The sequence below is a fragment of the Hymenobacter ginkgonis genome, from assembly GCF_009755225.1.
Taxonomy (GTDB): domain Bacteria; phylum Bacteroidota; class Bacteroidia; order Cytophagales; family Hymenobacteraceae; genus Hymenobacter; species Hymenobacter ginkgonis.
This window is the reverse complement of sequence record NZ_WQKZ01000004.1, coordinates 461374-518124: the sequence shown is the minus strand read 5'-3', so window position 1 is coordinate 518124 and position 56751 is coordinate 461374. Positions and strand designations below refer to the sequence as shown.

General features: G+C 58.8%; 53 protein-coding genes (2 of these 53 cut by a window edge). 34 read left to right on the top strand and 19 right to left on the bottom strand.

Annotated elements, in window-relative coordinates:
* The 3 genes from GO988_RS18205 to GO988_RS18195 all read left to right on the top strand — a co-directional run.
* Positions 1–57, top strand: the 3' end of a protein-coding gene (locus GO988_RS18205) for a sigma-54-dependent transcriptional regulator family protein (RefSeq protein WP_157568155.1). The gene continues 297 nt to the left of window position 1, outside the view; the window shows 57 of its 354 coding nt (coding positions 298–354); the start codon falls outside the window, past its left edge; its stop codon occupies positions 55–57.
* Positions 58–152: 95 nt separating this feature from the next.
* Positions 153–1103, top strand: a complete 951-nt coding sequence (locus GO988_RS18200) for an HNH endonuclease (RefSeq protein WP_157568153.1) — start codon at positions 153–155, stop codon at positions 1101–1103.
* 517 nt (positions 1104–1620) lie between these two features.
* A complete protein-coding gene (locus GO988_RS18195; RefSeq protein WP_157568151.1) occupies positions 1621–1983 on the top strand; it encodes a hypothetical protein in 363 nt (120 codons plus the stop codon).
* A gap of 31 nt (positions 1984–2014) precedes the next feature.
* On the opposite strand, the gene serA is transcribed toward GO988_RS18195, so the two are convergent.
* Positions 2015–3916: a phosphoglycerate dehydrogenase gene (gene serA, locus GO988_RS18190; protein ID WP_157568149.1), complete on the bottom strand. Its 1902-nt coding sequence runs from the start codon at positions 3914–3916 to the stop codon at positions 2015–2017.
* 429 nt (positions 3917–4345) lie between these two features.
* On the opposite strand from serA, the gene GO988_RS18185 reads away from it, so the two are divergent.
* The gene (locus GO988_RS18185; protein WP_317164915.1) at positions 4346–4969 is read left to right on the top strand and encodes an FMN-dependent NADH-azoreductase; all 624 of its coding nucleotides are present in this window, start codon (positions 4346–4348) and stop codon (positions 4967–4969) included.
* A 110-nt stretch (positions 4970–5079) separates the two neighbouring features.
* Here the strand turns inward: GO988_RS18185 and GO988_RS18180 are convergent, their stop codons facing one another.
* Positions 5080–7674, bottom strand: a complete 2595-nt coding sequence (locus GO988_RS18180; protein WP_157568147.1) for a BamA/TamA family outer membrane protein — start codon at positions 7672–7674, stop codon at positions 5080–5082.
* Between the two features lie 221 nt (positions 7675–7895).
* Here GO988_RS18180 and GO988_RS18175 point away from each other — a divergent pair, with 221 nt between their 5' ends.
* The 4 genes from GO988_RS18175 to GO988_RS18160 all read left to right on the top strand — a co-directional run bounded on the left by GO988_RS18175 (position 7896) and on the right by GO988_RS18160 (position 11021).
* On the top strand, positions 7896–8888 hold the full coding sequence (locus tag GO988_RS18175) for a transglutaminase-like domain-containing protein (RefSeq protein WP_157568145.1): 993 nt from the start codon (positions 7896–7898) through the stop codon (positions 8886–8888).
* 91 nt (positions 8889–8979) lie between these two features.
* Positions 8980–9804, top strand: a complete 825-nt coding sequence (locus tag GO988_RS18170) for an AraC family transcriptional regulator (protein ID WP_157568144.1) — start codon at positions 8980–8982, stop codon at positions 9802–9804.
* Positions 9805–9921: 117 nt separating this feature from the next.
* Positions 9922–10128: a hypothetical protein gene (locus tag GO988_RS18165; RefSeq protein ID WP_157568142.1), complete on the top strand. Its 207-nt coding sequence runs from the start codon at positions 9922–9924 to the stop codon at positions 10126–10128.
* Between the two features lie 386 nt (positions 10129–10514).
* On the top strand, positions 10515–11021 hold the full coding sequence (locus tag GO988_RS18160) for an SgcJ/EcaC family oxidoreductase (protein WP_157568139.1): 507 nt from the start codon (positions 10515–10517) through the stop codon (positions 11019–11021).
* A gap of 103 nt (positions 11022–11124) precedes the next feature.
* Here GO988_RS18160 and GO988_RS18155 read toward each other — a convergent pair whose 3' ends face one another.
* Positions 11125–12090, bottom strand: a complete 966-nt coding sequence (locus GO988_RS18155) for an aldo/keto reductase (RefSeq protein ID WP_157568138.1) — start codon at positions 12088–12090, stop codon at positions 11125–11127.
* Positions 12091–12250: 160 nt separating this feature from the next.
* Here GO988_RS18155 and GO988_RS18150 point away from each other — a divergent pair, with 160 nt between their 5' ends.
* The 3 genes from GO988_RS18150 to GO988_RS18140 are packed head-to-tail and all read left to right on the top strand — an operon-like array spanning position 12251 to position 14312.
* Entirely contained in the window at positions 12251–12691 is a 441-nt protein-coding gene (locus GO988_RS18150) for a MarR family winged helix-turn-helix transcriptional regulator (protein WP_157568136.1), read from the top strand.
* Positions 12692–12723: 32 nt separating this feature from the next.
* Positions 12724–13074 carry a hypothetical protein gene (locus GO988_RS18145; RefSeq protein WP_157568134.1) on the top strand — a complete coding sequence of 117 codons (351 nt, stop codon included), beginning with the start codon at positions 12724–12726 and terminating at the stop codon, positions 13072–13074.
* Positions 13071–14312, top strand: a complete 1242-nt coding sequence (locus tag GO988_RS18140) for an MFS transporter (protein WP_157568131.1) — start codon at positions 13071–13073, stop codon at positions 14310–14312. The genes GO988_RS18145 and GO988_RS18140 overlap by 4 nt, the downstream gene beginning before the upstream one ends.
* 22 nt (positions 14313–14334) lie before the next feature.
* Here GO988_RS18140 and GO988_RS18135 read toward each other — a convergent pair whose 3' ends face one another.
* From GO988_RS18135 to GO988_RS18125, 3 genes are all read right to left on the bottom strand, one after another.
* The gene (locus tag GO988_RS18135; RefSeq protein WP_157568129.1) at positions 14335–15276 is read right to left on the bottom strand and encodes a hypothetical protein; all 942 of its coding nucleotides are present in this window, start codon (positions 15274–15276) and stop codon (positions 14335–14337) included.
* Between the two features lie 21 nt (positions 15277–15297).
* Positions 15298–15702, bottom strand: a complete 405-nt coding sequence (locus GO988_RS18130) for a VOC family protein (protein ID WP_157568127.1) — start codon at positions 15700–15702, stop codon at positions 15298–15300.
* Positions 15703–15772: 70 nt separating this feature from the next.
* Positions 15773–16360, bottom strand: a complete 588-nt coding sequence (locus tag GO988_RS18125; RefSeq protein ID WP_157568125.1) for a nitroreductase family protein — start codon at positions 16358–16360, stop codon at positions 15773–15775.
* A gap of 180 nt (positions 16361–16540) precedes the next feature.
* Here GO988_RS18125 and GO988_RS18120 point away from each other — a divergent pair, with 180 nt between their 5' ends.
* Complete coding sequence (locus GO988_RS18120; protein WP_198172886.1) at positions 16541–18538, top strand: M1 family metallopeptidase; 1998 nt, start codon at positions 16541–16543, stop codon at positions 18536–18538.
* A 136-nt stretch (positions 18539–18674) separates the two neighbouring features.
* Here the strand turns inward: GO988_RS18120 and GO988_RS18115 are convergent, their stop codons facing one another.
* The 8 genes from GO988_RS18115 to GO988_RS18080 form a co-directional block, all read right to left on the bottom strand.
* Positions 18675–19007 (bottom strand): DMT family transporter, encoded by a 333-nt coding sequence (locus GO988_RS18115; protein WP_157568124.1) that lies wholly within the window; start codon positions 19005–19007, stop codon positions 18675–18677.
* A gap of 48 nt (positions 19008–19055) precedes the next feature.
* Complete coding sequence (locus tag GO988_RS18110; RefSeq protein ID WP_157568122.1) at positions 19056–20411, bottom strand: alpha-amylase family glycosyl hydrolase; 1356 nt, start codon at positions 20409–20411, stop codon at positions 19056–19058.
* Between the two features lie 113 nt (positions 20412–20524).
* Complete coding sequence (locus GO988_RS18105; RefSeq protein ID WP_198172884.1) at positions 20525–21946, bottom strand: alpha-amylase family glycosyl hydrolase; 1422 nt, start codon at positions 21944–21946, stop codon at positions 20525–20527.
* Positions 21947–21974: 28 nt separating this feature from the next.
* Positions 21975–22511, bottom strand: coding sequence for a GNAT family N-acetyltransferase (locus GO988_RS18100; RefSeq protein ID WP_157568119.1), 537 nt, complete (start codon positions 22509–22511; stop codon positions 21975–21977).
* A 32-nt stretch (positions 22512–22543) separates the two neighbouring features.
* A complete protein-coding gene (locus tag GO988_RS18095; protein WP_157568117.1) occupies positions 22544–23605 on the bottom strand; it encodes an Ldh family oxidoreductase in 1062 nt (353 codons plus the stop codon).
* A gap of 90 nt (positions 23606–23695) precedes the next feature.
* The gene (locus GO988_RS18090) at positions 23696–24670 is read right to left on the bottom strand and encodes a transglutaminase family protein (protein WP_157568115.1); all 975 of its coding nucleotides are present in this window, start codon (positions 24668–24670) and stop codon (positions 23696–23698) included.
* Between the two features lie 111 nt (positions 24671–24781).
* A complete protein-coding gene (locus GO988_RS18085) occupies positions 24782–25717 on the bottom strand; it encodes an alpha-E domain-containing protein (protein ID WP_157568113.1) in 936 nt (311 codons plus the stop codon).
* 159 nt (positions 25718–25876) lie between these two features.
* Positions 25877–27325, bottom strand: a complete 1449-nt coding sequence (locus tag GO988_RS18080; protein WP_157568111.1) for a circularly permuted type 2 ATP-grasp protein — start codon at positions 27323–27325, stop codon at positions 25877–25879.
* 230 nt (positions 27326–27555) lie between these two features.
* Here GO988_RS18080 and GO988_RS18075 point away from each other — a divergent pair, with 230 nt between their 5' ends.
* Positions 27556–28695: a zinc-binding metallopeptidase family protein gene (locus tag GO988_RS18075; RefSeq protein ID WP_317164913.1), complete on the top strand. Its 1140-nt coding sequence runs from the start codon at positions 27556–27558 to the stop codon at positions 28693–28695.
* On the opposite strand, the gene GO988_RS18070 is transcribed toward GO988_RS18075, so the two are convergent.
* Together GO988_RS18070 and GO988_RS18065 are read right to left on the bottom strand one after the other, a co-directional pair.
* Complete coding sequence (locus GO988_RS18070; RefSeq protein ID WP_157568109.1) at positions 28630–29577, bottom strand: Ppx/GppA phosphatase family protein; 948 nt, start codon at positions 29575–29577, stop codon at positions 28630–28632. The two genes, GO988_RS18075 and GO988_RS18070, sit on opposite strands and share 66 nt — an antisense overlap.
* Positions 29578–29721: 144 nt before the next feature.
* Positions 29722–30606: a class I SAM-dependent methyltransferase gene (locus GO988_RS18065; RefSeq protein WP_317164912.1), complete on the bottom strand. Its 885-nt coding sequence runs from the start codon at positions 30604–30606 to the stop codon at positions 29722–29724.
* 181 nt (positions 30607–30787) lie between these two features.
* On the opposite strand from GO988_RS18065, the gene GO988_RS18060 reads away from it, so the two are divergent.
* The 17 genes from GO988_RS18060 to amaB all read left to right on the top strand — a co-directional run bounded on the left by GO988_RS18060 (position 30788) and on the right by amaB (position 52825).
* Positions 30788–32686 carry a peptidoglycan D,D-transpeptidase FtsI family protein gene (locus GO988_RS18060; RefSeq protein WP_157568107.1) on the top strand — a complete coding sequence of 633 codons (1899 nt, stop codon included), beginning with the start codon at positions 30788–30790 and terminating at the stop codon, positions 32684–32686.
* A 182-nt stretch (positions 32687–32868) separates the two neighbouring features.
* Positions 32869–33666, top strand: coding sequence for a diaminopimelate epimerase (gene dapF / locus GO988_RS18055; RefSeq protein ID WP_157568105.1), 798 nt, complete (start codon positions 32869–32871; stop codon positions 33664–33666).
* Positions 33667–33737: 71 nt separating this feature from the next.
* A complete protein-coding gene (locus GO988_RS18050) occupies positions 33738–34280 on the top strand; it encodes a GNAT family N-acetyltransferase (protein WP_157568103.1) in 543 nt (180 codons plus the stop codon).
* A gap of 113 nt (positions 34281–34393) precedes the next feature.
* Positions 34394–35626 (top strand): glycosyltransferase family 1 protein, encoded by a 1233-nt coding sequence (locus GO988_RS18045; protein WP_157568101.1) that lies wholly within the window; start codon positions 34394–34396, stop codon positions 35624–35626.
* A gap of 71 nt (positions 35627–35697) precedes the next feature.
* Positions 35698–36876: a UDP-galactopyranose mutase gene (gene glf, locus GO988_RS18040; protein ID WP_157568099.1), complete on the top strand. Its 1179-nt coding sequence runs from the start codon at positions 35698–35700 to the stop codon at positions 36874–36876.
* A 127-nt stretch (positions 36877–37003) separates the two neighbouring features.
* Positions 37004–38146: an epoxide hydrolase family protein gene (locus GO988_RS18035; protein WP_157568097.1), complete on the top strand. Its 1143-nt coding sequence runs from the start codon at positions 37004–37006 to the stop codon at positions 38144–38146.
* A 679-nt stretch (positions 38147–38825) separates the two neighbouring features.
* Positions 38826–42236, top strand: a complete 3411-nt coding sequence (gene secA, locus GO988_RS18030) for a preprotein translocase subunit SecA (protein ID WP_157568095.1) — start codon at positions 38826–38828, stop codon at positions 42234–42236.
* A gap of 168 nt (positions 42237–42404) precedes the next feature.
* Positions 42405–44144: a T9SS type A sorting domain-containing protein gene (locus tag GO988_RS18025; RefSeq protein WP_198172882.1), complete on the top strand. Its 1740-nt coding sequence runs from the start codon at positions 42405–42407 to the stop codon at positions 44142–44144.
* Between the two features lie 54 nt (positions 44145–44198).
* A complete protein-coding gene (deoC, locus tag GO988_RS18020; protein ID WP_157568091.1) occupies positions 44199–44873 on the top strand; it encodes a deoxyribose-phosphate aldolase in 675 nt (224 codons plus the stop codon).
* Positions 44854–45426, top strand: a complete 573-nt coding sequence (locus GO988_RS18015; RefSeq protein WP_157568089.1) for a hypothetical protein — start codon at positions 44854–44856, stop codon at positions 45424–45426. Before deoC ends, GO988_RS18015 begins: the two co-directional genes overlap by 20 nt.
* A gap of 179 nt (positions 45427–45605) precedes the next feature.
* Complete coding sequence (locus GO988_RS18010) at positions 45606–46763, top strand: M20 metallopeptidase family protein (protein ID WP_157568087.1); 1158 nt, start codon at positions 45606–45608, stop codon at positions 46761–46763.
* 38 nt (positions 46764–46801) lie between these two features.
* A complete protein-coding gene (locus tag GO988_RS18005; RefSeq protein ID WP_157568084.1) occupies positions 46802–47626 on the top strand; it encodes a hypothetical protein in 825 nt (274 codons plus the stop codon).
* A gap of 231 nt (positions 47627–47857) precedes the next feature.
* Positions 47858–48304, top strand: a complete 447-nt coding sequence (locus GO988_RS18000; protein WP_157568082.1) for an Hsp20/alpha crystallin family protein — start codon at positions 47858–47860, stop codon at positions 48302–48304.
* A gap of 239 nt (positions 48305–48543) precedes the next feature.
* Positions 48544–50058 carry a S1C family serine protease gene (locus GO988_RS17995; protein ID WP_232341576.1) on the top strand — a complete coding sequence of 505 codons (1515 nt, stop codon included), beginning with the start codon at positions 48544–48546 and terminating at the stop codon, positions 50056–50058.
* 160 nt (positions 50059–50218) lie between these two features.
* Positions 50219–50641, top strand: a complete 423-nt coding sequence (locus GO988_RS17990; protein WP_157568080.1) for a hypothetical protein — start codon at positions 50219–50221, stop codon at positions 50639–50641.
* 53 nt (positions 50642–50694) lie between these two features.
* Positions 50695–51144, top strand: a complete 450-nt coding sequence (locus GO988_RS17985) for a hypothetical protein (protein ID WP_157568078.1) — start codon at positions 50695–50697, stop codon at positions 51142–51144.
* A gap of 79 nt (positions 51145–51223) precedes the next feature.
* The gene (amaB, locus tag GO988_RS17980; RefSeq protein ID WP_157568076.1) at positions 51224–52825 is read left to right on the top strand and encodes an L-piperidine-6-carboxylate dehydrogenase; all 1602 of its coding nucleotides are present in this window, start codon (positions 51224–51226) and stop codon (positions 52823–52825) included.
* A 76-nt stretch (positions 52826–52901) separates the two neighbouring features.
* On the opposite strand, the gene GO988_RS17975 is transcribed toward amaB, so the two are convergent.
* From GO988_RS17975 to GO988_RS17965, 3 genes are all read right to left on the bottom strand, one after another.
* The gene (locus tag GO988_RS17975; protein ID WP_157568074.1) at positions 52902–53426 is read right to left on the bottom strand and encodes a hypothetical protein; all 525 of its coding nucleotides are present in this window, start codon (positions 53424–53426) and stop codon (positions 52902–52904) included.
* A 61-nt stretch (positions 53427–53487) separates the two neighbouring features.
* Positions 53488–54078: a DUF4252 domain-containing protein gene (locus GO988_RS17970; protein WP_157568072.1), complete on the bottom strand. Its 591-nt coding sequence runs from the start codon at positions 54076–54078 to the stop codon at positions 53488–53490.
* A 174-nt stretch (positions 54079–54252) separates the two neighbouring features.
* Positions 54253–54504 carry a hypothetical protein gene (locus GO988_RS17965; protein WP_157568070.1) on the bottom strand — a complete coding sequence of 84 codons (252 nt, stop codon included), beginning with the start codon at positions 54502–54504 and terminating at the stop codon, positions 54253–54255.
* A 153-nt stretch (positions 54505–54657) separates the two neighbouring features.
* Between GO988_RS17965 and GO988_RS17960 the strand changes: the two genes are divergently transcribed.
* The 4 genes from GO988_RS17960 to GO988_RS17945 form a co-directional block, all read left to right on the top strand.
* Positions 54658–55239 (top strand): NUDIX domain-containing protein, encoded by a 582-nt coding sequence (locus tag GO988_RS17960; protein ID WP_157568068.1) that lies wholly within the window; start codon positions 54658–54660, stop codon positions 55237–55239.
* A gap of 82 nt (positions 55240–55321) precedes the next feature.
* Positions 55322–56095, top strand: a complete 774-nt coding sequence (locus GO988_RS17955) for a lysophospholipid acyltransferase family protein (protein WP_157568066.1) — start codon at positions 55322–55324, stop codon at positions 56093–56095.
* Positions 56096–56163: 68 nt separating this feature from the next.
* Positions 56164–56451, top strand: a complete 288-nt coding sequence (gene gatC, locus GO988_RS17950) for an Asp-tRNA(Asn)/Glu-tRNA(Gln) amidotransferase subunit GatC (RefSeq protein WP_157568064.1) — start codon at positions 56164–56166, stop codon at positions 56449–56451.
* A gap of 18 nt (positions 56452–56469) precedes the next feature.
* Positions 56470–56751, top strand: the beginning of a protein-coding gene (locus tag GO988_RS17945) for a tetratricopeptide repeat protein (RefSeq protein ID WP_157568062.1). 2481 nt of this gene lie beyond the right edge of the window; 282 of the gene's 2763 nt are visible here — the first part of the coding sequence; it begins with the start codon at positions 56470–56472; its stop codon lies off the right edge, out of view.

Sequence of the window (56751 nt, the reverse complement as noted above, 5' to 3'; positions counted from 1 at the left end):
CTCTACACCGAGCTTCAGGAGAAGTACGCCGCCCTGCTGGCCGAGCGCAGCAAGTAGCCTATAAATCTATAAATACGGAGTGGCGCTCCGTTTATCGTTGCCCACGCGGAAATGGAGTGCCACTTCGTTTTACACACTTCTCCTGCCCAGCTATGAATTTCTACGTTGGCGTAACAGACTACAATTGGTTTGACTTTTTGCGCCGAGAGCCGCGGGAGGATGTCAATTTCTGGAAGCCGCTGGGTGGCGGCACCAAGTTTGGGGCCGTGCCGTCGGGTGCGCCCTTCCTGTTGAAGCTTAAGAAGCCCTACCACTGCATTGCAGGGATAGGCTTTTTTACCAACCAGATTGACCTGCCTATCTCGATGGCTTGGGACATGTTTGGCCCGCGCAACGGTTTCGGCAGCTACCAGGATTTTGCCCAAGCTATTCAGAAATACCGCGTTGCTAATGGCAAGTCGCCCGAAGTGAACCCACTGATTAGCTGCTTGGTACTGACCGCACCTGTCTTCTTTCGCAAGCCTGACTGGATACCCGCTCCCGAAAGCTGGGGCAACTCCATTGTAACCGGCAAAGTGTACGACACCAAGGAGCCGGTAGGCGCTCAGCTTTGGGCTGCCGTGAGTGCCACCCAACTGCGCTACCAGCAAGATGCCTTCACCCGCGAGCTAGCCACTGATGCCATGGCGCTAGAGTCGCCGGGCATTTACCGCGAGGCACTAACTAAAGTGCGCGTGGGCCAAGGCGCTTTCCGGGCGCTCGTGACGCAAGCGTATGAGAAGAAGTGCGCCATCTCGGGTGAAAAAACGCTGCCTGTGTTGGAAGCCGCCCATATTCAGCCCTTTTCGCAGGCCGGGCCAAACTCGGTAGGCAATGGCCTGCTGCTGCGCTCCGACCTGCACAAGCTCTTCGATAAGCACTACATTACGATTGATGCCGATGATAAAGCGGTGCTCATCAGCTCGCGCATCAAGGAGGAATTTCAAAATGGCAAAGAGTATTACCGCTTCCACGGCGAGCAACTGAAAGTGCTGCCTAAGCTACTGGCTGACCAACCTGCTCTGCAATACTTGCAGCACCACAACGGTTTATTTATGCCTTAAGGGTAGCCACTATGCAGGTCTTATTTGAATAATCCTTTCCAAAACCCAGTATCCGGCAGTGGGGGCGCAGCTGGTAGCCCCGCCAACTCCGCCCCGAAGCCAGCGTGCCGGAAAGTGTCTTGCAGCAGCAGTTGAAAATCGGCCAGGTCCTGGGGCAGTAAATTAGGGGAAGTGATAGTGCCGGCCCACTCGTGGTAGAAGCCGGCCAACCTATGGCCAGAAGGTCGGCTGTACCGCCACCCCAGCCAAGCGTCACTCACACGTTGGTCGGCGAAAAGTGGTGCCAGATTACCAGCCAGCAGCCAACGCAGGCGGCCGAGATTGGTGTTATCGGCCGCGCATTCTTTGGCTAGGGCGGCCAGCGTTTGCCGCTACAAAGCTGGCCAACTGGGTCGGCGGCAGCGCACTGGTAGTCAAATGAATTTCAAAGGGGTGCATAGCGACCATAAAACTACGTGGCCGCCCGTCATGCCTATTCTACCTTTGCTGCCTTTCCGGCTACTTTACCCAAGCTTTTATGGCTACCCCCCGCCTGCGCCAATTGCGCCGCGATAAAACCCTTTTTACGCTGGCAATGAATGCCGTTCGGCTGCACCTGGAGGAAGAGGACCGGCTGGCCCAGCAGCCGCACCTGCATGAGACCCCCGACGCTGACCTGTTGCTCATTCACCAAAGCATCGACCAGTGGGTAGGCTTGGCAACTGGCTACATTATGCGCAAGTTTCGGTGTCCCGCAGCGCAGGCCATGGAGCTGTTAGGAGAGCTTCAAACCGAATTGAAGGCCAGTATTTCGATGGCCGAGTTGCGGCAAGTGCCTTTTCAACAGGCCCTCCACTTGCCGCCTGCGGTGTCAGCCATTCAGCAACCCGTCGAAAATTAGTAGCTTGGACTATACTGCCCGAGCTATTATGCTAATACAACACCCGAAACTTGATGGTGTGCTCGACTTCGCGCAGGGCCTGAATTACGTCTTGGTCGTACTCGCGGTTGATGTCGGTAATCACGTAGCCAATCAATTCATTGGTTTTCAAGTACTGACCCAAAATATTGACGTGGTGTGTGGCCAGCACGTTGTTGATTTTGGCCAGTACACCCGGCACGTTGGCGTGGATGTGGATGAGGCGGTGCGCCTGCTGCAAGGGCAATTGAATGTTGGGAAAATTGACGCTCTGCTGGGTGTTGCCCGTGTTCACGTACTCCATAATGCGCTCGGGCACAAATTCGGCGATGTTGCGCTGGGCCTCGGCTGTGCTGCCGCCAATGTGGGGGGTAAGGAGCACGTTGGGTAGGCCGCGTAGCTCATTCTCGAAGCTCTCGCCGTTGTTTTTTGGCTCGTAGGGAAACACATCGACGGCCGCCCCACCGAGGTGGCCGCTGCGCAAGGCGGCGGCCAGCGCCGGCACATCCACCACATGGCCGCGGGCGTTGTTGAGAAACAGCGCGCCCTTCCGCATGAGGGCAAATTCCTTCGCACCGAAGAAGTCTTGGTTGTCGGGGCGGCCGTCGATGTGCAGCGTCACCACGTCGGCCTGGGGTAGGAGCTCGTCGAGGGTTTTGCACTTCACGGCGTTGCCGAGTTGAAGCTTTTCGGCCACGTCGTAGTAGAGCACCTTCATGCCCACCGCCTCGGCCACTACCGACAGCTGCGAGCCGATATTGCCATAGCCAATGATGCCCAGCGTCTTGCCCCGAATCTCGAACGAGCCGCTGGCCGACTTGTCCCACTCGCCCAGGTGCATTTTGGGGTTTTTCTCCGGAATGCGGCGGGCCAGCACGATAATTTCGCCCAGCGCCAGCTCTACCACCGAGCGCGTGTTCGAAAACGGCGCGTTGAACACGGCCACGCCCTTGCGCATGGCTTCTGCGAGGTCAATCTGATTGGTGCCGATGCAAAATGCGCCGATGCCGATGAGGCGGTTGGCGGCGTCAAGCACGCGCTTGGTTACCTGCGTTTTAGACCGAATGCCGAGGATGCTGACGCCCTCGATACGGGCTATCAGCTCGTCCTCATCCAGCCCACCCTTCACTTCCTCCACCTGGTAGCCTTCCTGGCGAAACAGCTCGGCGGCGCGGGCGTCGGGGTTTTCTAATAGCAAAACCTTGATGCGGTTTTTGGGATAGCTCAGCGTCATGGGTAGCTTCAATTGATATAAAAACTCGTCAAAGGTCGGCAGCACTTCGTCGGCGCGGGCCACCACGGTGGGGCGCGCCACGTTTTCGGTGTAGGCGTAGAAGCGATTGGCCAAGCCAGCCTCCCGAATTTGGTAATCGGTGTAGCCATCGCCGAGCACGTACACCGGGCCGTCTAGCTGCAAGTCGCGCAGCTGCTGAATTTTGCCGCCGTCGCGGCTCAGCACGTTTTCGGGGTCGCAGCCCGTGATGCTACCCCCCTCGTCGAAGGTGAAGGTATTGGCCAGCACGTGGCTGGCCCCGATGCCAAACTCGGCCACTACCGGCTCGATAAACTCCCGAAACCCGCTGCTCACCACGTAGATGCGGTTGGCATACTGCCGAAAAAAGTCGCCATTGCGCCGAATACTCTCGCTCACCTTCGTTTGCAGGTGGGCTACCAGCGGGGCTAAGTGCCGCTGGTGCGCCCCCAGCAACGCTAGCCGCTTGGCCAGCGACTCCTGGAAGCCGATTTCGCCGGCCATGCCGCGGTCGGTGAGGGCTTTGATGGCGGCCACGCGCTCGGCCTGGTCAGGCTGGCCTTGCAAGGCAATGGCAGCAAGCTCATCGAGGCCCTCGACTTGTGTAAAGGTGGAGTCGAAGTCGAAGACGAGGTAGGGCAGGGGGGTAGCAGCGTCGGGCATGGGCACAAAGATGGGGCGGGCGCCGGGCCAGTAGCTTGTAAGCACTGACTTGTTTGCAAAAAAGCGGGACTGTACTGATTTTTTTAATCGAATAAAAAAGGCTGGCGAGCTAGTTTCTCGGGTCTTTTATCAACGGGTTATTTTATGCAAGTGCCTTTTTTATAAACATTTAATTCCAATTGCAGCCCCGCGTGCCAGCAACCGCTTATCAAAAACCACTCAGAGTGGAGGATACTGCCGATAGCTAGCAACTATCAACGTTAAACAATGTTGGTACATATAATGTATATACAGATGACGGCCCCGTGCCCAACGGCTTGCGGCGTGCTAAAGCTTCTTAGCGAGGTACGCCGCAAGCCGTTGGGCACGGGGCCCATCCACAATTACTTCCTTTTTACCGGCCCACGGGCCACTGTCATTTTTTATCTCGTGAATATTCTTCATATTATTTCCAGCCCGCGAAAAGCGGCGTCGGCCAGCATTCAGCTCGGCAACGGTATTATTGAGAAGCTTGAGGCTGCTTATCCTGGCAGCACCGTAAAGGTGCACGACCTGGCTACTACCCCCTTCCCGCACCTGGAGGAAGCCAAATTGCAGTCGTTCTTCACGCCAGCCGAAAGCCGCTCGCCCGAGCAGCAGGCGGCCGCCAAACACTCTGACGACGCTATTCAAGAAATCAAGGATGCTGACGTTATCGTCATCGGTGCGCCCCTCTACAACTTCGGTATTCCCTCGACGCTGAAGGCGTGGGTAGACCACATTGCGCGGGCCGGCATCACGTTTCGCTACACGGCTGGTGGCCCCGAAGGGCTGATTACCGGCAAGAAAGTGTACGTAGCTATGTCGAGCGGCGGTATTTATTCCGAAGGCCCATCGGCCGGCTACGATTTTGTGGCTCCTTACCTGAAGGCGGTTCTAGGCTTCCTTGGCATAACGGATGTGACCGTAGTGCGTGCAGAAGGCCTGGCCATCCCCGGCGTACAAGACACGGCCGTGCAAAAAGCCCTGGACAGCGTAGTGATAGAGGCTTTGCAAACGGAAGAAGTTCTGTAGTAAGCTAGCAGTCAATAAAGTATAAAGCCCCTTAAGTTGCGGGAGCTGTTACCGTTCGGTAGCAACTTCGGCAACTTAAGGGGCTTTGGCGTGGCGCTTGCAGCCAGCGGCTAAAACCGGAACCCCGCCGAAATGTAGGGGTAGGCGCCTTCCTTGGAAAAGCCCACCACGGCCTGCACCAGCAGCAGCTGCGCCGGCAAAAAGTAGAGGCCGCCACCGTAGCCATCGTGCCACTGCTGCGACGACTCGTTGGGCGACCATACGCGGCCGACGTCGTTGAAAACAACTAGGCCCAGCGTGCCGGGCAGGAGGTACGACGTGAAATCGAGCAGCTTAAAGCGCAGCTCCAAGTTGTTGTACACCATGCTCTTGCCTGTGAAGCGCCACAGGTAGAAGCCGCGTAGGTTTTGGGCGCCGCCTAGTTTTAGCTGCTGGAAATAAGCGGCATCGCCCAGCGTGGTGCCCGCGCCGGTGCGGTTGGCGATAACCAAGCTAGAATCGCGCAGCGGATTGGCGTAAAACGTGAATTCGGTGAGTGCCTGCCCGAAGGTGTGCCGGTCGGCATCGAGCCGGTTCATACCCAGCAGGCTGGTGGTCCAATACACGCCACGGTGGGCCACCAGCTCCCGGTCGCGGGTGTCGAAGGTGGCGCCGGCTACCACACCCGCATAGGTTTGGCTGTTGAAAACCTCCTCGCTGGGGTGCTCGGCGGCATAGGCAGAGAGGTAGCGGTCGCCGTTTTTGGCGCTCGTGCTCGTGTAGTACTGCCCGGTAATGCCCGCGCTCAGGCGCCAGTGCTGGTAGGTGTGGCTGAGGCGCACATCGGCACTGAGCAGGTTGTAGATGCTGCGGTAGTAGCGAATGCGCCGGTTGCCGGCGTTGACAAACTCGGTTTCGTTGCCAACGCCGAAGAAGTTGTTGTTGTAGTTTGGGCCTTTCGAGAGCACATTCACGCTGAGGTCGCTGTGGCCGATGGCGCGCTTAAAGTCGCCGGTGTAGTTTAGCAGCAGCGAACTATTGCCGAAGCCGTAGTTGACCAGCAGGTTTTGCCGCGAGGCGTAGGGGTCTTTGCGAAAACCTTGGTGCTGGTAAATGAAATTGCCAATTAACTGAAAGCCATAATCTTTGCTGTAGCCCGCCAGCAGCAGTGGCTGCAAGTAGCTGTACCGAAAGCTGGCTTTATTAAACGCATTGATGGTGGTATCGGCCGAGGTGTGGATGCGCGCCAGGCTGGTTGCGGGTAGCGTATTGGCCTCGTCCGAGCGGTCGTAGATGATAACCTTGCGCTTCTGGGGCACTTCCTTACCCACCGCAAACACGTCGGCATCGGCCCCGCCCACCAGGCGCACCCGAATGGGCGAGCGCGCCGCCCCTGTCACGGCAAAGCTGTCCTCGCCGCCCAGGCCGTATAGCCGCAGCTCGTGGGTGTCGGCCGGGTCGAAGGTGCGCTGGTAGAGAACATCGCCCCTACCCCCCCCTTCTTTCTTGAGCTTAGCAATGGTGACCTGCACCTGGCCCTGGGGCAAGTGCGTCACCTCCACCGATTCGCGTTTGTCGGAGGCCGGAATATCAACTGTTCGGGCTAGGAAGCGGTAGTACCTCAGCGCCTGCCGGTCTAGCCTATTGCGCCGGCCAATGAGCTTTTGGGCAATTTCGGAGCCACTGAGCCGGTAGATGTTGGGCGGCATCTGCCGGAGTGCGCGGTAGATGAGGCTGTCGGGGAGGTGCTGCTGCACGTAAGCAATTTGCGTTTTCCAGTCCTCCTCGCTCAGCGCATTTAGAAAGTAGCGGTCGAAGGTGCTGGCTTTGGCGTTCCAGCGGTTGATGGACCGGATGTGGTCGCTGTAACCCTGCACGTTAGCCATCAGCAAGTGGAGCGACAAGGCCGACGGCAACGCGCCCGAAGGCTTGTAATACACGTGGTCGCGGTCGCGCGGCACGGGCTCGTAGAGGCTGCCCTTGGGGCCCTTGGTGCGCGCCCAGCGCCACTGGTCTTCGTGGCGGTCGTAGTCGCCGAGCAGCATGTCGAGCAGGCGAGCGCGCAGTACTAGTTGCTGGTCCACGCGGTTGTCGTTGTCTTTTTGCAGCCGCTGCTGGGCTTTCTCCGTGTTGTCGGTTTTGTCGGCGTCCAGCGGCTCGCGCTCCTCAAACAAGAATACCTGGTTGGCAAAATCCTGGCGGTATTCGCCCAGCGCCGGGTCGTCGGGCACGTATACCACTTGGGGGTTGGCGTGCGGCACACCCAGCGCCTGGGCCAGCGGTGGCACCGTGAGGGCGGCATACGGATGGGACGTCGAAACCTGGTCTTGCAGAATATCCTTGGCAATGGTGGGCCGCAGGGCGGGGGGTAGGCCCCGCTCGGGATATTTCTGAATGGTGCGCAGCACCCACTGCTGCCCGGTAGCATCCTGCATGCGCAACGACTTAGTTTGCAAGCCCCCACCTTTTTGCAGAATTGTCAGGCCGCCTTTTTCGCTAGCAAGGTGAAATATTCTCAGCTTAACCGGCGCGGCCCAGAGCTGCCGGTAGCTCTCGCCTAATAGGCGCCGGTGCACGCCCGTCACTTTATCGTACGTTGGCTCGATGGCCACCGTGATGCTATCCGCATGAACAGCAGTTTGCGCTGCGGCGCGAAGAGAGAACGCGATAAAAATAGCCGATAGAGCGAAGCGTGAGCGAGAAGAATAAGTAGTAATGAAGCGCATGAGAATAACTTAGCTGCAAATAAGTAAGCTCAACAGCTCGGGGCCAAACAGGTTTGGGGGCGCTGTGGGTAAGCTGGCCTGAGGCTATTTTGAAGACAATCTGAAGATGAAAGTACGGGGAAGCGGCTGCCCACGGACGTGAAAAGAAGCGATGGCTGAACCCGCCTTGCCTCGCAAGCGTAGCTTTGTAGGCTAGTTTCTAACGCGCTGCTGCCCTCTCTATGAAAGCCCTGCTACTTGCCGCCACCGCGCTGCTCACCACCGCTGCGCCGGCTACTACTGCGGTTGCGCCGCGCAGCCGCACGTTTCAACTGCTGTGCCGGGCCACGGTGCCCGTGCCCGCCGCCGGCACCCACACGCTGGAGCTGTGGATGCCCGTGCCGCACAACGACAAGAGCCAGGATGTACGCGACCTCAAAATTGAAGCAGGTGCGCCCTACACCATCGAAACCGACCAGTATGGCAACCAAATGCTGCACCTGAAGCCTGCCGCCGTGCCCACTGCGCCGCTCACCGTCACGCTCACGGCCCGCGTGACGCGCCGCGAGCACCTCAACCTGCGCGCCACCGACGACAAGGCTCCCGTTGAAAACGAAGCTACCGACCCCAACCTGACCCGCTGGCTTGCTCCCGACCGCCTCGTGCCGCTCGATGCCAAAATTAAAGCCCAAGCCCAGGAAGTAGTTGATAAAGCCCAAGCTACTACCCCCCTAGCCAAGGCGCGGGCCATTTACGAGCACGTGGTGAGCACCGTCACCTACGATAAAACCGGCCAGGGCTGGGGCCGCGGCGATATTTACTACGCCTGCGACGCGCGGCGCGGCAACTGCACCGATTTTCACGCCATCGTTATTGGCTATTGCCGGGCGCTGGGCATTCCGGCGCGCTTCAGCATTGGGCTGCCCCTACCCCCCCAGCGCGGCAAGGGCGAGATAAAAGGCTACCACTGCTGGGCCGAATTTTTCACCAAGGAGACTGGCTGGGTGCCCGTCGATGCCTCTGAGGCGGCCAAAGACCCCAGCAAGCGCGCTTACTTTTTCGGGGCCCACGACGAAAACCGCGTCGAGTTCACCCGCGGCCGCGACCTGACGCTCACGCCCAAGCAAGCCGGCGCGCCGCTCAATTACTTCGTGTACCCGTATGCCGAAGCCGATGGCAAGCCATTGGAAAATGTGGAGCGAACCTACACTTTTGAGGATATAGCGGCGAAGTAGCACATAGCAAACCTGACGTTCTTTTTTGCCAGGTTAAGGCCAAGTTAATGCTGGCAGTAAGTACTTTACGGCCAATCATTCGCTTGTTCGTATGTTCTTTCGCCTCTACCCGCCGGCGGCGCCGTTGCGCTCCTTTATGCAGCACTACTTGGTAGCGCATACGCGCACGGCCAATGGCCGGCCCATACCGGCGCCCAAGCCCCAGCCGCCGACGCCGCAGCAGTTTTTATTCTTTTACCCGCGCGATGAGGTGCGCAATTTTCACTACGGGCAGGCGCGCGAAATTCGGTCGCCGCGCAGCATTTTGGTAGGGCCGCAAGTGTCGCGGGTCGATTTGAATTTTGCCGCCGACCACTTGGTGGTGTGCGTAGCTTTTTGGCCCGGCGGGTTGCACCGCCTGCTGGGAGTGCCGGTGAAGGAGCTATTTGATTTTGCACTTGAAAGCCGCGCCGTTCTCGGCCCCGCCGTAGACGAGGTAGCCGACCGCCTAGCCGAAATCACCGACTACCGCGTGATGGTGGCCGTGGTCGAAAGCTACCTGCTGCGCTTGGCGCGCCGTGCCCTACCCCCCGCCCGGCCCATCGATGCCCTGCTGCCGCAGCTGGTGGGGGGCTGGGCGACGCAGCCCATCGAGCAATTGGCCCACGAGGTGTGCCTGAGCCCGCGGCAGTTCGAGCGCAGCTTCATCGAGCGAGTAGGCATGGGGCCGAAGCTGCACGCCCGCATTGTGCGCTTCGACCAGGCCTTCCGGCTGAAGGAGCGGCAGCCCGACCTCGACTGGCTGAGCGTAGCCGTGCAAACGGGCTACTACGACTACCGCCACCTAGTGCGCGATTTCAAAACTTTTGCCGGCGTCACGCCGCCGCAGCTGCTGGCCGCCGATGCTACCCACACGCGGCTAGCAGTTGCCAGCTAAGGGAGGGGTAGCCTGACCGCGCGGCGGCCGCACAACGGGCGCGAAAATGTCGGTTTTTTACTACTAAAGCAGGGGAGGAGAGTATGAATTTTGCTGCATACTAGTCCTTCCTACTCCGTGAAAATCTTCCTGTTAAGCCTGGTTCTGCTATTAGCGAGCAGCCGTGCTTTTGCCCAGCTGCCGGCCGCCGATGAGGCCGCCATTCGCCGGGTGGTTGCCCGCACGCCGGCCAATTACACCAACCATCACTTCGCCGACATGGCCACTTACACCACGCCCGACGTGAGCGGGGTGAACATCGTGCACGCGTCCCTATACGCTTAACCCATTTAATGGGAGGGCATTGTCGATGCCTGTTGTTGGCCTGCTGGCTATTGAGTTTCAAGCGCGGACGCAACATGCCGGCCCCTCGCTGCTAGCCGCTGATAAGGCAACTCGAAGTAACGCTGAGCAAGTTTGTCAAAAATCTGAACGACAATTCGCGGAAATGCCGACCTGCGCCACGCCCGGTGTCAGTTTCAAGGTTTACTATGCTGCTAGTAAAGCGCCCGGGCCGCTGGCTCATCACGGCCGGCCAGAATATGCTCGTCGATGCTCGCGTTGCGGCCGCCAATGCTATTAAAACAGCTAGCAAGTGAGGCGTGAGCTATGAGGTTTTTTGATAATGTACTAGTTAATAGTTAGTTGTATTTACCTTTTCCCTTGTTGCCATGAAAAGCTGCTTACCCTTTCTTATTGCCTTAGCGAGTAGCCACCTGGCCGCCGCCCAAACTACTACGTCGCCGCTGCCCGCCACCGATAAAGAGGCCATCGTGGCAACGCTGCAACACTTCCAGAAGAATTTGAACGACCATAAATTCTCGGAAATGGTGGAGTACACTACCCCCGATGTGACGGCGATAAACATCGTGGGTATGCTGTGGGAAGGGGAGCCGGCCGTGCAAAAAGGCCATCAAGTGGTGTTCGATAAGCTGTATAAAGACGTTAGGTTTCCGCCTATGAATGTGGCCGCGCTGTCGCTCCGGCCCCTTACCCCCGACGTGGTGCTGGTGGTGCGGGGTAGCAAGCCCCTACCCCCCGGCGTACCGCCTCACCCCCAAACCGCCAACACTACGGTGCTCGTAAAACGTCAAGGCCGCTGGCTCATCGCCGCCTTTCAAAACACGCTGGTCGATGCCAAAGCGGCGGCCGACGACCCTACTCTGGCAAAGGAATAAGCTGCCAGAATCGCCCGGTTTCAACCTGCTAAAACAAACTTTGGCCACTAAAAAAAGCCGCCCTTGCTAAGGCGGCTTTTTTAGTGGCTAGGGCTTGGCTGCGCTACGCCGCCTTGGCTGGCTCGGGCACTTGCAGCTCGGCTACGTCAGCGGTGGTGAGTTGTAAGTCCATCGCCTCTACTAGCTCCTGCACTTGGCCGGGGCTGGTACCGCTGGCAATGGGCGCCGTGATGCCGGGCGCCTGCATCAGCCAGGCCAGCGCTACCTGGGCCTGGGTGGCCGAGTGGCGGTCGGCCACGGCGTCTAGGGCTTTTAAGATAGCCAGGCCTTTGTCGTTGAGGTACTTCTTGCCGATGCCGGCGCCGCGCGGGCTTTTCTGCAAGTCGGCCGCGGTGCGGTATTTGCCGGTGAGGAAGCCCGCGGCCAGCCCAAAATACGGAATTACGCCCATGCCGCTGGCCTGCACAATGGCCAGGTCGTCCTGCTCAAAGGTGGCGTGGTCGTAGAGGTTGTACTCGGGCTGCAAGCTTTCGTAGCGAGGTAGTCCGTTTTGAGCGGCGTCGAGGGCCGCTTGCAGGCGCTGGGGCGAGAAGTTGGAAGCGCCGATGGCCCGGATTTTACCTTCTTGCAGCAGTTCGGCGTAAGCCTCAAGCGGCTCGGTTACGGGCAGGCTTTCGTCGTCTTTGTGCGACTGGTAGAGGTCGATATAATCGGTTTGCAGGCGGCGCAGCGAGTCTTCCACGGCGCGCTTGATATAGGCTTTTGACAGGCCCTTTTTGTCGGGGCCCAGCTCCATGCCCACTTTCGTGAAGAGGAGCACATCGTCGCGGCGGCCGCGCTGGGCCAGCCACTTGCCAAGCACAGTTTCGGACTGCCCGCCGCCTTCGTGGCCGGGTATCCAGGCCGAGTACACATCGGCGGTGTCGATGGCATTGCCGCCGCCCGCCACGAAGGCGTCGAGCACGGCGAAGGAAGTTTTTTCGTCGGCCGTCCAGCCGAATACGTTGCCGCCCAGCACGAGCGGGGCAATATGGAGGCCCGAGTGGCCGAGTTCACGATGCGTTGCCATTACCTAAGATTCTGGAATGAAGGAGTGAAAACCTCTGCTGAGGTAAGTGTAATAACTCCTGAGAACAGTTTGAGTTAACGGCGCCGGGCTGCCGGCCACTAACCCAAACCAAAAACTTGGCGTATATTTGGTAAGTAAACTAACAAGTTTACTTTCAAGTATGCCTACCCCCCCCGATTCCCAGCACCTGGCTGCCGAGCTGCGCACGGTAGTGTCTAGGCTGATTAAAAAGCTACGCACTCACTCGCCGCTGCATGGCACGCTTTCGCTCACCGAGCGGTCGGTAATTAAATTGCTCGACCAGCACGAGTCGCTGTTGCCCAGCGAGCTGGCCGCGCGCGAAAAAGTAACTACCCAATCGATGTCGCAGATACTGAGCCACCTGCACGAGTTGGGCTACATCACGCGCCAGCCCCAGGCCACCGACAAGCGCAAGGTGCGCATTGGCCTCACGGCCGCCGGCCAGGCCATTTTGCCCACCGTGCGGCAAGAGCTCGACGACTGGCTGCACCGCGCGCTGCAAGCCACCTGCTCGGCCCCGGAGTTGGCCAGCCTCAGCCAAGCCGTGCGGGTACTGGAGAAAATAATTGACTTTGATTAAGCGGCGACCTATCTAAAATAAAACCGAGTGCTATGGCTTGGCTTCCCTACGTTTCTTACTTTTTTGGCGGCGCTTTCTTAGCCAATGCCTTGCCTCACCTGCTTAGTGGCACCATGGGGCAGGCCTTCCAGAGCCCGTTTGCCAAGCCGCCGGGGGTAGGGTTATCGTCGGCGACGGTAAATGTGTTTTGGGGTGTGTTTAACCTAGTAGCGAGCTATTTGCTAGTGCTGCACGTAGGAAAATTCAGCCTGCGCGCTACCCTCGATGCGCTGGTCTTGGGCTTAGGGGTGCTGCTTATGGCTTTGCAGCTAGCGCGGCACTTTGGCCAATTGCACGGGGGCAATGCGCCAGTAGCGCCGCCTTTACCCTCTGCTGGCATATGAAGGAGGCTTTTCGCGCGTTTCGCAGCCGCAATTTTCGTTTGTTTTTTGCCGGTCAGTCGTTGTCGCTGCTGGGCACCTGGATGCAAAAAACGGCGGTGAGCTGGGTAGTGTATGCCCAAACGCACTCCAAGTTTATGCTGGGCGTGAGCGTGTTTGCTACGCTTTTCCCCTCGGCCATTTTCTCGCTGCTCGGCGGTGTTGTGTCCGACCGCTACTCGCGCTACCGCGTTTTGCTGCTCACGCAGGTGCTATCGATGGTGCAGGCCGTGCTGCTGGCGCTGGCCGTGTTTTGGCACTACGAGGGGGTAGGCGCTATTATCGTATTGAGCGCGGTGCTCGGCATTATTAATGCCTTCGACGTGCCGGCCCGGCAGTCGCTGGTGTACGACTTGGTGGATGATAAGCAGGACGTGCCCAACGCGGTGGCCCTCAACTCCTCCATGCTCAACCTCTCGAAGCTGCTGGGGCCGGCCTTGGCGGGCCTGGCCATCGAGAAGTTGGGGGCCGATGCCTGCTTTGGGCTGAATGCACTCAGTTTCGTGGCCGTTATTGGGTCGCTGCTCGCCCTGCGGCTACCCGTTTACGTGGCCAAGCCGCGCACGCAACCCATTCTGGGCGAGCTGGCCGATGGCTTTCGGTATGTGCGCGATACGGCAAGTATTCAGTTTATTATCACCACGCTGGGGCTGATGGCGCTGCTAGTGCTGCCGTTTACCGCTCTCATGCCGGTGTATGCGAAAGACATTTTTCAGGGCACGGCCACCACTTTCGGCCTGCTGGATGGGGCTATTGGGCTGGGCGGCTTCGGGGCGGCACTGTACCTGACGTCGCTGCCGCCGAGCACCGATTTAAACAAGATAATAACCGTTAACACCTTCGTGCTGGGGGTAGGGCTGCTGCTGTTTGCCTACACGCCGTGGTTTGCGCTGGCGCTGGCCTTTTTGGTAGTAGGAGCGTTTGGGATGATGGCCCAGACTACCCTCAACGTTACGCTGCTGCAAACCACGGTGTTGCCGGCCATGCGCGGCCGGGTTATCAGCCTCTACGTGCTGGTGTACACGAGCGCGCTGCCACTAGGTAGCCTAGTGGTGGGGGCAGCCGCCGCGCGCTTTGGTGTGCGGGCCACGGTGCTGGCCGAGGGCGCGTTGGCCTTGCTAGTAGGCCTGCTCTACGTGCGCAACTTGCGCCAAACCCAGGCTGACCCGCCTACCCCCGCGCCAGCCCCGCAGCCCGCTTAAGCGGGCAGACTGGGCCAGCTCACTATTCATTCAGCGCCAGCAGCAGGCCTTGCAACTCCTGGTTGAGCAGGCGCACCGCCGATTGCAGCTCGTTGAGCATGTTGGCGCGCACCGTGAGCTGGTCGGCTGAGTACTGGCCGCCCGCGCCAAAAAGCAAAGCTGCTAGCTTCTGGCCATCCTTCGACTCGGGGTGCGCCAGCTGGCCGTAGTGCTCCCAGCGCCGGCGCGTGTTGTGGGCAATGGCCGTTTGGCCGCTGTTGCTGAACGCCGGCTCGGTGAGCATGTACCACACGCTGGGCGGAAATAGGGCAGAAGTCGGTTTTTCATTCCACACCTCGGCCAGCAAATTGCGCGGGTGGTCAAACTCGATGGCGTGGCCGCCCGTCAGAGTCAGCAGGCCTAGGCCCGCCGCCAGCAGCCCGCCCCCAATGCCAAACGCATACTGCGCCGGCTGGTTGTCAATAACGGTCGTGCCAATGCCGCTAGCCGCCCCAATGCTGATGGACAACACGTTGAGCCGCTGCGTGCGGTGGCTGTCCTGCTCGTTGAGGTAGCCGGCTACCTGGTCGGCGCGCTCGCCTTCACAGTCAAGCTCGGCGGCCACGCTGGCCACGGTAGTGCTCACCAGCGCCACTTGCGCGGCTATGTGCTGGCGCTGGCGCAGTACGGCCAGCTCGGCGGCGGGGCCCGGGTGCTGGCGGGCCTGGGCTTCGAGAGCTAGCAGCGCGCGCAGCAGGGGCAGGATGCCCGCCGCATTGGCCGTGAGCAGGTTGCGGCGGGGGTAGCGGGCCAGCAGCTCGGGCGTGAGGGCCGCCTCAAAGTTGGGCTGCGGCGAGTAGGCGGGGTCGTAGCGGTAGGGCAGGGGCGGGTCGCAGTAGCCGGCCGCTACTTGCAGGCGGGCGGGGGGGCGGGTGGCGCAGCCCGCCAGCGCCAGCAGCAGGGCCAGGCAGTAGAGTTTTAGCATAAGCCGAAGTTGCGCAACAAATTAGCTTTCGTACAATTCGAGGGGTAGGCCGTCGGGGTCGCTGAAAAACGTGAAGCGCCGGCCCGTAAACTCATCTACCCGAATGGGCTCGCACGCCACGTGGTGCGCCTCAAGGTGCCGAATGGCCGCCGCTACATCGGCCACCGCGAAGGCTAGGTGGCGCAGCCCCTGCGCCTCGGGCCGGCTGGGGCGCGGCGGCGGACCCGGGAAGGAAAACAGCTCGATAATGTACTGGCCTTGCGCGGCCAGGTCGAGCTTATACGAATCGCGCTCAGCCCGATAAACCTCGCGCACGATGTCGAGGCCCAGTATTTCACTGTAAAATGCCTTCGACACGGCGTAGTTGGCGCAAATAATGGCGATGTGGTGCACGCCCAGCAGGCGCAAGGGGTCGGGAGTAGTCATGGGCGCAAAGTAAGCGGTGCGGCGCGCGGCGGCCCAGGCGGCAGGAGCCCGCCCGGGCCGCCGCGCGAGGCTAGCTCACCCAGCGGGTTTTCTCTTGCACGGGGCCGCGCTTGCTGTCGGGCGAGGGCACCCGCACGTAGCCCAATTGAAAGAAACCTAGTAGCTTATCGGCCGGGCCGAGGCCAAAAAACGCCTTGGCTTCCTCGGTGTACGTGATGCCGCCGCTGCTCCAAAAGCCGCCCAGGCCGTAGGCGTGGGCCGAAAGCGCCAGGTTTTGCACGGCGCAGGCCACGGCTTCAACTTCCTCAATTTCGGGCAGGCCGGCGTCGGTGCGGTGCATGCCCAGGGCGATAACGTGCGAGCACTGCGTGGGGGTGCTCAGCAGCTTGTCGTACTTGCCCTCGCTAAACTTGGGGCCGGCGGTATGCTTGTACAGTTCGGCCTGAAACTCGGCCAGCTTTTGCAGCCCTACCCCCGTAAAAACGGTGAAGCGCCACGGCTCGGTGCGTTTGTGGCTGGGCGCCCAGTTGGCGTTTTCGAGCAGCTGCCAGATGAGGTCGTCGGGGATGGTTTTGCCTTGTTCAAACTGCGGAGCAAACACGCTGCGGCGCGTGCGAATGAGGTCGTTGACCAGTTGCGGGTCGAGGGAGGAAGGCATAAGTTGAAGAAAGTACAGCGAAGAAAAAGCCGGGGTAGGGCGCCAAATGCCCAGGTTAAAAACCGTCTCGGTCGCATTTTGATTTAAGTGCTTGGATGCCATAATAGGGGCCTCCTATTGGCACCAGCCGCAGCGGCCGCCGTTACTTTTGTCGCGACGCCTACTGCGCTACTGTATCTCATGCCAAAAATTTCTGTTGCCAAGTTGCTTGCTGGTGCGGCGCTGCTGCTAGCGGGGCCAGCCCACGCCCAACAAGCCGGGGGCCTACCTCCCTACAATGCCCGCACCCTGTTCATGCCCAACTACCTCGACCAGGCGGGGCCGGCCACGCGCACGGCCGGCGGCAAGCCCGGCGCCACGTACTGGCAAAACGCGGCCGACTACCAAATAGCCGCTTCGCTCGACGAGAAGGCGGCCCGTGTCGCGGCCACCGTCACTATTACGTACACCAACAACAGCCCCGACGAGCTGCCCTTCGTGTGGGTGCAGCTCGACCAAAACCTGTTTCGGGCGAGCTCGCGTGGGGCGGCGGCTACGCCCGTGGCGGGCAGCCGCTTCGGCAACGGCGCGCGCGGCTTTCAGGGCGGCGACTCGCTGCAAACTGTGAGCATTGAGCTGCACGGTAAGAAGCTGAAAGCCAACTACCGGGTGACGGATACGCGCATGCAAATCATGCTGCCCGAAGCCATGAAGCCGCACGGCGACAAGCTGAAAATTACGGTTGCCTACGCCTTCAACATTCCCGAGTACGGCGCCGACCGCTTGGGCCGCCTCAAAACCCGCAACGGCGAAATATTCGAGGTGGCGCAGTGGTACCCGCGCATGGCCGTGTACGACGACGTGGAGGGCTGGAATACACTGCCGTATATGTCGGCCGAGTTTTACCTCGAATACGGCAATTTCGACTATACCCTCAACGTGCCTGCCAATTACTTAGTGGGCGGCTCGGGCGAATTGATGAATGGCGCCGAAGTGCTGACGCCTACCCAGGTGAAGCGCTTGGCGCAAGCCGCGGGCTCCGACAAAACGGTGGTGCTGCGCAGCGCCGAGGAGGTGACGCAGGCGGCCTCGCGCCCGGCCGGCCGCAACGGCCGCCTGACGTGGCACTTCCGGTGCCAGCGGGCGCGCGATGTGGCCTGGGCGGCTTCGGCGGCCTTTGTGTGGGATGCCGCTAAAATGAACTTGCCCAGTGGGCGCAAGTCGCTGGCCATGTCGCTCTACCCCGCCGAAGCGGCCCAGGATACGGCCTGGAACCGCAGCACCGAGTACGTGAAAAAGAGCATCGAATTCAATTCAAAACAGTGGTACGAGTACACCTACCCCGTGGCTACCAACGTGGCCGGCGTGGTGGGCGGCATGGAGTACCCGGGTATTGTATTCTGCGGTGCGAAATCGACCAAAGGCAGCCTCTGGGGCGTGACCGACCACGAGTTTGGCCACAATTGGTTTCCGATGATTGTGGGCTCCAACGAGCGCAAATACCCGTGGATGGACGAGGGTTTCAACACGTTTATCAACATCTTATCCACCAAAAATTTCAACGGCGGCGAGTACAAGGAGCGGGCTAATGTGGAGGGCACCACCGTGCCCACCATCCTCAAAAACCTGCAAGACCCCACTGAGGACGTGCCCTACACCGTGCCCGACGTAACGCAGTCGCGCAACTTGGGCTACGCGGCTTATAGCAAAACCGGCTACGGCCTGTACCTGCTGCGCCAGGAAATACTCGGTCCCGAGCGGTTCGACTACGCGTTTCGCAGCTACATCCAGCGCTGGGCGTTCAAGCATCCGCAGCCGCGCGATTTTTTCCGCACCATGCAAGAAGTTGGGGGCGAAGACTTGACGTGGTTCTGGCACGAGTGGTTCTTCAAAAATTGGCTGCTCGACCAGGCCGTTACGTCGGTGGCCTACGTCAACCAAGACCCGGCCAAGGGCGCGCTTATCACAATTGAAAACCAGGGCCAGGCCGCTATGCCCGTCACGGCCGAAATCAAGGAAGCCAACGGCAAAACCAGCACCGTACACCTGCCCGTCGAAATCTGGCAGCGGGGCGGCACCTGGACGTTCCGCCACAATTCTACTTCGCCCCTCACGTCGGTAGTGCTGAATCCAACCAATATTTTGCCCGACGTGAACAAGGCCAACAACACCTGGAAACCGGTGAAACTAGCCGAATAAGCAGCAAAGTAGCGCGAGACTTTCGCTTCGCGCTACGGGCTTAGTGCAGGGTTATGTTTTGCTAAAAACGCTTTTATTAGGCCGTCCTGCTGAGCTTGTCGAGGCAAGACGGCCTTTTTAATTTCTAAACCGGCTCTTAGTGCGCAATGGTCTTGGAAAAAAGCTGCATCACCAGTACCCCAATTACAATGAGGGCAATGCCCGCCAACGCCGGAAAATCGAGCCGCTGCTTGAGGAAAACGAAGCCGATAACCGTGACCAGCACAATACCTACCCCGCCCCAAATGGCGTAGGCCACGCCCATCGGAATGGCCTTCAGCGCAAAGCTAAAAAAATAGAACCCTAGGCCGTAGCCCGCCACGGTGATTAGGCTGGGCCCGAGCCTCGTAAACTGGTTAGAGGCCGCAAGTGCGGTGGTGCCAATGACTTCACTGACAATGGCGAGGAAAAGGAATACGTAGGGCATCATGGCGAAACAGCTAGGTAGCTTGGGCTGGCAGCAGCTAAGCTACTGCGGTTAGTCGCGGGTGCGCAGCACGCGCCAGCCGTGGGCGGGCACGGTGCGTGCCTTGTCTTGGGCTAAGATTAGCGCTTCGCCGCTGAATACATCGAACAACCCTTTTTGGGCAGCCACGAGCATACGCTGGCCGGGCAGCACCAGCGGCTCGGCCGTGGCATTGATGAGCACAACCACGGCCGAGCCGTTTTTCTCGCGGATGAAGCCATACAGCCCGGCCGGCCCGGCGAGGCGCTGGATGCGGCTGGTGGCGTCGCCGTTGCGCAGGGCCGGGTGGCGTTTTTTGAGTTGAAGGAGCTTCGTATAGAAAGCTTGGAGGGGGTAGTCCTGCCAGTCTATCGGGTCGCGGTCGAAGAACGCCAGCCGCTTAGCCAAGGCTGCTTCCTGGCCCGAATAGAGCAGGGGCATGCCCGGTAGCAGCGCCATGAGCACGGCGAAGGAAAGAGCCAACGGGCCCAGGCGCTCGTACTCGGTGCCGTCCCAGCTGTTCACGTCGTGGTTGCTAGTGAAGTGCATGAGGTACACGCTGGGCGGGTATTTTTCGCGCTCGGCCGCCAGGTACTCGTCGATATCGGCCAGGGTGTTTTTGCCTTCGGCAATGTGGTCGAGCAGGTAGTGCAAGCGCAGGCCGAAACTCATGTCGAAGGCCTTTTCGAGCAGCTGGGTTTCGGAGTTAAATTCCTCCCAGGTGAGGCCGCCCGAGGGGTAAAGCTCGTCCCACTCGGCCAGCATAAATACGGGTTTAATAGCCTCCAGCGCCGGCCGCACCTCGTCCCAGAAGTCGGTGGGTACGAGGCCAGCCACGTCGCAGCGGTAGCCGTCAATATCGGCCTCGCGCACCCAGTAGCAGAGCGCGTCGGTCATGTACTGGCGCATGGCCTGGTTGGTATAGTCGAGGGCCACTACGTCGGTCCAGTCGGCCACGGGCGGCACCAGTTGGCCCTGGGCATCGTGCTGGTACCAGTCGGGGTGCTGTTCGAGGAGGGCGTTGTCGCGGCTGGTGTGGTTGGCCACCCAGTCCAGAATCACGCGTAGGCCCAGGTCGTGGGCGGTTTGCACGAGGTGCTTCAAATCGTCGAGCGTCCCGAACTCAGAGTTCACGCCAAAGTAGTCCTGCACCGCATAAGGCGAACCCAGCGAGCCTTTGCGGCCAACTGCCCCAATCGGGTGAATCGGCATCAGCCATACTATCCCTACCCCCATCTTTTGCAGGCGGGCCAGGTGCGCCTCAAAGGCCTGGAAAGTACCTTCGGGCGTGTACTGGCGCACATTTACTTCGTAGATGGAGGCTTTGGCGGCCCACTCGGGGTGGCGCACGGTGAAGCGGTGCTCGTGGGGGTGTGGTAGGTCAGACATAAAAAAGTAGCGCGGACTCTACTGAGTCCGCGCGAAGAACGGTGCGTGGCTTTGTTTACGGCCGGCAGCCAGTGGCCGTTATTATTCGCAAACTTGCAGCGTTTGCCCTACAGCTATTGCTGCGCTACCAGCACCCGCCAGCCGTGGGGCGGCAGTTGGAGCTGCGGCTCCTGCACCGGCCCGCTGGCGCTCGCAAAAGCATCGGTAAAGTTGGCCGCCCCGGTTGGCCGCTGAAACTGCTGCGGCTGCTCACTCAGGTTCGTTACTACTAGCACGCGCGCTTTACCGTCGGCCGTGGCGCGCTCGAAGGCAAAGCAGCCCGTTGGCGCCGGCAGAATGGTGAATTTGGCGCAGGCGTCGCCGTTGCGCAGCGCCGGGTTAGTCTTTTTAAGCTGCAAGAGCGTGGTGTAAAATTGCTCCCGCGAGTAGCGGCTCCACTGAATAGTATCCTTGTCAAAAAAGCGCAGCTTCTTAGTCGAAGCCGCTTCCTGGCCGCTGTATACCAGCGGAATACCGGGTAGCAAGGTCGTGAGTACGGCCATAGGTAGGGCATCCTTACCCAGGCGCACATCCTCCGGATTGTCCCAGGAATTGACGTCGTGCGAGCTGGTGAAATTCATTAGGTACACGCCGGCCGGATACATCTTGCGCTCGGTGGCGAAGTAGCCGGGTAGGGCCGCCGCCGGCTTTTTGCCCTGCGCGATGCTGTCCAGGAGGTAGTGCAGCTTGAGCGCGTAAGTTGCATCAAAAGCCTTTTCGAGCAAATGCGTGTGCGGCGTGAACGTGCCTTTGGGCAGGAAGGGTGGGTCGTGCAGTTCGTCCCACTCGGCTAGCATAAATACGGGCTTAGTTTTCTCTAATTCGGCCCGCGTGGCGTCCCAAAAGTCGGTGGGCACCAGCCCGGCCACGTCGCAGCGGAAGCCATCGAAGCTGGCCGTTTTCACCCAGAACGCCATGCTCTCGGTCATGTATTGGCGCAAGGCGGGCTTGCGGTAGTCGAGGTCAATCACATCCTGCCAGTCGGCCACGGGCGGCACAAAATGGCCTTTGGCATCTTTGGTAAACCAGTCGGGGTGCTCTTGGCTCAGCTTGCTGTCCCAGCTGGTGTGGTTGGCCACCCAGTCGAGAATGACGTGCATCCCCAGCTTGTGCGCTTCGCCGATAAGGTGCTGCAAATCAGCCATGCTGCCAAACTCGGGGTTCACGCTGCGGTAGTCGCGCAGCGAGTACTGGCTGCCGAGCTTGCCCTTGCGCTTGGCCACGCCAATGGGCTGCACCGGCATCAGCCACAGTATGCCTACCCCCATCTTTTGCAGGCGAGCCAGGTGTGGCTCGATGGCTCGGAAAGTGCCTTCGGGCGTGTACTGGCGCACATTTACCTGGTAGAGGCTGGCGTTGGTGGCCCAGGCCGGGTGCTTGATAGTGAACGGCGCGGGCGGGCGGCACGCGTTGGTATTGGCCTGGCTGGTTTGCGTCGAGTTGTCGGGGGAAGAACAGGCGGCCAAGGCGAGCAGCAGGCCTAGAAACTTGCGCATGGAGCAGGGGGTAGGGTGGGAAAAAGGCTTACGTAAGAACGGGATTCCGCGCTTCATACCAAGCGCAGGCAGTGCCGTTTTCCACAAACGTGTTGCCCAACTGCAAACCGATTTTTTCCAGGATGCGGCGCGAACCCGTGTTGTGCACGTCGGCGTAGGCGCACACGCGGGGCAGCGCCAGGCTTTCGAAGCCATAGGCTAGCCAGGCTCGGGCGGCTTCGTAGCCGTAGCCTTGGCCCCAATAGCGCGGGAGAAAGCGATAGCCCAGGTCGTAAAAATCACGCTGGTCATTCACCGGGCCGGGCACCAGCTTCAGGCCCGCCCAGCCCATAAACGCGCCGGTAGCCTGCTCCAGTACCGCCCAGCGCCCGATGCCGTTGGCCACGTATTGGGCCTGAATAAACTGAATCGTGGCCTGGCTATCGGCCAGGCTAGCCGGGCGCGGCCCCCCAATGCCCCCCAGGTAGCGGTGCACGGCCGGGTCGCGGTCTAGCGCAAACATCCCGCGGACATCGGTGGCTAGTAGCGGGCGAAGGAGCAGGCGCTCCGTAGAGAAAGGCTGCATACACGTAACCAAGTAAGGCGGGTGGGCCGCTCTTATAGCTTCACGCCAAATTTCTTGCCTACCCCCTCCAAATCTTGCACCACGGCGTCGAGCAGGGGTAGGCCTTCGAGTAGGCGGTGCGCGGCCATGTCGCGCTCAGGGTCGCCGGGGATGAGCACGTGCTTGCCCGCTACGGCTTGCGCGTTGCGGAAGGTGGTTATCCAGTTGTCCATGTGGCTTTTGAACTCGTCGGCGGGCCGAAAGGCATCGACGCGCATCGCCCCGAAAAAGTGACCCAAGCCCTGGCCCACCGGATTGGCCGAGGGTTGCAGAAACGCCACAAATGGCGGCACCCAAGGCCCGTAATTCGCCCCGCTTAGCACAGCCGAGAAGATATCGACCACCGCGCCCAAGCCGTAGCCTTTGTGCGAGCCGGTTTCGCCGCCCAAGGGCTGCAAGGCGCCGCCGTTTTTCACGGCGTTGGCGTCGGTGCTGGGGTGGCCGGCCGCGTCCTGCGCCCAACCGGTAGGGATAGGCAAGTTCTTGCGCTGCGCGATTTCAAGCTTACCGTTGGCCGCCGTGGTAGTGGCCATGTCGAGCACAAAGTCGGGCTGCTCGCCAGCGGGCACGGCTACGGCAATGGGATTGGTGCCCAGCAGCCTTTCGAGCGAATAAGTAGGTGCTACGAGCGGCGAGGCATTGGTCATAGCCACCCCTATCATGTCTTGGGCCAGCGCCAGCATGGCGTGGTAGCCGGCAATGCCGAAGTGGTTGGAGTTCTTCACTGAAACCCAGCCCGTACCCACCAGCTCGGCTTTCGCCATGGCAATGCGCATGGCCTTGGGGCCCACCACAAGGCCCAGGCCGCCGTCGCCATCGACTACGGCCGTGCTGGGCGTTTCGTAGGTGACGCCTACGCGGGGTGTGGCGTTAATGCGGCCTGCTTCCCAAAGGCGCACGTAGCCCGAGAGGCGCGCCACGCCGTGCGAGTCTATCCCCCGCAAATCGGCCGAGAGCAAGGTTTCGGTGGCGAGCGTAGCGTCGGCGGGTGGGCAGCCGATGGCCAGGAATACCTGCTCGGCGAAGCTGAAAAGCTGTTGGTAAGAAAAAGTCATGAAAGGAAACAAGGACGTTTTATAGCGCGCCAACCGGTTCGGCAACTGCCTACGAGCGGGGCACGAGCTACAAAAGTCGTCTTGCTCGCCTTATTGCTGCTGTTGTTGCTGCTGCTGCTCCCAGGTTACGTACTTGCGGTACGAGTTCACGGGCTCGGGGGGGGTAGGGGCCTGCTGCACGTACACGGGTACGTCGGGCTGGTTATCGGTGGGTAGGGGCTGGCCGTTCTCGATGTGCACCGACACCTCCAGCGTGTGCGCCCCGGTGCCTTTGTACGTGCCTTTAACGGGCGTAACGTCGGCAAAACTACGCCCAATGGCCACGCGCACATGCCCGTCGTTGACGATGCAATTGTTGGTGGGGTCGAGGCCCAGCCAGCCGTAGAAGGGCACGTACACCTCGACCCAAGCGTGGGTGGCACCTGCCCCGCGCACGCCTTCCTCGCGGGGGCACACGTAGCCGCTCACGTAGCGGGCGGGCAACTGGATGAGGCGCAGCAAGTACAGCAGCAGGTGCGTAAAGTCTTGGCACACCCCAGCCCGCAGCCGCCAGGTTTCCTCAATGGGTGTTTCGATGCTCGTGACGCCCTGCTGGTACTGGAAGTTTTCGTATACGTACTCCGAGAGTTGCAGCGCCTGTTTCAGCGGCTTGTCGCCGTAGGTGAGTACGCTGCCGAGCGCCGCCCGTATCTCCGGCTCTAGCTCCGAATGGGGCGACTTCAGGTAGTCCATAAAAGCCATATCGGTGCGCAGGCTGGCTAGGTTTTCCCACTGCGTGGCCGCGTCGGCCTCATCCATCGGAAACTGAATGGCGTGGGTTTCTACTTCGGCCAGCGACTCAATAACCAACTCAGAGTGCGGCTGAATGAGCGAAAATACCCCCACCTGATTGCCAAAATAATCGGTGAACAGCGCCACCTCTGGTTGCTGCGAAATACTGACGTTGTGGCTCTTCACCGTCAGCCGGGCATCGGGCAGCGGGTATATCATCAGCTGGTTGGCGCAGTCGATAACGGGCGCCGCGTAGGCATAGCGCGTGCGGTGCTGTATTTTATAAGAAGGCATAAGTTCAATTGTCAATTATCAGTGAGCACTTATCAGTTGTCAATACAGGCTCAATGGTCAGCTAACTAAGTGCTTACTGATAATTGATGATTGATAACTGCTACTTGACTTTCAGCCATTGCCAAAAAAGGAGCTACTGAGCGCCGTAGTAATGTCGAGCAATTCGCTGCGCACTTGGGCCAGAAATTTCTCAAGCGCTTCGCCTTTTTGGTCTTGCAAGGTGCTGTAGGCCACCGTAGTACGCGCCTTGCCAATGAGAAAACGCAGGTGCTCGTAGCTCTCGGGGCGGCTTTTGTCTTTCAGGCGCTCGCAGTAGCGCAGCAGCTGGCCCAGGCTGTAAATAAGCGAGTGCGGAAAATCGGCATTATAAAGCACTAATTCGAGCACGCTGCGGGCCTCTAGGTGGCCTTGGTAGGTCTTGATATACAGCTCGTAACCCAGCAAGCCATAAAGCAGATAGCGCAGTTCGGGTGCCCCGGCCACCGACTCATTTTCGGTTGCAAACAGGTGCTGGTTTAAGCGCAGCAGGTCGGCCGTTTGCAGGGCGCGCTCCAAAAACTTACCCAGCTTGAGGTAGATGTAGCCTTCGTCGCGGGGCATGGTGTTTTGCACCGTGCCCACGTACAGCACGCCCTGCTGAATCAGCGCATCGAGGCCCGATACAGGGTCTTCGCCCAGCGTTTGGTGCGCCACCGCATCGTGCCGAATCAGGTGGTAGTAGTCGTTCAAGCTCTGCCATACCTCTTTGCTGATGTGGTCTTGCACGGCGCGGGCGTTTTCGCGGCCCTGCACGATGTTGCGGTAAGCCGAAGCAGCGTTTTCGCGGTCAAAAACCAGGTGGTAAAGCACTTGCGGCGTGTGGGGCGCCCGCTTGGCTATTTCCTTGTCAGAGAGGTCGCCGTAGGTGTTCAGCAGCGGCTGCCAGCCCCAGTAATGGGGCTCGTCTTGCGAGGCAATGTATTGAATACGAATAACCTGCAACATGGCTTGCGTGCGCTCCATGTAGCGGGCCAGCCAGTAAATGGTGTCGGCAACGCGGCTTAGCATAAGTGATGGGTCATTCTAGCGGGTGAATCTCACCTCCTACCCCCTCTCCAAAAAAGAAGGGAGCCAGATAAGTACGTTGAGTAAAGGCATCAATAAAATTCGCGGCCAGCATCGCCTGGCGCCGCTCTTCTGGGGAGGGTAGGGGATACCACTGAGGTCTCACCCTCCCAGCACCCAAGTATCCTTGCTACCCCCGCCTTGCGACGAATTCACAATCAATGAGCCTTCTTTGAGTGCCACCCGCGTGAGGCCACCGGGCACAATGTCGATGCCCGAGGGCCCGCACAGCGCAAAGGGCCGCAGGTCGATGCGGCGCGGCTGAAGCTTGCCATCAATGTAGCAAGGGGTAGACGACAAACTGATGATGGGCTGGGCAATGAAGCTGCGCGGGTCGCCCAAAATAGCCTGGCGGAAGGCGTCCATTTCCTGCTCGGTGGCGGCGCTGCCGATGAGCATTCCGTAGCCGCCCGACTCGTTGGTGCGCTTAATTACCATCTTGTCCATTTGGCCAAATACGAGCTCGCGGTGCTCGGGGTCGGCGAGTTGGTAGGTTGGCACGTTCTTCAGAATGGGCTCCTCGTTCAGGTAGTAGCGAATCATGTCGGGTACATAGCAGTACACGGCTTTGTCGTCGGCTACGCCATTGCCCATAGCGTTCACGATGGCCACGTTGCCCTTGCGGTAGGCCCAGTAGAGGCCTGGCACGCCCAGCGCACTGTCGGGCCGGAAGGCCAGCGGGTCCAAAAACTCATCGTCAACGCGCCGGTAAATAACGTCCACTTTCTCCAGGCCCTTGGTCGTTTTCATGTACACAAAGTGGTTATGCACAATCAAATCCCTACCCTCCACTAGCTGAATGCCCATGAGGCGGGCCAGCGTGCTATGCTCAAAATACGCCGAGTTGTAGATGCCCGGCGAGAGCAATACCACTGTGGGGTCGCTGGTTTGCGGGCCGGCCAGCGCCAGCAGGTTGCGGTAGAGCAGGGCGGGGTAGTCCTTCACCGGCAGCACATTGCTCTTGGGCAGCAAGTCGGGGAAGATGCGGTACGTGATGCTTCGATTCTCCAGCATATACGACACGCCGGAGGGCGTGCGCAGGTTGTCTTCGAGCACGTAAAACTCGCCGTCGTGGTCGCGGATAAGGTCTACCCCCGCTACGTGCGTGTACACATCGTGCGGCACGCTCACGTTCATCATCTCACGCACAAACTGCGGGCAGGAGTACACCAAGGCCGCGGGCACCACGCCATCTTTGATGATAAATTGCTGATGGTAAATGTCTTTAAGAAAGATATTGAGCGCTTTCAGCCGCTGCTTGATGCCGGCTTCAATGCGCAGCCACTCCGAGTTGCTGATGATGCGCGGAATGATGTCGAACGGAAATATCTTCTCGATGCCCTCGCCGCTGTTATAAACAGTAAACGTAATGCCTTGGCTCATAAAGAGTTTCTTGGCTAGCTCGTCCTTGCGGGTCATCTCCAGGCCCGCTAGGTTTTCGATGGCCGCGGCAAAATGCTGGTACTCGGGCCGCACCCCTTCGGCCCGAAACATCTCGTCCCACACCTGAGGGTGTTCCTGGTAGGAAGTCAGTAGCGTATTGGCAGGCATAAAAGTAGGGGGTAGGGATGCGAAGGTAGTTTAGGCGCAAAAGCTAGCTAAAGCGAATACTCGGGGCTAAATAAACAACTAAAATTCTCAATTCAATGCCATTTATCAGCAAGTACCCTGCGAAAGGAAAAGGGCTAGCTGGGAATACGCATTTTCAACCAATCAGGTAATTTCAGCTCAACCTCGTTGCCTGCTACTCGTTAAGAAGCGCACTACCAGCCTTCATCTTTGTGAAACTCTTTACCTGCACGCACTGCGGCCAAGTGCTGTACTTTGAAAACAGCCGGTGCGAAAAGTGCTACTATGCCTTGGGCTTTGAGGCTACGCAACTGCAATTGCTGCCCCTCGAAGCGCAGCCCGATGGTACCAGCTACCGGCTCTACGGCGCCCCTGCCGATACGGCAAGTGCGTACAGCTACTGCGCTAATCACCAGCACGATGCTTGCAACTGGCTGGTGCCTGCGGGCAGCGCCACACCCTTTTGCATGGCCTGCGACCTCAACCGCACCATTCCCGACCTAAGCCACCCCGGCTACCTCAGCCGCTGGCAGGCCATTGAGGTGGCCAAGCACCGCTTGGTATATAGCCTCTTGTGCCTGCACCTGCCCGTGGTGAGCAAGCGCGTGTACCCCGACGAAGGCCTGCAATTTGATTTCAAAGCCGATGAAAGCCCCGAGCAGCGGGTAATGACTGGCCATGATAATGGACTTATTACCATCAATATAGCCGAAGCTGACGCCATTGAGCGCGAGCAAGCCCGGCAGTCGATGCACGAGCTGTACCGCACCTTGCTGGGTCACTTTCGCCACGAGGTGGGCCATTATTATTGGGACCGCCTTATCGACGATTCGCCCAACCTAGCGGAGTTCCGCCAGCTCTTTGGCGACGACCGCCAGGATTATGGGGAGTCGCTCAAAAAACACTACGCCCAGGGCGCCCCACCCGACTGGCAGCAGCACTATATCAGCTCCTACGCCACCAGCCACCCCTGGGAAGATTGGGCCGAAACCTGGGCCCACTACTTGCACATCATCGATACGCTGCAAACGGCCTATGCCTTTGGCCTGCGCCTCGACCCACTCGACACGCGCCCCGAACAGGGCCTGCGCGCCGCCATCCGAGACCCTTATCAACTAGCTGATTTTGCGAAGATTATGGACATGTGGCTGCCTCTCACGTTTGCCATGAATAGCCTTAACCGTAGCATGGGCCTGCCCGACCCCTACCCCTTCATTATCAGCCCAGACGTGACCAAAAAGCTGGCCTTCATCCACAAAGTGGCGGGCGAGCGGGCCGGTCTGGCCTCAGCCCAGCAGCTCGGCCAGCAGCCCCTCCTTCAGGGCGAAGGCGGAAGCGGTAATGTGGCGTAAATCGTAGGTTTTCAAGACGAAATAAATGATTACGCTGGCTACTACTAGCATGTCGGCCCGCATCGGGAACATGCCGGGTAGGGCTACGCGCCCGTCGTGGTCGAGGCTCAGCAGCAGGGCAAAATGCTGTCGAAAATCTTCGACGTCGATAGCCGTGGTAGGCGGCAAATCGGCCTCGCGCCGCACGCGCCCCACCGACAAGTCGCCCATGGTATCGAAGCTGCCCGAGCTGCCCACCAGCCCGGCCAACGGGCTAAATTCGGCCACGGCTGCGGTAAGCGGCGCCAGCACCTCCGCCAAAAATTCCAGCTCGGCCGCCAAAGCTGTTTGGGAAAATACGCCCGTAGGGTCCGAAAAAAACTTGTCTAGGAGCCGCTGCGCGCCGATTTCAAAGCTGTGCTTCCAGAAAATGGTGTCGGCATTGGCAATGATAAACTCAACCGAGCCGCCGCCAATATCCATCAGCAAGTGCTTTTCGGGCCCCAGCGGCACCGCTTGTCGAATGCCTTTGGCAATGAGTTCGGCCTCGCGTTCGCCCCCAATCACCTCCACCTGAATACCCGTTTGGTTTAAAATATCGCGCACCAAGTCGGGCCCGTTGCGCGAGACGCGCATGGCGCTGGTGGCCGTGGCGCGCACTTCGGTCACTTGGTGCAGCTCTATTTCTTCCTTAAAGCCGCGCAGCGTTTGCAAGGCGCGGGCGTAAGGAGCCGTCGCAATTTCGCCCTGGCTAATGCCGCCTTCCCCCAGCCGCACGCCCACCTTGGTGCGCACCAGCGTATGCGGCGGCTGGCCGGGCCGGTCTTCCACAATTAGTAAGTGGAAGGTGTTGGTACCCATGTCGATAAGGGCCAGGCGGCGGTGATGAACGGGAGCGTGCATAAAAAATAATTGCGGAAGCAGATAATGTAAAAGAACGTCATGCTGAGCGAAGCGAAGCATCTCGCCTGCTTCGTTGAGGTACTACTACCCCTGGCAAGCTGCTTCGCTTCGCTCAGCATGACGTTCTTTTTAGAAAAGCAGACGCTATGTGGCAAAGCGGCAAAACGTGCCCAGCGGCAGCTTGCGCTGGCCGGCATCGTGCAAGTATATCTCACCTAGCTCGCGCACGGCTTTTTTGCCGGGAAAGATGGCCTGCGTTAAGTTGTCCAGAATGAGCGCCGAAAAGCCCAGTGAGTAGAGGTTCACCACAAAAAAGTGGTCCTCAGGGTCGAGTAGCTGCTGGCTGAGTTTGAGCAGCTCGTTTAGCTCATCTTCGAGCTGCCACTTTTCGCCGTTGGGGCCGCGGCCGTAGGCGGGCGGGTCGAGGATGAGGCCTTGGTACTTGCTGCCGCGCTTCACTTCGCGGCGCACGTACTTCATGGCATCTTCCACGAGCCAGCGCACACCGTCGAGCTGGCTGGCCTCCATATTATCGCGGGCCCAGAAATTGACCTGCTTCACCGAATCCAGGTGCGTCACGTCGGCCCCGGCGGCGCGGGCGGCCAGCGTGGCGGCGCCGGTATAGGCAAATAGGTTGAGCACCCGCGGCAGGGTAGCCCGGCGCTTACGAGTCTGGTTATAAATAAATTGCCAGTTGGGGTCTTGCTCCGGAAATAGCCCCACGTGCTTGAACGACGACAGCCCCAGCCGAAATTTCAAGCGCAGTCCATCGGGTCGCTCGTAGCCAATAACCCACTGCTCGGGCATGCCTTTTTTGAGGCTCCACTGGCCCTTTTCGGTGCTGCCGGGGGCGCGGGCAAAGGTGGCATCGGCCTTGTGCCAATCGGCGGGGGGTAGGGCGGGGTCCCAGATGGCTTGCGGCTCGGGGCGCGCCAGCACGTACTGGCCAAAGCGCTCTAGCTTTTGAAAATTGCCGCTGTCGAGCAACGCGTAGTCGGGCCAGGGGGATGTGGTAAGGAAGTCGTACACGGGGCAAAAGTACGGCTACCAAGGGCCAGCCGGTAAACCAGCGTGCGTGGAGCTGGGCACCACATCAGCAGCAGGACGCGCGTGGCGCGTTCGTCGCGTGCAAAGCATTCTTCAAATAGTGCCAGTGCCCGTTCAGCGAAGCCCTACCCCCGCTCCGCTACCCCAGCCGTAACTTTACCTAATGCTCCGCGCCTTCCCTTTAAACCATGTAATTATAACGCTCGCTTTGGCTGGCCTGGGCGCGTGTTCGGCCCCAACTGCCTCGGCGCCGGGCGAAGAATATTATAATTGCCGCGAAGTGTACGAGCCCGTACGGGGCCGGATTATGGACCGGCACGGCGAGCTGTTGGTGGCCCTGCAAGCGCACTACACCCTTACGCTGCCGCACTTGCCGCAACTCGACACCGTGGCGTTTAACCAGCTGATGGGCTGGCCCGAAGGTGCTTTGCAGGCGCGGGTATTTGCGGCTCGCCTGCCGGCGGGGCCGCCGCCCCGCTACCCCCTGTTAGTGGCCGATTCTACGGGCGCCATGCCCCCCGATACGGCCAAGCCCAAGCCCGCCCCGCCCCGCGTGCAGCGCTGGCCCATCGAGCTAGCCCTCACCAAGCCCGAGGCGGACAGCCTGCGCCGCCACGCCCGCGAGTGGCCCGGCCTGGTGGTGCGCCGCCAGCGCGCGCGTACCTACCTCACCAACGTGGCGGCGCCCGTGCTGGGCTACCAGCCGGCCAATGCGCAGCAGTTCTTGTACTTGGCTCAAAAGCTGGAGCGCGGCCGCTACTACCGCCTGCGCAACAGTGGGGTAGAGGGCTATTATAATAACCTGCTAGCCGGCCACCGCGGCGCCTACCACCCCCGCACCGACGGCCACGGCAAGGTGCACGGCCGCTGGGCCGCCGACACCGTTTTTCGCCAAGGCCAAGACCTGCACCTGAGCATTGATGCCGGGTTGCAAGCTTATGCCGAGCGCCTGCTAGGCGAGCGGCGCGGCTACCTCGTGGCCCTCGACCCCACCACCGGCGAAATCCTGGCCTGCGTGTCGGCCCCCAGCTACGCCCCCGCCACCCTCACTGACCCAAGCCGCAGTGCGGAGCGCCGAGCCCTGCTGCGCGACGATGAAAACCGCCCGCTGCTCAACCGCCCGGCTGTGCAGGCCAACCCACCCGGCTCGGTTTTTAAGCTGGTGAATGCTGCCGTGGCCTTGCAATTAGGGGCCATCAAGGCCGATACCTCATTTGCCTGCGACCAGTCGCTTATCAACTGCGTGCACCCGCACCCGCGCGCCCGCAACCTGACGATGGCCCTCAAATACAGCTGCAATCCCTACTTCTACCAGGTGTTGCGGGCGGTAGTGGAGCCGCGGCCCGATTCGGCCGCCACGGCCGCTGACACGGTGCTGGCCCGCCACGCGCATTTGGCGGCCTGGCGGCGGCAGGTAAAATCATTTGGGCTCGATACGCTGCTGGGCGTAGACATTGCCCGCGAGCAGCCGGGCTTTCTGCCTACCCCCGCCTACTACGACAAGGCGCGCCGCACCAAGTATTGGTCGTTTGCCTCGATTTATTCGCTCAGCATTGGGCAGGGCGAAATCAACCTTACCGGCCTGCAAACGGCTAATGTGCTGGCTACCGTCGCGAACCGGGGCTGGTACATCACGCCCCATTTTGTGCGGGCCGTGGGCCAGTCTGGACAGCCGTTGCCCCGGTTTACCCAGAAGCATCGCACCTTGGTTGATAGCGTCAACTTTGCCGCGCTCGTGCCTGGCATGGTGGCTGCCATGCAGCGCGGTGGCACCGCCGAGCTGGCAAGCCTTGCCGACGTAGGCATTACGGTGGCTGGTAAAACCGGCACCGTGCAAAACGACGAGGGCGACGACCACGCCACCTTTGGCGGCTTTGCGCCCGCTACGAAGCCGCGCATCGTGGTGGCCGTGTACCTCGAAAACGCGGGGTTTGGCGGGCTATCGGCTGCGCCCTGCGCCGCGCTCATCATGGAAAAATACCTGCGCGGCAAAATCGCTCCCCGCCGCAAAAAGTGGGAATACTGGCTGCGTTGCGGCGACCTCACCGGGCATTTTAGGTAAGCACGTATTGTTTGAGCATGCCAGCAGCTCGATAAATGCGCGTGCATAAAGTGCGCCTTGCTAGCTGCCCCCAGTCCCCATTAACCCTATTTTTGTGGGAGTAGGGCGTTTTTGCGTTTCAGTCCCAAACGCTACTTGCTTCGTTCAAATTGGCGCAGCCTACCCCGTCTTTTACAGTTCGCATGACTTTTCATAAATACCAAGGCACTGGCAACGATTTCGTTATCCTCGATGACCGAGCCGCGCAGTTTGACCTCACCAACCAGCCGCTGATTGCGCGCCTTTGCCACCGCCGCTTCGGCATTGGGGCCGATGGCCTGATGCTGCTACGCAACACGGAAGGTTATGATTTTGAGATGGTTTACTTCAACGCCGATGGTAATCCTAGCTCGATGTGCGGCAATGGCGGGCGCTGCCTAGTGGCATTTGCGAAGCACTTAGGAATTATTGACAAAGAAGCGAATTTTCTGGCCGTAGATGGTCCTCACCAGGCGCGCGTCGAAGCCGACGGCACCGTACGCCTGAAGATGATAGACGTTGCCCCGGTGCAAGAGGCCTGGGTAGGGGAGGAAGACGTTTTTGTGCATACTGGTTCGCCGCACCACGTACACTTTCTCGACGCAAGTGAAGGCCATACGCTGGCCGAATTTGACGTGTATGGCGCGGGCCACGACATTCGCTACGACCAGGCCTACGACCCCGCCGGCACCAACGTCAACTTTGTCGAAACTCCCGCCGACCCTGCTCACCCCTGGCCGGTACGCACCTACGAGCGCGGCGTCGAAGACGAAACCCTGAGTTGTGGCACCGGCGTTACGGCCGTAGCGCTGGCCGCTTCGCAGCGCGGTGCTACCTCGCCCGTACGCCTCCAAACACCCGGCGGCCTGCTCGAAGTGAGCTTTGACGTGCGTGCCGATGGCGGGTTCGAAAACGTGTGGCTGAGCGGCCCAGCAGTGCGTGTGTTTGGCGGCGAACTGTAGCGCCTCAGCGCTCGGTACCTCGGGCGACTAATGGGAGGTAGGGCGCGGCCCAGTTTTCTTTTTTCCTGTTTATGGTCACGCTGCGCGCCCTCGAACCCGACGATTTAGATTTTTTATTTGCCCTCGAAAACGACCCCGACTTGTGGGCCGTGTCGGATGTGCTGCCGGCACCGATTTCGCGCCAAGCTTTGCGCGAATACCTGCGCCACGCCACGGCCAGCCTAGCCGAAGCCGGGCAAATGCGCCTGATTATCAGCGCTGAAAACAGCCAGGCTGTGGGCACCCTCGATTTGTACGATTATTCGGCCTTGCACCAGCGGGCAGGGGTAGGCATTACGGTACTCCAAAGTGCGCGGCGGCGTGGCTACGCCGCCGCCGCGTTGGCGCAGCTGCTACCCTATGCTGGGCAGGCGCTGCAGCTGCACCAATTATACTGCACCATAGCGGCTAGCAATGAGCCCAGTCTCAGGCTTTTCAGGAAAGCAGGGTTTCGGCAGGTAGGTGTGCGGCACGACTGGCTGCGTATTCCTATCCCCCCTGGCTGGATAAATGCCGTAGAAATGCAACTTATCCTGCAAAAAGCACCCCTTGTCATTCTAAACGAGCTATTTTAAGCTCGGCCATATCTTTTAAATGGGGTCTTCCGTAGAACAGTCATAAGCGCTGCGCGCCGCCGAAGATTTATCCCGGCCTAAGCAGTCTTCAAAGCTCTTTCCTATCTTTTTTCATGCCGCTTTCTACTCCGGCGGAGGCACCCGCGCGTGCCACCTCCACCGCCCCGGCTGCGGGTCAAGCCGATACTACTGCTCTTACGTATTCCCTGCCCGACCTGGTTTGCTTCGCGCATTTACACTGGGATTTTGTGTGGCAGCGCCCGCAACATTTACTGTCGCGCTTCGCGCAGCACGGACGGGTTTTTTATATAGAAGACGCCTTCTTTCACGCCGATGACCTCATCGAGCCGCACGTAGAAGTAAAAGAACGGCAAAATGGGGTGAAAGTGGTAGTGGTGCACCTGCCCCAGCACCTGCGCGCAAACGAAGCTGCTGCCAACCAAGCGCAGTTTGAAGTACTGAGTGACTTTTTCGTGGAAAGCGGCATCGATAACTACCTATTTTGGTACTATACGCCGATGGCGCTGAACAAATCGCGCGCCTTTCAGCCAGTGCTTACCGTCTATGATTGCATGGACGAGCTAGCCCAATTCAAGTTTGCTCCGCCCGAGTTGCGCCAGCTAGAGCAGGAATTATTTCAAAAAGCTGACTTGGTTTTTACCGGTGGCCAGCGCCTCTACGAAGCGAAACGTGAGCAACATGCCGATGCTCACGCTTTTCCGAGCAGCATCGATAAAGACCACTTTGGCCAAGCCCGCGACCCAAAATTGGCCGAGCCCGCCGACCAAGCTGACATTGCGCACCCGCGCATCGGTTTTTTTGGTGTAGTCGACGAGCGGCTTGATATTGATTTGCTGGGCCAATTGGCCACGAACCATCCTGAATGGCAATTCGTTATTATCGGACCGGTGGTTAAGATTGACCCCGCTTCATTACCGCATAATAGTAATATTCATTACCTAGGCGGTAAGAACTACCAGGAACTACCCGCATATTTGCGGGGCTGGGACGTAGCTACCCTGCTATTTGCCCGCAACGAGAGTACCGAATTCATTTCGCCCACCAAAACGCCTGAATACCTGGCTGCCGGCCGGCCAGTAGTAAGCACTAGCATCCGCGATGTGGTGCGGCCTTATGGCGAGTTGAACCTGGTACAGATTGCCGATGACCCACGGGAATTCGGTCAGGCCATTGCCACGGCCCTAGAACAAGGTAAGGATGCCGACTGGCGCACCCGTACCGACGACTATCTGGCAACGATTTCCTGGGACCTCACCTGGCAAAATATGGTGAACCTGATGCAAGAGCGCTTAGCAGCCAAACCCACTGCCCCGCGCCTGGCTTAGACGTTCGTTTGTTCGATTACCTATTAGTAGTAGTAGCTTTTAACTTCCTCATCCTCTAAATTTTCTCCCATATGTTCGACTATCTCATCGTCGGGGCTGGCTTCGCTGGCAGCGTGCTGGCTGAGCGGCTAGCCACCCGAAGCAACAAAAAAGTGCTCGTTATTGACAAGCGCAGTCATATTGGGGGTAATGCCTATGACCATTACAATGAAGATGGCATCCTGATTCACAAGTATGGTCCGCACATTTTCCATACTAACTCGAAGGACGTTTTCGATTACCTCGGCAATTTCACCGATTGGCGCCCTTACGAGCACCGTGTGCTTGCCTCAGTCGATGGCCAGTTGGTGCCAATGCCCATCAACCTCGACACTATTAACAAGCTATATGGCTTGAGCCTAACGAGCTTTGAGGTAGAGCAGTTTTTTGAATCAGTAGCTGAGGAAGTACCCGTCATCAAAACGTCGGAAGACGTAGTAGTAAGCAAGGTTGGCCGCGAACTGTACAATAAGTTTTTCAAAAATTACACCAACAAGCAGTGGGGTCTCGACCCTTCACAGTTGGATAAGTCGGTGACGAGCCGGGTGCCCACCCGCACCAACCGCGACGACCGGTATTTCACCGATACCTACCAGGCCATGCCCCTGCACGGCTATACCCGCATGTTTGAGAAGATGCTCGACCACCCGAACATCAAAATCATGCTGAATACCGACTACCACGAAATAATCAAGTTCATTCCCTTCAAGGAAATGATTTTCACCGGCCCGGTAGACGAGTATTTTGACTTCCAGTTCGGTAAGCTGCCCTACCGCTCGCTCGAGTTCAAGCATGATACCCTCAGCAAAGAGCAGCACCTGGCGGCGCCAGTAGTAAACTATCCCAATGAACACGCCTATACTCGCATTACTGAGTTTAAGGCGCTTACGGGCCAAACGCACCCCAAAACAGCCATCGTATACGAGTACCCACAGGCAGAAGGCGACCCCTACTACCCCGTGCCGATGCCCGAAAACGCGGAACTGTACGCCAAGTACAAGAAGCTTGCGGACGAAACGACTGGAGTGCACTTTGTAGGTCGCCTCGCTACCTATAAGTATTACAACATGGACCAGGTAGTAGCCCAGGCGCTTACGCTGTACAAAAAACTAACTGAGAAAGAAGAAGCCGCTAAGCCCGTTCGTCCGGTTATCGCGGGCTCGGCCTCACTGGTTGATAAACTAGTAAGCCGCGACCCAGCCAAGGAGTAACATCTGCGATTACACTGCACGTATAAAATGCCCTACCTACTCGGTAGGGCATTTTTACTTTATAGCCTATTCAGAACGTCATGCTACTGCTAGGAAGCCTGGAGTTTTGACTAACAGCTAGCAGCTTATGCAGCCTTTCAGAATAGACGTGCCCCAGCCGGTGCTGGATGATTTGCAAGCCCGCCTGGCCCATACCCGTTGGCCCGATGAAATACAGGAAGCTGATTGGGACTATGGGACTAATCGCGATTATCTGCAAAGCCTCGTTGGCTACTGGCAGCGCGGGTACGACTGGCGCGCGCAGGAAGCCAAACTCAACAAGTTTCCGCAGTTCAAAGCAGAGGTGGCGGGGATGAATCTGCATTTTATTCACTTAGAAGGCAAGGGTCTAAATCCCATGCCCTTGCTGCTCACACACGGTTGGCCCGATTCATTTTTCCGCATGGTCAAGCTGTTACCGCTGCTCACTGACCCGGCCAGCCACGGCGGGCGGGCAGAGGATGCCTTTACAGTAATAGTGCCCAACCTGCCCGGTTACGGGTTTTCGGAGCGCCCTACCGAGAAGGGCTACGACCCCAAGCGCATGGCTGATGTGTTGGCGGAACTGATGACCAAAACTATGGGCTATAAAAAGTTCGTGGCACACGGTGGCGATTGGGGTAGCAGTATTGTGGAACAGCTAGCCCTGCACCACGCCGATGCGCTGCTAGGTATTCATCTCACCGATGTGCCGTCTACCCACGTGAAAGCGGCAGATAAATTGCCCAACTTATCGGCGGCTGAGGAGGCCTTCGTGGCAAAAAACAAAGTTTGGCAGGAGAAACAAGGTGGCTACCAAAAGATACAAGGCACCAAGCCCGAAACCTTGGCTTATGGCCTAAATGACTCACCAGTAGGTTTGCTCGGCTGGATTATCGAAAAATTTCATGCCTGGAGCGACAATGACGGCAACATTGAGCACACCTTCACAAAAGACGATTTGCTCACTAACGTCATGATTTACTGGGTAACGCAAACCATTGGCTCGTCTATCCGGCTCTACTATGAGGCCATGCACAGCCCCACGCTGTCGGCACCTACCCAGGTGAAGGTGCCCACTGGCTTTGCCATTTTTCCGCAAGACATTACGCCGGCTCCCCGCGAGTTTGCCGAGCGGTTTTTCAATGTGCAGCACTGGGCCGAGATGCCCCGTGGTGGCCACTTTGCCGCTTTGGAAGAGCCAGGGCTGCTAGTAGCCGACCTACGCGAATTTACCCAAAAGCTGCGATAAATAGGCATATGGGTTACCAATAGGCCACTGGGCTACCTGTAGTTAAACATGGCAAATGGGCTGGGTAGTAAGCCAAGCTTTGTTCAGGACAAATACTTGGTCCATGAGCTAAAAACTGCCAAGTCTGCGCGACTATTGCTCATCACCTCATCCTCGTCGTTCAGAAGTCGATGAGCTCTAGCTCAGGCAAGCACGAGTCATCGGCAACCCATAAATTGAAAATACGTTTGGCAGCTAAAGCTTGAGCTAATAGCTCGGGTAATCCAAGGCCCAGAACGCTACTTTTTCCACTTCTATTCCATTCACCATGTTTTTGCGAACCTTTCTTGCTGCCTTCTTTCTAATGTGCCTCGGGCTGGTAGCTGCCCCCAAAGCTGCTGCCCAGCGCGTAGTAGTAGTGCAGCCCCGGCCGCGGCCCGTGATAGTACGGCCTCGGCGCCGGCGCCGGGTAGTGGTAGTGCAGCCCCGTCCCCGTCGCACAGTAATAGTACGTGGCGGCCGTCGGTACTAACTAGGTTCGGGTTCGATAGCCCTATCTGCCACTTTTTCCGTTTCGTAAAACCCTGCACTCTTTTTGAGCGTGTGGGGTTTTATAGTTTAGGCTCGGCCGCTCGGTTCGGCGGGCTTGCCGTAAATTTGCTCAGAACGCGCTGTCCTTTTTAGTCAATTTAGTTACCAAATGTTAGATTTCCTCGGCAAAACCGTCGCCAAATTGTTTGGCTCCAAAGCAGAAAAGGACCTCAAGGACGTGGTGCCTTATGTGGCCCTCATCAATGCGGAATATGCCAAACTGGCCGGCCTGACCGACGACCAACTGCGCCAGCGCACCCAGGAAGTTCGCCAGCAGCTCGACGGTAAGCTCAGCGGCCTCGATAGCCAGTTGGCCGCTTTGCAGGGCCAGATTGATAGCCAGCCCCAGCTAGATGTAAGCAAAAAGGAGCAGATTTTCGAGCAAATCGACACCCTCGAGAAGCAGCGCAACAAAGACCTGGAGGCGGCCCTTACCGAAGTGCTGCCGCAGTCGTTTGCGATTGTGAAAGAAACAGCGCGTCGCTATGCTCAAAATGGCCAGCTAGTAGTAACGGCCACCGACATGGACCGCGACATTGCGCGTACCAAGTCGAACGTGACTATTGTGGGCGACCAGGCCATTTGGAGCAATAAATGGCTGGCGGCCGGCGCCGAAATCACCTGGGATATGGTGCACTACGATGTGCAGCTGATTGGGGGGGTAGTGCTGCACCAAGGCAAAATTGCTGAGATGGCCACGGGCGAAGGCAAAACGTTGGTTTCAACGCTGCCAGCCTTCCTCAACGCGTTGGGGGGTAGGGGCGTGCACCTCGTAACGGTGAACGACTACCTGGCCAAGCGTGACTCGGAGTGGAACGCACCGCTGTTTGAATTTCACGGCCTCACGGTGGATTGCATTGACAAGCACCAGCCCAACACCGACGCGCGCCGCAACGCCTACCTGGCCGACATCACCTACGGCACCAACAACGAGTTTGGCTTCGACTACCTGCGCGACAACATGGCCCGCGAAACTAGCGAGCTGGTGCAGCGCAAGCACCACTACGCGATGGTGGACGAAGTGGACTCGGTGCTGATTGACGATGCGCGGACGCCGCTCATCATCTCGGGCCCGGTACCGAAGGGCGACGTGCACGAATTTTTGCAGCTTAAGCCGCGTATTCAGCGCTTGGTAGACGAGCAGAAGAAGCTGGTGCAAAACTACCTAGTAGAAGCACGCAAGCAGCTAAAAGAGGGCAACGACGGCTCTAAGGAGGGCGAAGGTGGCCTGGCGCTATTCCGCGCCTATCGCGGCCTGCCCAAAAGCAAGCCGCTCATCAAGTTCTTGTCGGAGACGGGGGTAAGGACGTCGTTGCAGAAGGTAGAGAATTTCTACATGCAGGACAACTCGCGCCAAATGCCGGAGGCCGATAAGCCGCTGTTCTTCACTATTGATGAAAAGAACAACCAGATTGAGCTGACCGAAAAAGGCATTGACCTGATTACGGCGCAGGGCGAAGACCCGCACCTGTTCATCATGCCCGATATCGGGGTCGAGATTGCCAATATTGAAAAGGCCGATGCGCTAACTGCCGAAGAAAAGCTTCAGCAGAAAGAGCAGTTGATGAGCGACTACCAGGAAAAGTCGGAGCGCGTGCACACCGTGAACCAACTGTTGAAAGCGTACACGCTGTTCGAAAAAGACGACCAGTACATCCTAAGCCAAGAAGGCAAAGTGATGATTGTGGACGAGCAGACTGGCCGGGTGATGGAAGGCCGCCGCTACTCCGATGGCCTGCACCAAGCCATCGAGGCCAAGGAAGGCGTGCGCATCGAGGATGCCACCCAGACCTACGCCACGGTGACGCTGCAGAACTTCTTCCGCATGTACCACAAGCTTTCAGGCATGACCGGTACGGCCGAAACCGAAGCTGGCGAGTTGTGGGAAATCTACAAGCTCGACGTGGTAGTGATTCCGACTAACCGCGCCATTTCGCGCAAGGATGACCACGACAAAGTGTACCGCACGGTGCGCGAGAAATACAACGCAGTTGCCGAAGAAATTCAAGCGCTGGTGCAAGCCGGCCGCCCCGTGCTGGTAGGTACGACGTCGGTAGAAATCAGCGAATTAGTAAGCCGCATGCTGAAGCTGCGCGGCATTAAGCACCAGGTGCTGAATGCCAAGCAGAACCAGCGCGAAGCCGAGATTGTGGCCGCTGCCGGCTACCCCGGTACCGTAACCATTGCCACCAACATGGCTGGCCGAGGCACCGATATTAAGCTGCGTGAAACCAGCCGTGAGGCAGGGGGCCTGGCCATTATCGGCACTGAGCGCCACGAAAGCCGGCGCGTCGACCGCCAGCTACGGGGTAGGGCCGGCCGCCAGGGCGACCCTGGTTCCAGCCAGTTCTTCGTATCGCTGGAAGACAACCTGATGCGTTTGTTTGGCTCGGAGCGCATTGCCAAGCTCATGGACCGCATGGGCATGGAAGAAGGCGAAGTGATTCAGCACTCGATGATTACGAGCAGCATCGAACGGGCGCAGAAAAAAGTAGAGGAAAATAACTTCGGCACTCGCAAGCGCTTGCTGGAATACGACGACGTGATGAATGCCCAGCGTGAGGTGGTGTACCGCCGCCGCCGCAACGCCCTGTTTGGCGAGCGCCTAGAGCTGGACATTCTGAACTTGATTTACGATGTGAGTGAGGACATTGCCGCGGGACACAAAATCACCGACGATTTTGAGGATTTCAAGCTGGCGATTATCAAGGATTTTGGGTACGATACGTATATCACTTCCCAAGAATTCAGCGCGTTGCCGGCCGAGCGCCTCACCCAGAAGCTTTACGAAGAAGCTACCGAGTACTACGAAAGCAAAAGCGAGCACATCGGAAGCAATTCGCTGCCGCTTGTGAATGATTTGCTGAGCCAGAATACGCCCTACGAAAACATCGCGGTGCCCTTCACCGACGGCCGCAAGCACATGCAAGTGATTGCCAACCTGCGCAAGGCCCAAGCCAGCCAGGGCCGCGACATTGTACGGAGCATGGAGAAGGTATCGGTGCTTTCGACCATCGACGAAGCCTGGACCCAACACTTGCGCCAGATGGACGACCTCAAGCAAGTGGTGCAGAACGCGGTGTACGAGCAAAAAGACCCGCTTTTGGTGTACAAGTTTGAGGCTTTCGAGTTGTTCAAACGCATGCTGAGCAAGGTGAACCACGAAACGGGCGCTTTCCTCTTCAAGGCCGATGTGCCGGTGGCAGCCGAAGCCGGCTTTGCCGAGCCAGAGTACTACTACGAAGACGACCAGCTCCCTACCCCCCCGCCCATGCCTAAGCTGAAGGCAGAAAAGGCCGTGTCCGACGTGTCGCTGGGCGCTGGGCAAGAAGACCTAGACCAAGCCGCTGAGCTTGGCCTGGCCCCGCCCATTCGGCAGGAGCCGGTTCGCAGCCAGAAAGTAGCCAACCGCAACGAGAAAGTAAGCGTGCAGTACATGGATGGCCGCGTGGTGCGCGATGTAAAATACAAGACCGTGGAAGAAGACCTCGCCGCCCAGCGCTGCGTACTGGTTGACTAACAAAACCACTTAGGGCCTAGCCCGGAGCAAGAAAAAAGGCCTGCGCACGCGCAGGCCTTTTTTCTTGCTCCGGGCAGCATTGTTTTCGACCGATTTAATAAGCTAGGCAGCAATTGAATAAACCAATTTTCTACTTTACTTGCGAGCTCATTTTTAATGATTTGCTGTATGAGAAATGCCTACTCCCTGCCAGTTGTTCGACGGTTTTTAGCGGCTATGCGCGCTTGTGGGTGGCTGCTCCTGCTGCTGGCTGCGCCAGTAGTTCGCGCCCAGGCGCCGGCTTGGCAGCTAGCCATTGGTACTACCCACGCGGGTGGCCCCAACACCTCGGGGGTGGCGGCTATGACGACCGACGCCAGCGGCAACGTGTACCTAACTGGCTACTTTGGGGGTACGGTCAGCTTTGGCGACATCGTGCTAAGCAGCGTTAGCCTAGGCCCCTACGATATGTTCGTGGCCAAATGGAATACGGCAGCGGGGCGCTTTGCCTGGGTGCAGCAAGCAGGCGGCGCGGGCTACGACATTCCCGCGGCCATTGCCGTAGCCGGTTCGAGCGTATATGTGGGCGGTATTTTTAGCAGCGGCCCGGTCACGTTCGGGAGCATTACCGTCACGGGAGGGAATGCTTTTGTGGCAAAGCTCACCGATGCCGGGGCTACTGCCAGCTTTACTTGGGTGCAGCAAGTAGGCGGTGTGGGTACAAATGGCATTAGCGCGCTGGCGGCCACTACTACGAGTGTGTACGCGGCGGGCTACTTCTCTAGTGCTACGGCCACTTTTGGCAGCACCGTGCTCACAAACGCAGACGCTAGCGGCTACACTGTTGACGCTTTCGTAACGCGCCTTACCGATGCGGGCAGCACCAGCAGCTTTGCCTGGGCCCAGCGCGCGGGCGGCACCGGAATAGATTCGCCCAATGCTTTGGCCTTGAATGGGTCAAATGTATACGTGGCGGGTACGTTTGCTAGCCCGTCTATCAGCTTTGGCGGCACCACCTTAGCAAACGCTGGCGCTGGCAGTAGCGCTGATATTTTCGTGGCGAAGCTCACCGAAACGGGCACTAGCGCTAGCTTCACCTGGGTCCAGCGGGCGGGCGGGCTGGACTCTGACGGCGTTAATGCCTTAGTCGCCAATGGGCCAAGCCTGTACCTGGCAGGTGCTTTTGCGGGTACTACGGCGGGGTTTGGCAGCAATACACTCACCAATTCGGGTACCGGAGCCGAGGTGTTTGTTGCTAAGCTTACCGATGCAGGCAACACCAGCAGCTTTGGCTGGGCGCAGCGCGCGGGCGGCACCGGTGAGGACCAAGCCCTCGCTTTGGCCGTAAATGGCCCCGACGTTTATGTAACGGGCAGCTATGGCAGCAGTGCGGCTGGCTTTGGCAGCACTACCCTTGCCAATAGCAACCCGGGTAGAGACGATTTATTTGTGGCGAAGCTCACCGATGCGGGCAGCACCAGCAGTTTTGCCTGGGCGCAACGGGCCGGCAGCGCCCGGGGGAGGGCGCTAGCTATTAGCGGCACTACGGTGTACGTGGCTGGCGTGGCCACCCCTACGGCAAGCTTTGGTAGCCAAACGATTACAAATGCTGGTGGTGGGCAAACGGCCTTCCTGGCTGCGTTGCCTACCATAGCTGTGCTGGCCACGGCTACCCCTTCGCCCTTGGCTGGCGTAGTTGTGGCGCCCAATCCGGCCCATGGCTTAGCGGTAGTGCAGCTGCCAGTAGTGGCAGTCCCAGAGTCGGCTGTGCTCACCCTGCTCGACGCGGTGGGCCGAGTAGTGCGCGTCACTGCGGCCGCCCCAGCCCAGCAGCACAGCCTAGACTTGCAAGGCTTGGCGCCGGGGGTATACTTGCTGCGCGTGCAAGTAGGAGAGGACTATGCAGTACGCCGCTTGGTAGTAGAGTAGCGGGCGCGCATTATGAGCAGGAGTAGGCCCCAAACCCGGCCGTATCTTTGCCCCATGCCTGCCCCCACTATTGCTAGTACCATCGACCATACTTTGCTGCGGCCCGACTGCACCGAAACTCAGATTCAGCAGCTGTGCCAAGAAGCGCGCGCGCACGGCTTTGCCAGCGCTTGCGTGCCGCCCTGCTACGTGCCGCTAGCCGCCCGCGAGCTTAGTGGCTCGGGCGTGGCCGTGTGCACCGTTATTGGCTTTCCGCTGGGGTATAATAGCAGCCGGGTGAAGTTTCGAGAAGCCGAAATAGCGTTGGCCGAAGGCGCCACCGAGCTGGACTTGGTCCTCAATATCTCGGCCCTAAAATCGGGCAGTTTGGAAGCAGTAAAGGCCGAAATCGAAGACATCGCCGACCTCGCCGACGTGCACGATGCGCTGTTGAAAGTCATCATCGAAACCGCTTTGCTTTCCGAAGAAGAAATAGAAACTGCTGCCCGCCTGTGCACCGAGGCTGGCGCGCACTTCGTGAAAACGAGCACTGGCTTTGCTAGCCGTGGCGCATCGGTGGCCGATGTAGAGCTGCTACGCCGGGTGCTACCCCCCCATATGCGCATCAAGGCCAGTGGTGGCATTCGCACGCGGGCGCAGGCGCTGGCCTTGCTAGCCGCCGGCGCCGACCGTATTGGGGCGTCTAACAGTCTGGCTATCTTGCAAGAAGATGAACCTACGCTTTCTTAACGCGGTGCTTTTCCTGAGCCTTCCGCTGCTAGCGGCCTGTGCGGCTACGGCCCCCGCTGCCCCCGTGGCCCGCACTGCCGCGCCCATCGATACCACGCGCAAGCCCGTGGCTACTGCGCCCGCCGACGACGTGGCCAAGTACCGGCCGGTGTTTGCCCAACCTGCGCCTATCCCCTCGCCGGGCCCCAACGCCCCCAAGCCTACCTCCCCGGCCAAGGCGGTGCCGGTGCCTACGGCCCAGGTAAATGCCCAGTTGGAACAACGCCTGCGCGACCAGGCGTTTACCAACCAAAACGTCAAATACGCCAGTGGCTACCGCGTGCGGGTGTACCTAGGCCTGGAGCGCGAGCAAGTGATGAATATTCGCCGCCAAGTGATTTCGCGCTACCCCGACGAAACCGATTATATCACCTTCAAGCAGCCAGTGTACCGGCTTTATGTGGGCGATTATCTCACCAAGCTCGATGCGGTGCGCGGCCTACTGCGCGTGCGACAGTTTGCGCCCAAGGCCGAGATTGAAGCCATGCAAGTATTGCTGAATAAAACGCCTTAGCCTAGCTCAAGCCACGGATTTAGCGGGAATTTCTAGTTTACCTAGATTTCGTGGGCAATTGGGCATGAAACATTTATGCAGCCGGTAGTGCAGTTACTGCCGCGCCAACTACAAAATCCGTGAAGTCCGAAAAATCAGTTGAATCAGTGGTCCAAGCCCTTAAAGCTCGTGCAGCCGCCATGGCTCCCGACCTATCGGCTCTACGCCGCCACCTGCACGCCAATCCCGAGCTCTCCTTTAAAGAAACTCAAACGGCCGCCTTCGTCACCCAGCAACTGCAAGCGCTGGGCTTGGCACCCTACCCCCTCGCGGGCACCGGAGTGGTGGCCCTCATTGAGGGGCAACCCGGCGGCCCGGTAGTGGCCCTGCGCGCCGACATGGACGCGCTGCCCATCCAAGAGCTGAGCGACATCGCTTATAAATCGACCGTGCCGGGCGTGATGCACGCTTGCGGCCACGATGTGCACACTACTTGCCTGCTCGGCGCCGCCCGCCTGCTTACGGAGTTGCGCAGCGAGTTTAAGGGTACCGTAAAATTGATTTTTCAGCCCGGTGAAGAGCTGCTGCCGGGCGGCGCCTCGCTGATGATAAAAGACGGCGTACTCGAAAATCCTACCCCTGCCGAAATCCTCGGGCAGCACGTTTTTCCGCGGCTGCCGGCCGGGCAAATTGGTGTGCGCAGCGGCCGCTACATGGCCAGCACCGATGAGTTGTATTTGAAAATCAAGGGTAAAGGCGGCCACGGCGCCATGCCCGAACTCAACCTCGACCCCGTGCTGGTAGCCGCCCACCTCATCGTGGCCGCCCAGCAGATTGTGAGCCGCCGCGCTAATCCGAAGCTGCCTTCGGTCCTGAGTTTTGGCAAAGTCATCGCCAACGGCGCTACCAACGTCATCCCCGATGAGGTCTACATTGAGGGGACATTTCGCACCCTCGACGAGGCGTGGCGCAACGAGGCCCACCAGCACCTGCGCCAGCTTTGCGAAGGATTGGCCGCCAGCATGGGCGCCGTGTGCGAGCTAGAAATTCGGCGCGGCTACCCCTGCCTCGACAACAACCCCGCCGTAACGGCCCGCGTGCGCGCCGCCGCCGAGCAGTACCTGGGTGCCGAAAACGTAATCGAACTCGACCAGTGGCTGGCGGCTGAAGACTTCGCGTATTTCTCGCAGGCCGCCCCAGCTTGCTTTTACCGGCTAGGCACGCGGGCCGCCGACGGGCGCTTTGCGGCATCGGTGCACACGCCAACTTTTGATATTGATGAGCAGGCTCTTAGCGTGGGCGCTGGCCTCATGGCCTGGCTTACCTTGCAGGAATTAGCTGGAGTCTCAGCAGGTTAAGTTAATTATTTTTAAGGACTTATTATCAATTTTATTTTATGCGTCGATTAATGACTCTTGCGCTGGTAGGTAGCGCGTTATCAGGTAGTGCCCAAACTACGCGCACGGTGCAGTCAACTCTGCTCTGGCCCGAATTGCAAGGCGAGCTAGCGTTGAAAAACGGTGATTATTTGCTGCTAGCGCTCCGGGGCGAGCGCACCACTGCCGATGGCTATGCCCAACGCACCTTGGGCTTTGATACCCGCCGCGCTACGGTGGCCTACGAGCACTTCTGGGATGCCAACTGGAGCTGGGGCGGCACGGCCCGCTACGAGTGGCGCAGCAGCAGCTACGACTTGCTGGTGCCCGAGCTGCTGGTGCGCCACCGGGCGCCTATTTTCGGCGGCATCACCTTTGGGCAGCGCCTGAGTGCCGAGTATATTATTCCAGCTAACACCAACTACCTGGGCGGCTCAGGGCCGAAAAGTCAATTCTGGGGTCGGCTTCGCGTCGACCTCGAGAAAGTAATTGCGCTCGGTGGCGATGCGACTACCGGCCTAGCCCTGCGCCCGCGCCTGAGCTACGAAGCCAGCACGCATCTGCGCTTGCAAAAAACGGATAATGACCTCGACGAGCGGACCATTCAGTTTACCAGCTTGCGCGCTGAGGTCGGCGCGCGGGTATCGCCACACTTCGACTTTACTCCCTGGTTTGCTTACCAAACGAATTACTTGGTTACGCTGCCGCAGTATGACAAAAACGGGGTTCAAACAGCGGGAGGTAATTTGAACCTGGTGTACCCAACCGTTGGCCTCGACTTGCGCTATACCATCTTGCCAGCCGGGGGCAAGGCCACTCGTCAGCAACTGCCTACCCAACACTAGGCAGGAGTAGTGCCAAATTGACATTATTATTTATTTTTAAAAAAAGCCCTCCAATCATATGTAAGGGCTTTTTTAATGACTGTAATTTATGCAATTCTGCAAAATTGTTTTTGTGCTAAATCTATTTTAAGACTTTTTGTCTTGAAATTAGTTTCGGTATAGATTTTATAGGTAACAGGTGTCGCCGCTAGTAAAAGTGGCTGTTGCTAACCTTAAAACATCTTATTTCCGATGGCCACCTTATTGTATAATAACCAGCCTGCTCTTCGTCCTGCCCGCGCCTTTAACTCCATGTTGAGCGAGTTGCTGCGCGATGCTCAGCCCACCACGCCTCAGCCTTCGACGAGCTTCGTGCCAGCTGCCGATATCTTCGAAAATGCCCAAGGCTACGAGTTACACTTGGCGCTGCCAGGCGTTGCGAAAGATGCTGTGAGCATTGATTTTCAGGAAAACCAATTGGTTGTGACTGGCACCCGGCCGGCCCCCGCTACGGAAGGCGAAAACGTGCCGACGGCGCGCCGCCTCGAAACCCGTTTTGGTGAATTCCGTCGGGCTTTCCGCTTGCCTGAGACAGTTAACGTGAAGGCTATCAGCGCCGAGCTCACCGACGGCCTGCTACGCGTGACGTTGCCTTTCGATACCGAGAAAGTAACCAAACAGCACATCGAAGTGCGCTAAGACTTGTAAAAAAAGGCACCTGCTAAGGTGCCTTTTTTGGTCTGACAATTGTTTAGTAAATAGTGGGCTAGCGAGCCCAAAGCAACCCTTGGGCACGAAAGAACATCCCCTTAGCGTTAGGGTGCAACGCGCAGCGGTGAGCGGGTAAGGCTACATTTTTTTTGTGGAGTTTGCTGGTTTTCGCTTGTAGTTTGTTAATTCGTCTTTAAATAATTTCCCTTCTTAATCATACCACCCCGATGCAAGCTAAAAATATGATGCTCGGCCTGATGACTTCCGCCATTTTGGGTGGGGGCGTGGCCGTAGGGGGGTACAAGCTGCTGGAAGCCGAGCCGGGCAACGTGGCTCAGTCTAGCGTAGCTTCTGACCCCCAGGTACGTTACACTTCGGCCATGCGCAGCAGCACCTACGCAGCACCCGAGGGGCTTAATTTTGTGGCTGCCGCTGCGGCTACTACCCCCGCCGTAGTGCACGTGATGACGGAATACAAAGCGGAGCCTCAGCAACAGTCGCGGATGCAGATGGACCCTTTTCTGCGTCAATTTTTCGGCGACCAATTTGATGGTCAGCTGCGCGGCCAGCGTGAGCCGCAGGGCGGGGGCGAAGGCTCGGGCTCGGGCGTGATTATCGCGGCTAACGGCTACATCGTTACCAATAACCACGTTATCGACAAGGCTTCGAAGGTAACAGTGGTGCTGGACGACAAGCGCAAGTATGACGCCGAGGTGGTGGGCGCTGACCCTAGCACCGACTTGGCCGTGCTCAAAGTGAAAGCCGACAACCTACCGTTTATCAAATACGGCAACTCGGACGACGTGAAGGTGGGCCAGTGGGTGCTTGCTGTGGGCAACCCTTTCAACCTGAACTCGACCGTAACGGCGGGTATTATCTCGGCTAAAGGCCGTAATATCAACATTCTGCGCCGTGAGGATAACATGGGCGTGGAGTCGTTCATTCAGACCGATGCCGTGGTAAACCCCGGCAATTCGGGTGGCGCGTTGGTAAACACCAACGGCGACCTGATTGGCATTAACTCGGCCATTTCTTCGCACACTGGCTCGTTTGAAGGCTACGCTTTTGCAGTGCCAAGTGCCATTGTGAGTAAGGTGGTTGACGACTTGCTGAAGTATAAAGTAGTGCAGCGGGCTTTGCTCGGCGTGCAAATTCAAGAAGTAGATGCCCGCTTGGCTTCCGAAAAGAAGCTGAATACCCTAAATGGCGTGTACGTGCAGGGTTTAAGCCAGAGCAGCTCGGCGGCGCAGGCTGGCCTGAAAATCGGCGACATCATTACGGACATCAACGGGGTAATGGTAAACACGGCCTCGCAGCTGCAGGAGCAAGTAGCGCGCTTCCGCCCTGGTGACAAAATCAAAGTGGGCTACCTGCGTAGCGGTTCGAAAGAGGCTACGACGGCTACGCTGCACAACGCGGCTGGTACTACGGCGGTGGTGCATGAGCTACCCGCTGATGCTGCCGTGAAGTATGAAGGTGCGAAGCTGGCTCCCGTGTCGGCTCGTCTGCAAAACTCGCTTGGCATCGATGGCGGGGCGCAGATTTCGGACATCAAAGGCAGCAATTTCAAGGAAACGGGTATGGCCGATGGCTTCATCATCACGCGTATTGACAAGAACGTGGTGCGCAAGCCCGCCGACGTGCAGGCTTACCTAGACCGTGCGAAGGATAATTCGGGGGCGTTGGTAGAAGGCGTGTATCCCGATGGCCGCAAGGCCTATTACCCCATCGGCCGCGAATAAGCGCCCGCTGGGACAGCAGAAAGCCCTCGCCAACTACTGGCGAGGGCTTTTTTGTGGCGTAATAGGTGCGCATAGCTGCCCGCTGGCGGCCTTTATAGGCTGGGGCTCTCGCCTGCTTGAGGGGGTAGGGGGGTATCTTTGTGCGCCCTACCCTCTACCCATGCTGCTACCTGCTACGGTGCCCGCCGATGCTTTTTCTTTGGAATACCGCCCCGAGCAGCACCTGCTGATTGGGCGCTGGCTGCGTCCCGTTACGCTAGCCGAGGCCCAAGCTATATATGAGGCGCTGCTGGCGGCCGCGCTGGCCCACGACAATTGCCGGCACTGGCTGCTTGATATTCGCCGCCGGGCAGTGGGCGATGCTGCGCTCATTCACTGGTTCGGCGAGGCGTTTACACCCCGGCTTGCGGCGGCTTTTGCCAGCCCGGTTTACATTGCCTACTTCGCCATGATAACCCACGACGAAGCGGCTGCGAACCCTAGCCTGGACGATAATATTCAACAAGGGACAATTCTAGGTACCCATTACCATTACTTTAACCAGGAGGGCGACTGCCTGGCCTGGCTGGCGCACCAGCTATAACGGGAAGCGACAACTCTGCGTAAGCGGCCTAAATCGTCCGAGCCATTCAGCCTATGCAGCCATCGCCGCCCACTATATTTTCGCTTGATTTTGATGCCGCTTCGAAGCAGCTAGTGGGTCGCTGGCTGCACGATACGGACAACAACGACCTTTATCCCTCCTATGAGCGGCTGCTGGCCGCTGCCCAAGCCCACGGCAAATGCCGTTTTTGGCTGCTCGATATGCGCCAGCGCAGTTGGCAGCCTGCCAGCTTTGCCCAGTGGATGAGCGACTTGCTGGCTAGAAAAGTAGTGCGCGAGCTTGGGTCGCCCGTATTTGTGGCCTATGTGGCTGCTGAAAGCCTGCGCGAAGCCATTGAAAGCACTGCCACCGAAGCAATGCTGCGGCAGGTGGCCCAGGCCGAGTTCTACCCCTACTTTTTTAGTGATGAAGGAGCCGCCCGCGACTGGCTTCTTTACTACCAAACCCATCCCGAACAGAAGCCCAGCCTGCAACACTCCTAGGTTGTACCTAGCCCGCGCCTACCCGGCGGGGGCTTTATTTTTGTAGTTTTGCTCAGCATCCTACCCCCCCCATTAGTATATGAAGCAGGCCCTTGAAGAAGCCACTACGCCCGATGTAACGGTGGCTCACCCCCACGCCGACCCCCACGGCATTCAGGATGTGCTGCGCCAGCTCGGCATCAAGGCCGAAAACCCCGCTTATAGCACCGGGCGCCAGTGGGGCGGGGCAGGTACTAGCTTGAAAACCATTGTATCGCCCGCCGATGGGCAGCGCATTGCGGCCGTGGCCGTGGCTACCGTAGCCGACTACGAAACAGTAGTGCAGGCTGCGCAGGCGGCCTTTCCAGTGTGGCGGTTGGTGCCCGCGCCGCAGCGCGGCGACATTGTGCGCCAAATTGGTTTGGAGCTACGCCACCACAAGGAAGCCTTGGGCAAGCTGGTGAGTTATGAGATGGGCAAAATCTTGCAAGAGGGCTTGGGCGAAGTGCAGGAAATGATTGACATCTGCGACTTTGCGGTGGGCCTAAGCCGGCAGTTGCACGGTTTCACCATGCACTCGGAGCGCCCTGCGCACCGCATGTACGACCAGTACCACCCGCTGGGCCTTGTGGGGATTATTTCGGCGTTCAACTTCCCCGTGGCGGTGTGGAGCTGGAATGCTATGCTGGCTGCCGTGTGCGGCGATGTCAGCATTTGGAAACCGTCGGAGAAAACGCCGCTGGTCGCCGTGGCCGTGCAGCACATCATTCGCAAGGTGCTGGAAGAGAATGACCTGCCCGAAGGCGTGTTCAACCTCGTGTTGGGTGGCCCCGAAGTAGGGGCCGCCATGGCCGCCGATGAGCGCGTGCCCCTCGTATCGGCCACTGGCAGCACCCGCATGGGCCGCGCCGTGGGCGCTGCTGTGGGCCAGCGCCTGGGCCGCGCCTTGCTTGAGCTAGGCGGCAACAACGCCATCATCCTTACCCCCCAAGCCGACCTCGACATGGCCATGCGCGCCATCGTGTTTGGGGCAGTGGGCACGGCTGGGCAGCGCTGCACCACCACGCGCCGCCTCATCATCCACGACAGCATTTATGAGGAAGTGAGCCAGCGGCTATTGGCTGCCTACGCCAAGCTGCCGGTGGGCCACCCCTTGCAAGCCGGTACCCTGGTAGGCCCACTCATCGATGCCGATGCCGTGGCGCTCTTTACCGATGCGCTCGAAAAAGTGCAGCGGGAAGGCGCTACGCTACTTGCTGGTGGCCAAGTAGTAAGCAGTGCTGAACTGCACGGCGGCCACTACGTGCTGCCCGCGTTAGTGGCCGCCGAAAACCATTACCCTACCGTGCAGGCCGAAACCTTCGCGCCCATTCTCTACCTTATTAAGTACAGCGGGGGGGTAGGGGAGGCCATTCGCTTGCAAAACGATGTGCGCCAGGGATTATCGTCGGCTATCTTCACACTCAACCTGCGCGAGGCCGAAGCTTTCTTGGCCGCGCCCGGCTCCGACTGCGGCATTGCCAATGTGAACATCGGTACCAGTGGCGCCGAAATTGGCGGGGCATTCGGCGGCGAAAAGGAAACCGGCGGTGGCCGCGAGTCTGGCTCCGACGCTTGGAAAGTATACATGCGCCGCCAAACCAATACTGTCAATTACGGCACTGAGCTGCCACTAGCACAAGGTATTAAATTTGATATTTAAGACATCCTAGAAAGCACAAAAAGCCTCACTGGACGTATCCGGCGAGGCTTTTTGTATGAATAATTATCCCCACCTATTATTGATTATAGCGTATGTCGCCGTGGCCTTTGTATAGCAAGCCGTTGTTATTAAAAAGCACGTAGTACAGCCGGTACGTTTCGTTAGGATTTAAGCCCAATTGGGCATAGTCGAATGCGTAGACATGGCCGCCGGTGAAATTGCCGTGTTCTAGTCTTTTTACCACTTGGTAGGTCCGGTTTACCAAAACTGCTGTGACGGTGTAGCTTACGGCCGAACCATTCGTTTGCAGTATCCAGTTAGCCCGCGAGGCCGGGTTGGGATAAGTGTAGGTGAAACCTACTAGAGTGGGCTGCTGCGGACTATTGAGCGCGATGCTAAGCTCGGGAAATAACGCTGTTTCCTGCTCATTCCAGGTAGCATCGCTGGTCCAATCGGTGGGGTCTTGGGCGCCGTTTGCCATACCATTATTGCTTCGGTACGAGATGCCGTCATCAGGCCCAAAGTCGAGGGTAGGGCTTGTGTCTTTTTTATGACAAGCAGCCAGGACAAGTAAAGCAGCAATAAGTAGTAATCGAGGCATAGAAATGCAAAAAAATGAGTTGGCAAAATAAACACCAAACCCAACTTTTTGCCATTGCTATTTACTGGTTGCCGGCGGTTTGCTGCACCACTTCAGGCAGTACTTTGCTGAGCGCCTCGGCCTGGGCCCGCGTAAAATTACCCTGCACCTGCACGAGCACAAACGACCCCAGCGCATCGGGCATAGAGCCGGTAGCCACTAGCTCACTCACTTGGTCGCCCGAAGCTTTCACTACGTATTGGTAGTTGGTAGCACCCGCGTTGGAGCTGACCAGCGACGTGTAGCGCTCGGCCTGTAGCAAGCCAGTTACTTCGCCATTGAGGCCCTCGCGCACCAAGTTTTGCGCACTGCCCGAGGTAGGGGTAAACGTCATCACGCGCGCCGTGCGGATACCCGTGATGGCGTTGGTTAAGTCGTTGCCACCAAGTAGCTTGCCCACCCGCACCAGGGCCATGCGTTGCAACAAATCAGCCGACCATTCGGTGGTGCGGAAGCCAGACCGGTCGCGGTACTTCGCAAAAAAAGCTGCTACCGTTCGGGCCGGCGTGCCCGGGCCGCCCGCCCGGCAGGCCCCAAGTAGCGCCAAAGCCAGTAGCAAGGCGCCCACGGCTAGGCGCCCGGTAAGGCGGTGTTTGGTGAAAGCGTTGGTCATGAATTATTTGAGAATTAAACACTGGTTTGCAGCAACCAGGTAGCGCCCTATGGCAGTTGAGGAGGGGTAGGAAACAATAGAAGCGCGCTCCTCAGCAGCTCTGCGCAGAAAGCTATCTAACGCTAGGGTGCCAAGGAACGCGCTTCTTAAGGAAGATGCGTAGCGGCCAGCCGCTTAGCTATGCGCCCCGGCCGAGTCGCCCTTCACAAGCTCGTCGTTCTCGCCGCGGCGCTGGCCTTGGCTATCGCGCGGGCCTTCGGCGTTCGTAATTTCATCTTCCTCGTCCGACGACACATAGACGTTGGTAGTAGGGCCGAGGCCGCCGGTTTTCTGGGCTAAGTCGGCTTCAGCTTGGGCAAATTTTAGGTTGAGCAGCGCGTCGTCGCCAGTGGTTTCGTCGGCTTTTTTCGAAGGATTTTGGGCCATTATGCACTGCCGGCTGGTCGGGAAATGAACGGCCGCCGGGCGCCTGTTAGTACGCGGCCGAAGCTGTGAGGTTGAGGTAAGGGTAGGGCCACCGGCCGTAGTAGGTGTAATTTTGCAAGCAGCAACCCGTATTTATGTTCCTTCATTAAGCTTATGTCCCACACGTCGCCCCCCACCGATTTCGACCCGCAACACAACCCTTGGCAAACTCTCGGCACCGAAACGAAGTACCAAAATCCCTGGATTCGGGTGCGGGAAGACCAGATTATCAACCCCAACGGGGGCTCAGGCGTCTACGGCGTGGTATCGATGCAAAACAAGGCCATTGGCATTGTGCCCGTTGATGCCGACGGCAATACCTGGCTCGTGGGCCAGTACCGTTACACCCTCAACGAGTACAGCTGGGAAATTCCGATGGGAGGCGGCCTGCTCGACGTACCCATTCTAGAGTCGGCCCAGCGCGAGCTGCGCGAAGAAACCGGCCTGCTAGCCCGCACCTGGACGCGCATTTCGCGCCTCCACACCTCCAACTCGGTTACCGATGAGGAAGGGTTTGTATTCTTAGCCGAAGACTTGGAGCAGGGCGAATGGGAGCCCGAAGAAAGCGAAGACCTGCGCCTCTGGAAGCTACCCCTAGCCCAAGCCATCGAGCTGATTATGGAAGACCGCATTACCGATGCCATCAGCGTAGCTGGCCTGCTTAAGGCCGAGCGCGTGCTAGCTAGCCGTAACTAAAGGGGGTAGGGGCAGGGCACCCCGCCCCTGCGAAAGCCCAAGCCGGTGGCAGCCAACAGTTCCTAGTACCTATTTTTGCCTTATGCCCGCCTTCTTGCGTTACCTCGGTCATCGGCTCTATACTACTTGGGCCACTTTTTGGTTTGTCGCGCCTTTTTTTGCTACCTACCCGGCACAGTGGGTGCTAAGCCAGCGCCCCGAGTGGCTGCGGTTCTTGCACGGCATCAACCGGGGCTGGGCCAAGTTCTCCATCTTTATGTGGGGCGTGCCGTTTGAGGTGGTGCGCGAAAGTACCCACCCGGTGCCCCAGCCCTGTATTTACGTGGCCAACCACGGCTCGTACGTGGATATTCTGGTGCTTTTTCGCACCATTCCGGGTTTCCTCAATATGATGGGGAAGGACTCGTTAGCCAAAGTGCCACTATGGGGGCCCCTATTTGGCAAAACTTACATCACCGTCAACCGCCGCAGTGTGGTGAGCCGGGGTCGCGCCATGGCCCAGGCCCGCCAAGCGCTAGCGCAAGGCCGGCCGCTGGCGCTATTTGCCGAAGGCACCATCGGCGACAAGCCCGGCGAAGAGTTGCAGCCCTTCATGGATGGCGCTTTTCAGCTAGCCATTGCCACTGGTGTGCCGCTGGTGCCCGTAAGCATGCCCCTGAACCACAAGTTTATGCCCTCGGTGAAGGGCCTGCGGGTGCGCTACGCACCGCTGCGCATTATTTTCCACGAAGCCATCGAAACCAAAGGCCTCACCCAAGACGATGTGCCGGCTCTTAAAGCCAAGGTAGCCGCCCAAATTGCCGATGACTTCGTGCCCGAAGGCCGGGGCATCCCCGAGCCTAGCCGCTGGCGCTGAGCAAGCTAACCCACGGCCCCAGATTTATTTCGTACGCAGCCCGCCGCTGCCCTACCCCTCCCTTTTACATGAACACCGACCTCGAAACCCTCCGCGGCTTAGCCCACCTGGCCCGCCTCGAATTTGACCCGGCCCACGAAGAGCAGATGTTGACCGACCTCAACAAAATTCTGGATTGGGTGGCCCAACTAGAGCAAGTGAATACCGATGGGGTGGCGCCGCTGGTGCATTTATCGCAGGAGGTCAATGTGTTGCGCGATGACAAAGCCCACAACACCGTTACCCACCAGGAAGGCCTGCGCAATGCGCCGCGCAAAGATTCAGACTATTTCCGCGTGCCTAAGGTGCTCGACTAACGCTTGCCTACTCTGCTGTTGCCCGAACCTGCTGCGCGCCGCTGGCTCAGCTTCGCCGCCCTGCTAGCAGTGCTGGCGCTGGGGCTGGCTGCCTACTATTATTTCACGGGCGAGGCGGCTACGCTGCCGCTGCGCCTAGTGCCACACTTGGCGCCGGTACCCCTCACCCTGGACTCGGTAGCGGTGGGGCCGGCACGTTTGCCGCTGGCTCTCAGCGGCTTTATCACTACCCTTACCCACGATGTGGGCGGGCCCTACACGCAGCCCGTGGCGGCCGGCCTATGGCTGGCTATACTGGCG

Excerpts from the sequence above, each read along its gene's own strand:
- GO988_RS18035 (WP_157568097.1), top strand. The coding sequence starts at position 37,004 with ATGCAGCCTTTCAGAATAGACGTGCCCCAGCCGGTGCTGGATGATTTG.
- GO988_RS18115 (WP_157568124.1), bottom strand. The coding sequence starts at position 19,007 with ATGATGCCCTACGTATTCCTTTTCCTCGCCATTGTCAGTGAAGTCATT.
- GO988_RS18050 (WP_157568103.1), top strand. The coding sequence starts at position 33,738 with ATGGTCACGCTGCGCGCCCTCGAACCCGACGATTTAGATTTTTTATTT.
- GO988_RS17995 (WP_232341576.1), top strand. The coding sequence starts at position 48,544 with ATGCAAGCTAAAAATATGATGCTCGGCCTGATGACTTCCGCCATTTTG.
- GO988_RS18080 (WP_157568111.1), bottom strand. The coding sequence starts at position 27,325 with ATGCCTGCCAATACGCTACTGACTTCCTACCAGGAACACCCTCAGGTG.
- amaB (WP_157568076.1), top strand. The coding sequence starts at position 51,224 with ATGAAGCAGGCCCTTGAAGAAGCCACTACGCCCGATGTAACGGTGGCT.
- GO988_RS18195 (WP_157568151.1), top strand. The coding sequence starts at position 1,621 with ATGGCTACCCCCCGCCTGCGCCAATTGCGCCGCGATAAAACCCTTTTT.
- dapF (WP_157568105.1), top strand. The coding sequence starts at position 32,869 with ATGACTTTTCATAAATACCAAGGCACTGGCAACGATTTCGTTATCCTC.
- GO988_RS18100 (WP_157568119.1), bottom strand. The coding sequence starts at position 22,511 with ATGCAGCCTTTCTCTACGGAGCGCCTGCTCCTTCGCCCGCTACTAGCC.
- GO988_RS17970 (WP_157568072.1), bottom strand. The coding sequence starts at position 54,078 with ATGACCAACGCTTTCACCAAACACCGCCTTACCGGGCGCCTAGCCGTG.
- GO988_RS17990 (WP_157568080.1), top strand. The coding sequence starts at position 50,219 with ATGCTGCTACCTGCTACGGTGCCCGCCGATGCTTTTTCTTTGGAATAC.
- GO988_RS18015 (WP_157568089.1), top strand. The coding sequence starts at position 44,854 with ATGAACCTACGCTTTCTTAACGCGGTGCTTTTCCTGAGCCTTCCGCTG.
- GO988_RS18060 (WP_157568107.1), top strand. The coding sequence starts at position 30,788 with ATGCTCCGCGCCTTCCCTTTAAACCATGTAATTATAACGCTCGCTTTG.
- GO988_RS18160 (WP_157568139.1), top strand. The coding sequence starts at position 10,515 with ATGAAAAGCTGCTTACCCTTTCTTATTGCCTTAGCGAGTAGCCACCTG.
- secA (WP_157568095.1), top strand. The coding sequence starts at position 38,826 with ATGTTAGATTTCCTCGGCAAAACCGTCGCCAAATTGTTTGGCTCCAAA.
- GO988_RS18180 (WP_157568147.1), bottom strand. The coding sequence starts at position 7,674 with ATGCGCTTCATTACTACTTATTCTTCTCGCTCACGCTTCGCTCTATCG.
- GO988_RS18025 (WP_198172882.1), top strand. The coding sequence starts at position 42,405 with ATGAGAAATGCCTACTCCCTGCCAGTTGTTCGACGGTTTTTAGCGGCT.
- GO988_RS18145 (WP_157568134.1), top strand. The coding sequence starts at position 12,724 with ATGGCTTGGCTTCCCTACGTTTCTTACTTTTTTGGCGGCGCTTTCTTA.
- GO988_RS18085 (WP_157568113.1), bottom strand. The coding sequence starts at position 25,717 with ATGCTAAGCCGCGTTGCCGACACCATTTACTGGCTGGCCCGCTACATG.
- GO988_RS17955 (WP_157568066.1), top strand. The coding sequence starts at position 55,322 with ATGCCCGCCTTCTTGCGTTACCTCGGTCATCGGCTCTATACTACTTGG.
- GO988_RS18095 (WP_157568117.1), bottom strand. The coding sequence starts at position 23,605 with ATGACTTTTTCTTACCAACAGCTTTTCAGCTTCGCCGAGCAGGTATTC.
- GO988_RS18105 (WP_198172884.1), bottom strand. The coding sequence starts at position 21,946 with ATGCGCAAGTTTCTAGGCCTGCTGCTCGCCTTGGCCGCCTGTTCTTCC.
- GO988_RS18070 (WP_157568109.1), bottom strand. The coding sequence starts at position 29,577 with ATGCACGCTCCCGTTCATCACCGCCGCCTGGCCCTTATCGACATGGGT.
- GO988_RS18000 (WP_157568082.1), top strand. The coding sequence starts at position 47,858 with ATGGCCACCTTATTGTATAATAACCAGCCTGCTCTTCGTCCTGCCCGC.
- serA (WP_157568149.1), bottom strand. The coding sequence starts at position 3,916 with ATGCCCGACGCTGCTACCCCCCTGCCCTACCTCGTCTTCGACTTCGAC.
- GO988_RS17960 (WP_157568068.1), top strand. The coding sequence starts at position 54,658 with ATGTCCCACACGTCGCCCCCCACCGATTTCGACCCGCAACACAACCCT.
- GO988_RS18110 (WP_157568122.1), bottom strand. The coding sequence starts at position 20,411 with ATGTCTGACCTACCACACCCCCACGAGCACCGCTTCACCGTGCGCCAC.
- GO988_RS18120 (WP_198172886.1), top strand. The coding sequence starts at position 16,541 with ATGCCAAAAATTTCTGTTGCCAAGTTGCTTGCTGGTGCGGCGCTGCTG.
- deoC (WP_157568091.1), top strand. The coding sequence starts at position 44,199 with ATGCCTGCCCCCACTATTGCTAGTACCATCGACCATACTTTGCTGCGG.
- GO988_RS18200 (WP_157568153.1), top strand. The coding sequence starts at position 153 with ATGAATTTCTACGTTGGCGTAACAGACTACAATTGGTTTGACTTTTTG.
- GO988_RS18140 (WP_157568131.1), top strand. The coding sequence starts at position 13,071 with ATGAAGGAGGCTTTTCGCGCGTTTCGCAGCCGCAATTTTCGTTTGTTT.
- GO988_RS18005 (WP_157568084.1), top strand. The coding sequence starts at position 46,802 with ATGCGTCGATTAATGACTCTTGCGCTGGTAGGTAGCGCGTTATCAGGT.
- GO988_RS18125 (WP_157568125.1), bottom strand. The coding sequence starts at position 16,360 with ATGCCTTCCTCCCTCGACCCGCAACTGGTCAACGACCTCATTCGCACG.
- GO988_RS18130 (WP_157568127.1), bottom strand. The coding sequence starts at position 15,702 with ATGACTACTCCCGACCCCTTGCGCCTGCTGGGCGTGCACCACATCGCC.
- GO988_RS18155 (WP_157568138.1), bottom strand. The coding sequence starts at position 12,090 with ATGGCAACGCATCGTGAACTCGGCCACTCGGGCCTCCATATTGCCCCG.
- gatC (WP_157568064.1), top strand. The coding sequence starts at position 56,164 with ATGAACACCGACCTCGAAACCCTCCGCGGCTTAGCCCACCTGGCCCGC.
- GO988_RS18010 (WP_157568087.1), top strand. The coding sequence starts at position 45,606 with ATGGCTCCCGACCTATCGGCTCTACGCCGCCACCTGCACGCCAATCCC.
- GO988_RS17965 (WP_157568070.1), bottom strand. The coding sequence starts at position 54,504 with ATGGCCCAAAATCCTTCGAAAAAAGCCGACGAAACCACTGGCGACGAC.
- GO988_RS17975 (WP_157568074.1), bottom strand. The coding sequence starts at position 53,426 with ATGCCTCGATTACTACTTATTGCTGCTTTACTTGTCCTGGCTGCTTGT.
- GO988_RS18135 (WP_157568129.1), bottom strand. The coding sequence starts at position 15,276 with ATGCTAAAACTCTACTGCCTGGCCCTGCTGCTGGCGCTGGCGGGCTGC.
- GO988_RS18170 (WP_157568144.1), top strand. The coding sequence starts at position 8,980 with ATGTTCTTTCGCCTCTACCCGCCGGCGGCGCCGTTGCGCTCCTTTATG.
- GO988_RS18150 (WP_157568136.1), top strand. The coding sequence starts at position 12,251 with ATGCCTACCCCCCCCGATTCCCAGCACCTGGCTGCCGAGCTGCGCACG.
- glf (WP_157568099.1), top strand. The coding sequence starts at position 35,698 with ATGTTCGACTATCTCATCGTCGGGGCTGGCTTCGCTGGCAGCGTGCTG.
- GO988_RS17985 (WP_157568078.1), top strand. The coding sequence starts at position 50,695 with ATGCAGCCATCGCCGCCCACTATATTTTCGCTTGATTTTGATGCCGCT.
- GO988_RS18175 (WP_157568145.1), top strand. The coding sequence starts at position 7,896 with ATGAAAGCCCTGCTACTTGCCGCCACCGCGCTGCTCACCACCGCTGCG.
- GO988_RS18045 (WP_157568101.1), top strand. The coding sequence starts at position 34,394 with ATGCCGCTTTCTACTCCGGCGGAGGCACCCGCGCGTGCCACCTCCACC.
- GO988_RS18090 (WP_157568115.1), bottom strand. The coding sequence starts at position 24,670 with ATGCCTTCTTATAAAATACAGCACCGCACGCGCTATGCCTACGCGGCG.